Origin of the sequence: uncultured Microbacterium sp., from assembly GCF_947489255.1 — a bacterium.
Taxonomy (GTDB): Bacteria; Actinomycetota; Actinomycetes; order Actinomycetales; family Microbacteriaceae; genus Microbacterium; species Microbacterium phycohabitans.
This window is the reverse complement of sequence record NZ_CANLCY010000001.1, coordinates 224296-281824: the sequence shown is the minus strand read 5'-3', so window position 1 is coordinate 281824 and position 57529 is coordinate 224296. Positions and strand designations below refer to the sequence as shown.

General features: G+C 72.1%; 48 protein-coding genes (2 of these 48 running past the window's edge). 20 read left to right on the top strand and 28 right to left on the bottom strand.

The window, feature by feature from the left end; all coding sequences use genetic code 11:
- On the top strand, positions 1-482 hold the 3' portion of the coding sequence (locus tag Q0818_RS01340; protein WP_298870477.1) for a GNAT family N-acetyltransferase. The gene continues 256 nt to the left of window position 1, outside the view; the window shows 482 of its 738 coding nt (coding positions 257-738); the start codon falls outside the window, past its left edge; it ends in the stop codon at positions 480-482.
- A gap of 20 nt (positions 483-502) precedes the next feature.
- Here the strand turns inward: Q0818_RS01340 and fbaA are convergent, their stop codons facing one another.
- Both fbaA and Q0818_RS01330 read right to left on the bottom strand, forming a co-directional pair.
- A complete protein-coding gene (fbaA, locus tag Q0818_RS01335; RefSeq protein WP_298870476.1) occupies positions 503-1525 on the bottom strand; it encodes a class II fructose-bisphosphate aldolase in 1023 nt (340 codons plus the stop codon).
- A 75-nt stretch (positions 1526-1600) separates the two neighbouring features.
- The gene (locus tag Q0818_RS01330) at positions 1601-2602 is read right to left on the bottom strand and encodes a LacI family DNA-binding transcriptional regulator (RefSeq protein ID WP_298870475.1); all 1002 of its coding nucleotides are present in this window, start codon (positions 2600-2602) and stop codon (positions 1601-1603) included.
- A 197-nt stretch (positions 2603-2799) separates the two neighbouring features.
- Here Q0818_RS01330 and Q0818_RS01325 point away from each other — a divergent pair, with 197 nt between their 5' ends.
- From Q0818_RS01325 to Q0818_RS01305, 5 genes are all read left to right on the top strand, one after another.
- Positions 2800-3810 (top strand): substrate-binding domain-containing protein, encoded by a 1011-nt coding sequence (locus Q0818_RS01325; protein ID WP_298870474.1) that lies wholly within the window; start codon positions 2800-2802, stop codon positions 3808-3810.
- Positions 3811-3914: 104 nt separating this feature from the next.
- Complete coding sequence (locus tag Q0818_RS01320) at positions 3915-4913, top strand: ABC transporter permease (protein ID WP_298870472.1); 999 nt, start codon at positions 3915-3917, stop codon at positions 4911-4913.
- Positions 4910-5719 (top strand): ATP-binding cassette domain-containing protein, encoded by an 810-nt coding sequence (locus Q0818_RS01315; protein WP_298870470.1) that lies wholly within the window; start codon positions 4910-4912, stop codon positions 5717-5719. Before Q0818_RS01320 ends, Q0818_RS01315 begins: the two co-directional genes overlap by 4 nt.
- On the top strand, positions 5712-6674 hold the full coding sequence (locus Q0818_RS01310; RefSeq protein ID WP_298870469.1) for a PfkB family carbohydrate kinase: 963 nt from the start codon (positions 5712-5714) through the stop codon (positions 6672-6674). Before Q0818_RS01315 ends, Q0818_RS01310 begins: the two co-directional genes overlap by 8 nt.
- On the top strand, positions 6671-7330 hold the full coding sequence (locus tag Q0818_RS01305; RefSeq protein ID WP_298870467.1) for a nucleoside/nucleotide kinase family protein: 660 nt from the start codon (positions 6671-6673) through the stop codon (positions 7328-7330). Before Q0818_RS01310 ends, Q0818_RS01305 begins: the two co-directional genes overlap by 4 nt.
- A gap of 268 nt (positions 7331-7598) precedes the next feature.
- On the opposite strand, the gene Q0818_RS01300 is transcribed toward Q0818_RS01305, so the two are convergent.
- From Q0818_RS01300 to Q0818_RS01275, 6 genes are read right to left on the bottom strand one after another with little or no spacing between them, the layout of a single operon-like run.
- Complete coding sequence (locus tag Q0818_RS01300; protein WP_298870465.1) at positions 7599-8453, bottom strand: DeoR/GlpR family DNA-binding transcription regulator; 855 nt, start codon at positions 8451-8453, stop codon at positions 7599-7601.
- Between the two features lie 10 nt (positions 8454-8463).
- On the bottom strand, positions 8464-9456 hold the full coding sequence (gene pdxA / locus Q0818_RS01295; RefSeq protein WP_298870463.1) for a 4-hydroxythreonine-4-phosphate dehydrogenase PdxA: 993 nt from the start codon (positions 9454-9456) through the stop codon (positions 8464-8466).
- On the bottom strand, positions 9453-10736 hold the full coding sequence (locus Q0818_RS01290) for a four-carbon acid sugar kinase family protein (protein ID WP_298870461.1): 1284 nt from the start codon (positions 10734-10736) through the stop codon (positions 9453-9455). The genes pdxA and Q0818_RS01290 overlap by 4 nt, the downstream gene beginning before the upstream one ends.
- A complete protein-coding gene (locus Q0818_RS01285) occupies positions 10736-12199 on the bottom strand; it encodes an aldehyde dehydrogenase family protein (RefSeq protein WP_298870459.1) in 1464 nt (487 codons plus the stop codon). Before Q0818_RS01285 ends, Q0818_RS01290 begins: the two co-directional genes overlap by 1 nt.
- 37 nt (positions 12200-12236) lie before the next feature.
- On the bottom strand, positions 12237-13250 hold the full coding sequence (locus Q0818_RS01280; protein ID WP_298870457.1) for a hypothetical protein: 1014 nt from the start codon (positions 13248-13250) through the stop codon (positions 12237-12239).
- 47 nt (positions 13251-13297) lie between these two features.
- Positions 13298-14566 carry an ADP-dependent glucokinase/phosphofructokinase gene (locus tag Q0818_RS01275; RefSeq protein ID WP_298870455.1) on the bottom strand — a complete coding sequence of 423 codons (1269 nt, stop codon included), beginning with the start codon at positions 14564-14566 and terminating at the stop codon, positions 13298-13300.
- Between the two features lie 215 nt (positions 14567-14781).
- Between Q0818_RS01275 and Q0818_RS01270 the strand changes: the two genes are divergently transcribed.
- A complete protein-coding gene (locus Q0818_RS01270; protein WP_298870454.1) occupies positions 14782-15792 on the top strand; it encodes an LLM class flavin-dependent oxidoreductase in 1011 nt (336 codons plus the stop codon).
- Between the two features lie 210 nt (positions 15793-16002).
- Here the strand turns inward: Q0818_RS01270 and Q0818_RS01265 are convergent, their stop codons facing one another.
- The 6 genes from Q0818_RS01265 to Q0818_RS01240 all read right to left on the bottom strand — a co-directional run bounded on the left by Q0818_RS01265 (position 16003) and on the right by Q0818_RS01240 (position 23890).
- Complete coding sequence (locus Q0818_RS01265) at positions 16003-17199, bottom strand: PLP-dependent aminotransferase family protein (RefSeq protein ID WP_298870452.1); 1197 nt, start codon at positions 17197-17199, stop codon at positions 16003-16005.
- Positions 17196-18854: an ABC transporter ATP-binding protein gene (locus Q0818_RS01260; protein ID WP_298870450.1), complete on the bottom strand. Its 1659-nt coding sequence runs from the start codon at positions 18852-18854 to the stop codon at positions 17196-17198. The genes Q0818_RS01265 and Q0818_RS01260 overlap by 4 nt, the downstream gene beginning before the upstream one ends.
- On the bottom strand, positions 18851-19699 hold the full coding sequence (locus Q0818_RS01255) for an ABC transporter permease (RefSeq protein ID WP_298870447.1): 849 nt from the start codon (positions 19697-19699) through the stop codon (positions 18851-18853). The genes Q0818_RS01260 and Q0818_RS01255 overlap by 4 nt, the downstream gene beginning before the upstream one ends.
- Positions 19696-20736: an ABC transporter permease gene (locus tag Q0818_RS01250; protein WP_298870446.1), complete on the bottom strand. Its 1041-nt coding sequence runs from the start codon at positions 20734-20736 to the stop codon at positions 19696-19698. Before Q0818_RS01250 ends, Q0818_RS01255 begins: the two co-directional genes overlap by 4 nt.
- A gap of 62 nt (positions 20737-20798) precedes the next feature.
- Positions 20799-22445 carry an ABC transporter substrate-binding protein gene (locus Q0818_RS01245; protein WP_298870445.1) on the bottom strand — a complete coding sequence of 549 codons (1647 nt, stop codon included), beginning with the start codon at positions 22443-22445 and terminating at the stop codon, positions 20799-20801.
- Between the two features lie 29 nt (positions 22446-22474).
- Positions 22475-23890, bottom strand: coding sequence for an FAD-linked oxidase C-terminal domain-containing protein (locus Q0818_RS01240; protein WP_298870444.1), 1416 nt, complete (start codon positions 23888-23890; stop codon positions 22475-22477).
- A gap of 309 nt (positions 23891-24199) precedes the next feature.
- Between Q0818_RS01240 and Q0818_RS01235 the strand changes: the two genes are divergently transcribed.
- The 4 genes from Q0818_RS01235 to Q0818_RS01220 all read left to right on the top strand — a co-directional run bounded on the left by Q0818_RS01235 (position 24200) and on the right by Q0818_RS01220 (position 30227).
- Positions 24200-25405, top strand: a complete 1206-nt coding sequence (locus Q0818_RS01235; protein WP_298870442.1) for an LLM class flavin-dependent oxidoreductase — start codon at positions 24200-24202, stop codon at positions 25403-25405.
- Positions 25402-26754, top strand: coding sequence for an NtaA/DmoA family FMN-dependent monooxygenase (locus Q0818_RS01230; RefSeq protein WP_298870440.1), 1353 nt, complete (start codon positions 25402-25404; stop codon positions 26752-26754). The genes Q0818_RS01235 and Q0818_RS01230 overlap by 4 nt, the downstream gene beginning before the upstream one ends.
- Positions 26751-28637, top strand: coding sequence for an FAD/NAD(P)-binding domain-containing protein (locus Q0818_RS01225; protein WP_298870438.1), 1887 nt, complete (start codon positions 26751-26753; stop codon positions 28635-28637). The genes Q0818_RS01230 and Q0818_RS01225 overlap by 4 nt, the downstream gene beginning before the upstream one ends.
- A gap of 120 nt (positions 28638-28757) precedes the next feature.
- Positions 28758-30227 (top strand): hypothetical protein, encoded by a 1470-nt coding sequence (locus Q0818_RS01220; protein ID WP_298870437.1) that lies wholly within the window; start codon positions 28758-28760, stop codon positions 30225-30227.
- A 92-nt stretch (positions 30228-30319) separates the two neighbouring features.
- Here the strand turns inward: Q0818_RS01220 and Q0818_RS01215 are convergent, their stop codons facing one another.
- From Q0818_RS01215 to Q0818_RS01200, 4 genes are read right to left on the bottom strand one after another with little or no spacing between them, the layout of a single operon-like run.
- A complete protein-coding gene (locus Q0818_RS01215; RefSeq protein ID WP_298870435.1) occupies positions 30320-31360 on the bottom strand; it encodes an ABC transporter ATP-binding protein in 1041 nt (346 codons plus the stop codon).
- Complete coding sequence (locus Q0818_RS01210) at positions 31357-32196, bottom strand: ABC transporter permease (protein WP_298870433.1); 840 nt, start codon at positions 32194-32196, stop codon at positions 31357-31359. The genes Q0818_RS01215 and Q0818_RS01210 overlap by 4 nt, the downstream gene beginning before the upstream one ends.
- Positions 32187-33062, bottom strand: coding sequence for an ABC transporter permease (locus tag Q0818_RS01205; protein WP_298870431.1), 876 nt, complete (start codon positions 33060-33062; stop codon positions 32187-32189). Before Q0818_RS01205 ends, Q0818_RS01210 begins: the two co-directional genes overlap by 10 nt.
- On the bottom strand, positions 33059-34303 hold the full coding sequence (locus Q0818_RS01200; RefSeq protein WP_298870429.1) for an ABC transporter substrate-binding protein: 1245 nt from the start codon (positions 34301-34303) through the stop codon (positions 33059-33061). The genes Q0818_RS01205 and Q0818_RS01200 overlap by 4 nt, the downstream gene beginning before the upstream one ends.
- Positions 34304-34376: 73 nt before the next feature.
- On the opposite strand from Q0818_RS01200, the gene Q0818_RS01195 reads away from it, so the two are divergent.
- Both Q0818_RS01195 and Q0818_RS01190 read left to right on the top strand, forming a co-directional pair.
- Entirely contained in the window at positions 34377-35069 is a 693-nt protein-coding gene (locus Q0818_RS01195) for a TVP38/TMEM64 family protein (RefSeq protein ID WP_298870428.1), read from the top strand.
- A 7-nt stretch (positions 35070-35076) separates the two neighbouring features.
- Complete coding sequence (locus Q0818_RS01190; RefSeq protein WP_298871681.1) at positions 35077-35688, top strand: CDP-alcohol phosphatidyltransferase family protein; 612 nt, start codon at positions 35077-35079, stop codon at positions 35686-35688.
- A 115-nt stretch (positions 35689-35803) separates the two neighbouring features.
- On the opposite strand, the gene Q0818_RS01185 is transcribed toward Q0818_RS01190, so the two are convergent.
- The gene (locus Q0818_RS01185) at positions 35804-37261 is read right to left on the bottom strand and encodes an FAD-dependent oxidoreductase (RefSeq protein ID WP_298870426.1); all 1458 of its coding nucleotides are present in this window, start codon (positions 37259-37261) and stop codon (positions 35804-35806) included.
- Positions 37262-37299: 38 nt separating this feature from the next.
- On the opposite strand from Q0818_RS01185, the gene Q0818_RS01180 reads away from it, so the two are divergent.
- On the top strand, positions 37300-37965 hold the full coding sequence (locus Q0818_RS01180) for a methyltransferase domain-containing protein (protein WP_298870424.1): 666 nt from the start codon (positions 37300-37302) through the stop codon (positions 37963-37965).
- A gap of 239 nt (positions 37966-38204) precedes the next feature.
- Here the strand turns inward: Q0818_RS01180 and Q0818_RS01175 are convergent, their stop codons facing one another.
- Positions 38205-39227, bottom strand: coding sequence for a methylenetetrahydrofolate reductase C-terminal domain-containing protein (locus tag Q0818_RS01175; protein ID WP_298870422.1), 1023 nt, complete (start codon positions 39225-39227; stop codon positions 38205-38207).
- A 108-nt stretch (positions 39228-39335) separates the two neighbouring features.
- Here Q0818_RS01175 and Q0818_RS01170 point away from each other — a divergent pair, with 108 nt between their 5' ends.
- The 3 genes from Q0818_RS01170 (at position 39336) to Q0818_RS01160 (ending at position 43940) form a co-directional block, all read left to right on the top strand.
- A complete protein-coding gene (locus Q0818_RS01170) occupies positions 39336-39950 on the top strand; it encodes a pyridoxal 5'-phosphate synthase (RefSeq protein ID WP_298870420.1) in 615 nt (204 codons plus the stop codon).
- Between the two features lie 2 nt (positions 39951-39952).
- On the top strand, positions 39953-40786 hold the full coding sequence (locus Q0818_RS01165) for an FAD binding domain-containing protein (RefSeq protein ID WP_298870419.1): 834 nt from the start codon (positions 39953-39955) through the stop codon (positions 40784-40786).
- A gap of 73 nt (positions 40787-40859) precedes the next feature.
- Positions 40860-43940: a molybdopterin cofactor-binding domain-containing protein gene (locus tag Q0818_RS01160; protein ID WP_298870417.1), complete on the top strand. Its 3081-nt coding sequence runs from the start codon at positions 40860-40862 to the stop codon at positions 43938-43940.
- Between the two features lie 956 nt (positions 43941-44896).
- Here Q0818_RS01160 and Q0818_RS01155 read toward each other — a convergent pair.
- The 8 genes from Q0818_RS01155 to Q0818_RS01120 form a co-directional block, all read right to left on the bottom strand.
- Positions 44897-45760, bottom strand: a complete 864-nt coding sequence (locus tag Q0818_RS01155) for a PhzF family phenazine biosynthesis isomerase (RefSeq protein WP_298870415.1) — start codon at positions 45758-45760, stop codon at positions 44897-44899.
- A 238-nt stretch (positions 45761-45998) separates the two neighbouring features.
- The gene (locus tag Q0818_RS01150) at positions 45999-47282 is read right to left on the bottom strand and encodes an allantoate amidohydrolase (protein ID WP_298870413.1); all 1284 of its coding nucleotides are present in this window, start codon (positions 47280-47282) and stop codon (positions 45999-46001) included.
- Positions 47283-47391: 109 nt separating this feature from the next.
- Positions 47392-48624, bottom strand: coding sequence for an alanine--glyoxylate aminotransferase family protein (locus Q0818_RS01145; protein ID WP_298870410.1), 1233 nt, complete (start codon positions 48622-48624; stop codon positions 47392-47394).
- Positions 48624-50204: an AtzH-like domain-containing protein gene (locus Q0818_RS01140; protein ID WP_298870408.1), complete on the bottom strand. Its 1581-nt coding sequence runs from the start codon at positions 50202-50204 to the stop codon at positions 48624-48626. The genes Q0818_RS01145 and Q0818_RS01140 overlap by 1 nt, the downstream gene beginning before the upstream one ends.
- 184 nt (positions 50205-50388) lie before the next feature.
- Positions 50389-51588 carry an acetamidase/formamidase family protein gene (locus Q0818_RS01135; protein WP_298870407.1) on the bottom strand — a complete coding sequence of 400 codons (1200 nt, stop codon included), beginning with the start codon at positions 51586-51588 and terminating at the stop codon, positions 50389-50391.
- Entirely contained in the window at positions 51585-52919 is a 1335-nt protein-coding gene (allB, locus tag Q0818_RS01130) for an allantoinase AllB (protein WP_298870406.1), read from the bottom strand. Before allB ends, Q0818_RS01135 begins: the two co-directional genes overlap by 4 nt.
- Before the next feature lie 51 nt (positions 52920-52970).
- Positions 52971-53846: an aspartate/glutamate racemase family protein gene (locus Q0818_RS01125; RefSeq protein ID WP_298870404.1), complete on the bottom strand. Its 876-nt coding sequence runs from the start codon at positions 53844-53846 to the stop codon at positions 52971-52973.
- Positions 53843-55549 carry an NCS1 family nucleobase:cation symporter-1 gene (locus Q0818_RS01120; RefSeq protein WP_298870402.1) on the bottom strand — a complete coding sequence of 569 codons (1707 nt, stop codon included), beginning with the start codon at positions 55547-55549 and terminating at the stop codon, positions 53843-53845. Before Q0818_RS01120 ends, Q0818_RS01125 begins: the two co-directional genes overlap by 4 nt.
- Before the next feature lie 159 nt (positions 55550-55708).
- Here Q0818_RS01120 and Q0818_RS01115 point away from each other — a divergent pair, with 159 nt between their 5' ends.
- The 3 genes from Q0818_RS01115 to Q0818_RS01105 form a co-directional block, all read left to right on the top strand.
- The gene (locus Q0818_RS01115; RefSeq protein WP_298870400.1) at positions 55709-56362 is read left to right on the top strand and encodes an XRE family transcriptional regulator; all 654 of its coding nucleotides are present in this window, start codon (positions 55709-55711) and stop codon (positions 56360-56362) included.
- A 67-nt stretch (positions 56363-56429) separates the two neighbouring features.
- Positions 56430-57428 (top strand): type IV toxin-antitoxin system AbiEi family antitoxin, encoded by a 999-nt coding sequence (locus Q0818_RS01110; protein ID WP_298870398.1) that lies wholly within the window; start codon positions 56430-56432, stop codon positions 57426-57428.
- Positions 57406-57529, top strand: the start of a protein-coding gene (locus Q0818_RS01105) for a hypothetical protein (protein ID WP_298870397.1). It continues 689 nt past the right edge of the window; 124 of the gene's 813 nt are visible here — the first part of the coding sequence; the start codon lies at positions 57406-57408; the stop codon falls past the right edge of the window. The genes Q0818_RS01110 and Q0818_RS01105 overlap by 23 nt, the downstream gene beginning before the upstream one ends.

Here is a 57529-nt window from a genome sequence, read left to right as displayed (position 1 = left end):
ACGAGGGAGAGCTCCCGGCGGGCTGGGAGTTCCTGGGTGGCGGCGAGGGTGTGCAGCTCGTCGAGACCGACGCCCTGCAGACACGCCCCTTCGAGGAGGCGATCGAGCTCGGAGCCGCCGACGCCGCGGACATGATCGCGATCGTCGAGCGCAATCAGCCCGGCCCGTTCCGGCCCCGCACGTACGAGCTCGGCCGGTACATCGGCATCCGTCGCGAGGGTCGGCTCGTCGCGATGGCGGGCGAGCGCCTGCACCCCACCGGCTGGACCGAGATCAGCGCGGTCGCGGTGGATGCCGACCACCGGCGTCACGGGCTCGCCTCGCGTCTCGTGCTCGATGTGGCCTTCCACATCCAGCAGCGCGGCGACCGAGCGATGATGCACGCCGCCGCGGGAAACGTGAACGCGATCGCGGCGTACGAGAAGCTGGGCTTCACGCTGCGGCGGCGCAACCGCTTCGCGGCGGTGCGGACGCCGGCATAGGGTGCCCGACCCGCCTCCGCTCAGCGCGCGGTGCGACCGGCGGAGCCCAGGCTGACGGCGGCCTCGACCACGCGTCGGGCCATCGCCGTCTCGGCGGTCTTGCCCCAGCTGCGCGGGTCGTAGGCCTTCTTGTCGCCGTAGCGGCCGTCGATCTTCAGGACCTTGTCGTAGTTGCCGATCATGTGGCCGGCGATCGAACGGGTGAAGGCGTACTGGGTGTCGGTGTCGATGTTCATCTTGACGACACCGTGGGCGACCGCGGTGGCGATGTCGGCGTCGGACGACCCCGATCCGCCGTGGAACACGAGGTCGAACGGCTTCTCCCGCCCGACCTCGCCGCCGATCACCGACTGGATCTCGCCGAGGATCTCGGGGCGCAGGTGCACCGAGGCGGGGTTGTAGACGCCGTGCACGTTGCCGAAGGTCAACGCGGTCAGGTAGCGACCGGCCTCTCCCGCCCCCAGGGCGGCGACCGTCTCGCGCGCGTCGTCGACGGTGCTGTACAGCTTGTCGTCGATCTCGTGCTCGACGCCGTCCTCCTCGCCGCCGACGACGCCGACCTCGATCTCCAGCAGCGTGTTCGCCCGCACCGACTCGTCGAGCAGCTCCCGCGCCACGGCGAGATTCTGCGCCAGCGGCAGGGCCGAACCGTCCCACATGTGCGACTGGTAGAGCGGCTCGAGGCCGCGGGAACGCCGCTCGATCGAATCGCGCAGGAGCGGGCGCACCCAGTCGTCGAGGTTCTCGGAGGCGCAGTGATCGGTGTGCAGCGCGACGTTGACGCCGTAGTCGGCCGCCACCTCGTGCGCGTACAGGGCGAGCGCCTTGGACCCGCGGGCGCGGTTCTGCACGCGATTTCCGGAAAGGTAGAGCGCGGTGCCGACCGACACCTGGATGATGCCGTCGCTCTCCGCCTCGGCGAACCCCTGCAGAGCGGCGTTGAGGGTCTGCGAGCTCGTGACGTTGATCGACGGGTACGCGAACCCGCCCTCACGCGCCCGGTCGAGCATGTCGCGGTAGACGTCGGGGGTGGCGATGGGCATCGGGTTCTCCTTCGAAACGATGGTCGGGGGTGCGGGCGCTGGGCAGCGCCACGGAGGGAAGGGGGCGGCCGCGCGCTAGCGGCATCCGCACGAATGGCGGTGACGGAAGGTCGTGGGCACCTGAAGGCGTCGGGCGGGAGCATCGTTGCCGGAGATGCGCTGGAACAGCAGCTCGACGGCTCGCGAGCCCATCTCTTCGACGTTCTGAGCGACCGTGGTCAGCTGGGGTTCGAACAGGTCGGCCCATTCGAAGTCGTCGTACCCGCAGAACGCCACGTCATCGGGGATGGCGAGGTGGAGCGAACGAAGACCGCGGATGGCTCCGATCGACATGGCGTTGTTCATCACGACGAGGGCGGTCGGACGTCCGTGCGGTTCGCGGAACCGGCGGACGACGGCCTCCTGCGCCACCTCGGCCTTCGACGCTCCGTTGAGCACGAGGGTCTCGTCGACCTCGATCTCGAAGTCGGCCAGGGCACGGACGTAGCCCTGATACCGCTCGGAGGTCGACCCGAGGCCCGCCAGACCGGTGACGACCGCGACCTGACGGTGCCCCTTCTCCAGGAGGTGACGGGTCAGCAGGTACGACGAATCGATGTTCTCCGGCGTGATCTGATCGCAGTCGACCGGCGCGTTGCGGTCGATGAGGATCAGCGGGGTGTTCGAGGCGGTGATCTGCGGAATCGTCCGATATTCCGCGCCGACCGAGGGGGCCATGATGATGCCGTCGACCCGGCGGTCGAGGAACGACTCCACGACGCGTTTCTCCATGGTGGCGTCGTCGTGCGAGTCACCGGACACGAGCATGTAGCCGGCCTCGGTCACCTGCTTCTCGATGGCGTGCACGAGGGAGCCGAAGTAGGGGTTGGTCAGCGCGGAGATCGACAGCCCGATGGTCTGGCTGCGGCCGGCCGCGAGGGCGCGCGCGGCCATGTTGTGGCGGTACCCGAGTTCGGCGATGGCCGCCTCGACCTTCGCCCGTGTGGCGTCGCTCACATAGCGCGTGCCGTTGAGAACGTGCGAGACCGTCGTCCCCGAGACGCCGGCACGCGCGGCGACATCGTCCATGGTTGCCATCGGGTAACTCCATCGTCTTCGAATCCGTCCCGAGCGCCTGACACCGGGTGTGCTGCTCGGCGGGATCCGCCCAACCGTACCGCCCACGATAGCCGGGGAGAAATAAATAGCAAGCGCTTGCGCAAGCCCTTGCGCGGCCTTACGGTAGCCGAGCCGGACAAAGTTGCCCGGTTCACAGAGGCCAAGGGAGTCCCGAGATGTTCAAGCGATCCAAGAGGATGGTGGCGCTCGGAGCCGCCGTCATCGCCGGTTCCATGATCTTCACCGCCTGCAGCGGCGGTTCCGGCAGCGGTGGTTCGGGTGGCGGCGACGCCATCAAGATCGGCGTCGTCACCAAGACCGATTCCAACCCCTTCTTCGTCAAGATCCGCGAGTCGGCGAAGGCCGCCGCGGAGTCCGAGGGTGCCGAGCTCATCGCCCTCGCCGGCGCCTTCGACGGCGACAACGAGGGTCAGGTCGCCGCGATCGAGAACCTCGTCGGTCAGGGCGTGAAGGGCATCCTCATCACGCCCAACTCGTCGTCCGGCATCCTGAACGCGATCAAGCAGGCGCGCGACGCGGGCGTCATCGTCATCGCGCTCGACACCGCGACCGACCCGGAGGACGCGGTCGACGCGACCTTCGCGACCGACAACAAGCAGGCCGGCGTCCTGCAGGGCAAGTGGGTGCGTGCCGCCCTCGGCGACAAGACCCCTCAGCTCGCGATGCTCGACGGCACCCCCGGCGGCACCGTCGACACCTTCCGTCACGACGGCTTCCTCGAGGGCGCGGGCATCACCGAGGGATCGAGCGAGATCGTCGGCCAGGCCGACACCAACGGCGACCAGACCAAGGCGCAGACCGCGATGGAGAACCTCCTCCAGCGCGCGCCGGGGATCAACGCCCTCTACACGATCAACGAGCCCGCCGCAGCCGGCGGCTACGAGGCCATCAAGTCGGCAGGTCTCACCGACCAGGTCACGATCGGCTCGATCGACGGCAGCTGCACGGGTATCGAGAACGTGAAGAAGGGCATCATCGGCGCGACGGTCCTGCAGTTCCCGGCCAAGATGGCCGAGCAGGGCGTGCAGGCGGTCGTGCAGTACGCCAAGGACGGCACCAAGCCGTCCGGCTTCAACGACACCGGGTCGCAGCTGGTCACCGACAAGCCCGTCGACGGCGTCGAGTCGAAGGACACCACCTGGGGAGCCGAGAACTGCTGGGGCTGATCGGCCTCCGCTGACGAGCACACGTGCCGGGGGCGATCGCCTGCGCTGATCGCCCCCTGGCCACGTTCCCCCTTAACAGCCACGTTCGACACGTGAAGGACATCATGAACTCCACCCCGACCTCTGCGGTCGTCACCCCGGGGCAGAAGTCGCGCTCACTGCTCGAGCGCGTCATCCGCGAGCCCCTGCTGGGCCCCATCGGCGCGCTCCTGCTGGCCATCCTCATCTTCAGCATCATCACCCCGACCTTCCTCAACCCGAACAACGTCTCGCTGATCCTTCAGCAGTCGGTGGTCGTCGGCATCCTCGCCGTCGGCCAGACGCTCATCATCCTGACGTCGGGCATCGACCTGTCGATCGGTTCCGTCGCGGTGCTCGGCACCCTCGTCGCCGCCCAGGCCCTCGGCACCACCGGCCCCTTCGTCGCCCTCGGCGCCACCCTGCTGGTGTGCATGGCGCTCGGCGCCGTCAACGGCGGTCTGGTGACCGTCCTGCGCCTGCCCCCGTTCATCGTGACGCTCGGCACGTTCACCGCCATCCAAGCGGCGACACGTCTGTTCGCGGGCTCGCAGACCTACCAGGTGCCCGAAGGTCCGCTGACCTTCCTCGGCACGTCGTTCCGCATCGGCTCCTTCTCCACCACCTACGGCGTCGTGGCGATGCTGCTGGTCTACGCGCTGGTCTGGTACGCGCTCTCGCAGACCGCGTGGGGCAAGCACGTCTACGCCGTCGGCGGCAACATGACCGCCGCGAAGCTGTCGGGCATCAAGTCCGACCGCACGCTCTTCTCGGTCTACCTCGTCACCGGCATCATCGCCATGATCGCCGCGTGGGCCGCCCTCGGGCGCATCCCCAATGCCGACCCGAACGCCTACCAGAACGCCAACCTCGAGACCATCACGGCCGTGGTGATCGGCGGAACGAGCCTCTTCGGCGGACGCGGCAGCGTCATCGGAACGCTCATCGGAACGCTCATCGTCGGCGTGCTGCGCAACGGCCTCACCCAGGCCGGTGTCGACAGCCTCTACCAGAACATCGCCACCGGAATCCTGGTCATCATCGCCGTCGCCGTCGACCAGTTCGCACGTAGGAGGACCTCATGACCGGTTCTGCACAGGGGAAGACCCCCTCGCCGTACGCGCTCGAGGCGCGCGGCCTCGTCAAGCGGTACGGCAGCGTCACCGCCATCAACGGAGCGGACTTCGAGCTGCGTCACGGCGAGATCCTCGCGGTCGTCGGCGACAACGGCGCCGGCAAGTCGAGCCTCATCAAGGCCCTCGCGGGCGCCATCGTCCCCGACGCCGGAGAGATCCGCATGAACGGCGAGCGCGTGGTGTTCCACAACACCCGCGACGCCCGGGCCAAGGGCATCGAGACGGTCTACCAGGACCTCGCGGTCATCCCGGCGCTCGACATCGCCTCGAACGTGTTCCTCGGCCGCGAGGTGCGGCGCAAGGGCATCCGGGGGTCGCTGTTCCGCCAGCTCGACATGCCGCGGATGCGCAAGGAGTCGTCGGCGCACCTGGCCGATCTGAAGATCGGGATCAAGTCCGTCAACCAGGCCGTCGAGACGTTGTCCGGAGGTCAGCGACAGGGCGTCGCCGTCGTCCGCGCCGCCGCCTTCGGCCGCGGCGTCATCATCATGGACGAGCCGACGGCCGCTCTCGGCGTCAAGGAGTCCGGACAGGTCATCGACCTCATCCGCTCGATCAAGGACCGTGGCATCCCCGTGATCCTCATCAGTCACGACATGCCGCACGTGTTCGAGATCGCGGATCGCATCCACGTGCACCGCCTCGGCCAGCGGGCGGGCGTGGTCGATCCGAAGCAGCGCAGCATGTCGGAGGTCGTCGCCCTGATGACCGGTGCCGAGCGGCCCACCGACGACGAGCGCGCGGGACGTGTCTGAGCCGCGAGGCGTCTTCGTCGGACTGACGACGCTGGACGTGGTCCACGTCGTGGACCGCGCTCCGGCGCCGAACGAGAAGGTCACCGCCACGGCGCAGTTCCTCGCGGCAGGGGGACCTGCGGCGAACGCGGCGGTGACCTTCGCCGCGCTGGGCGGGGAGGCGACCCTGGTCACGGCGATCGGGCGCGGCCCGGTCGCGGAGGTCATCGTCGCAGACCTCGAGGGTCACGGTGTGCGGATCGTCGATCTGACGCCCGATGACCGGGATCGCGCGGCGGTGTCGGCCGTCAGCGTCAACCCCGCCGAAGCTCAGCGCAGCGTGGTGTCGATCGACGCGACCGGCGCGAACGTCGCCGCCCCCGCGCAGGCCGACGCGCAGGCTCTCGTCGGGGACGCCGACGTCGTGCTGATCGATGGGCACCACCCCGCCCTCGCGGTAGCCGTCGCCGGAGCCGCGCGAACGGTCGGTGTGCCGGTCGTCGTCGACGCCGGACGGTGGAAACCGGTGATGGACGATCTGATCGACCTCGATCCGCACATGCTCTGTTCGGACGACTTCCGCATGCCCGGCACCGACACCGCCGACGGCAGCGCGCAGGAGCTGCGCCGCCGGGTCGGTGTGGTCGTGACGACCCACGGAGCGGGCGCCGTCGACTACGCGGAGCGCGACCGGTCTGCGGGCCAGGTCGAGGTGCCGCCCGTGGACGCGGTCGATACGCTCGGGGCCGGCGACGTCTTCCACGGCGCCTACGCGTTCGCCGTCGCCGCCGCCGACACCGACATCCGCGAGCGCATCGCCTTCGCCGCCCGCATCGCCGGGCGGCGAGTGGCGACGATGGGACCCCGGGAGTGGCTCGCCACCCTCGGCACCCCGTCGACCGCCGCCCCCTCCCTCTCCGCCCCCTCTCCGTCCGGCCCGTCATCCTCCGAGGCCGAGAAACAGGTTCGACCATGACCACGCCCTTCACCCCGACCGTCGAAGAGCTCACCCTCGACGAGGTCGTCGCCCAGGCCCGCTCGCTCGCCGTGCCCGGAACGCGCCGCATCCTCGGCTTCACCGGCGCTCCGGGAGCCGGCAAGTCGACGGTGGCGGCGCACATCGTGGACGCCCTGGGCTCCGAGAGCGCCGTCCTCGTCCCGATGGACGGTTTCCACCTCGCGAACGAGGTCCTTCTCGCGCTCGGACGACGTGATCGCAAAGGTGCTCACGACACCTTCGACGACGACGGCTACGCCCACCTGATCGAGCGCATCCACGCGCAGAAGCCGACGGATGCCGTCATCTACGCCCCGGTCTTCCGGCGCGAGATCGAGGAGCCGATCGGCTCGAGCATCGGCATCCGTCCCGAAACGCCCCTGGTCGTCACGGAGGGCAACTACCTCCTGCTCGACAAGGACGCGTGGCCGAAGGCCCGGGCGGCCGTGGATGCCGTCTGGTTCCTCGCCCCGGCGGAGGACCTGCGCCACGAGCGCCTCATCCGGCGCCATCAGGCATTCGGGAAATCCATCGACGACGCGCGGTTCTGGACCCTCGGTTCGGACCAGATCAACGCCGACCTCATCCACTCGACCGCGCGCCACGCCGATCGCGTGATCCGTCTCGTCGACTGACCGAGGCGAGGACGCCCCCGGCTGCCGCGGAATACCCGTTCCGCGGTGGCCGGGGGCGTCGTCGTCGCACCGACGGGCGGGCGGGGTGCCGGGCCCCGGCGGTGCAGCCCGGCCCGAGGCGCGTCCGACGGGCGCGCCGATGCGATCACCAGCGCGACGCCTCGGATGGGCGGGGGCTGTCCCCCGACCGTGAAGCACGGAGGACGGGAGGCCGAGGCTCGCGATGCGGCTCGGACCGCGGCGGAACGGGGATCCCCCGTCACGCCGCTCAGACGGAGGGGCCGGTGGGTCGCTTCGCCGCACCGGCGGGCACGACGATCACCTCGACGCCGGAGTCCTGCTCGAACGGACGCAGCTGCTCGGGCGAGGCCCCGTCGTCGGTGATGAGCGTGTAGCCCCCGGACAACACGGCCCATGCCGTGAAGGGCGCGTTGCCGAGCTTGGACGAGTCGGCGAGCACGTGCGTGCGCAGGGCGTTGCGCGACATCGACTCCTTGATGATCGTCTGCGTCAGGTCGGCTTCGCAGATGCCGCGGCCCGCGACGATGCCGTCGGCCCCGAGGAACGCGTGGTCGGCGCTCACCCGGCGCAGCGCCTCCTCGGAAAGCGGTCCCACCGTGCTCTGGCTCGGTCGGCGCAGTTCACCGCCGAGGAAGATCACCGTGAACGGCGCCTCCATGAGCGTGGGCAGCTCGGTCAGGGAGTTCGTGATGACCGTCAGATTGCGGAACGACGTCAGCCCGGGCACGAGCTGACCGACCGTGGTGCCGCCGTCGAGGAAGACGGTGTCGCCGTCGGCGACGAGTTCGAGGGCGCGCCGGGCGATCGCGTGCTTCTGCTCCCACGCCTGGCCGTCGCGTTCGTCGACCGTGGTCTCGTGTCCGTGGCCCGTGAGCAGGGCTCCGCCGTAGGTGCGGGTGATGCGCCCGTCGCGTCGCAGCTCGGCCAAGTCGCGCCGGATCGTCGACGGCGAGACGGCGAGGACGGCGCTGAGGCTCTCGACCGCCGTCTCGCCCGACTGCACCATGGCGACGATGCGTTCGCGGCGTGCCCGGGTGGCGCCGCGGGCACCCGGCGAGGCCGGGACGGCGTCGGCGGACGACGGTGACGCGCTGTGTCGCATGAGAACGTGTCTATCGCACTCGGGCGAGCAGCACAGCCTGACGAAGCGCCTCGGTCATGCCCGCCCCGTCGGCGATCCCCGTGCCGGCGATGTCGAAAGCCGTTCCGTGGTCCACCGAGGTGCGCACCACGGGGAGCCCCACGGTGATGTTGACCCCGGCATCGATGCCGAGCACCTTCACGGGGCAGTGCCCCTGGTCGTGGTACATCGCCACGACGATGTCGAAGTCGCCGCGGACCGCGCGGAAGAACGCCGTGTCGGCGGGCACGGGGCCCTGGGCGTCGATGCCCTGTTCGCGCGCCTTCTCGATCCCGGGCGCGATCTTCAGCTCCTCCTCGGCGTACCCGAAGAGGCCGTTCTCACCGCCGTGGGGATTGATCGCGCAGACCGCGATGCGGGGCTTCTCGACCCCCGCGTCGACGAGGGTCCGGTGGGCACGCTCGATGGTGCGGGTCACCAGGCCCGGCTCGATGCGGTCGATCGCGTCGATGAGGCCGAGGTGGGTCGTCACGTGGATGACGCGCAGCGACCGCGCGCTGAGCATCATCGACACCTCCTCGGTACCGGTCAGATCGGCGAGCAGTTCGGTGTGCCCCGGGTAGATGTGCCCCGCGAGGTGCAGCGCCTGCTTGTTCAGGGGCGCCGTGCAGATGGCATCCACGGATCCGTCGACGGCCAGGTCGACGGCGCGCGCGATGTAGCGGTAGGCGGCGTCGCCCGCGGCGGCCGAGAGCTGGCCGAAGGCGACCTCGGGGGTCACGTTGGCGAGGTCGACGACCGGCACGGCCGCACCGTCGAAGTCCGCCTCGTCGGGGTGCTCGACCGCCGTGAACTCCACGTCGGAGCCGAGCATGCCGGCGACCTCGCGCAGCCAGGCCAGGTCGCCGATGACGACGGCGTGGGTCGTCTCGCGCACGGCGGGGTCCCCGAGGGCCTTCACGATGATCTCCGGGCCGACGCCCGCGGGGTCTCCCATGGTGATGGCGATGCGTGGACTGGTCATTGTGCTCCTTCGAGTTGCCGCTGCAGATGGGTGACGGCGCGGATGAGGGCTTCGTCGTCGCCGAAGGATCCGGCTTTCGAGACGAAGGGGAAGGCCGCCTGCGGAGCGTTCAGCCCGGGCTCGGCGAGACCCGCGGCCATGCCGCCGTCGAGGGATGCCGTCACGTGGAGCGTGAGGACGCCCAGTTGCTTGAAGCTCTGGCGGGAGGTCTCGCCGCCGACGACAACGATCCCATCGACGTACCCGCGCAACTCCGCGACGACGGCGGCGATGACACGGGCGTGCTTCGGATCAAGCGGGAGCGTGTCGTCGACGGGGCGCTGCACCCCGATCGCCGCGACGGCTCCGGTGGCGAGCGCCGCCCGCAACTCGCGGATGAGACGGGAGACGTCGCTGGGATCCTCCGCGTAGCACGCGACCGCCCCGTCGGCCACGAGCGCCTCGAGCTGGGCCGACGACCGCGCGGAGGCGCTCCCCGACACGACGAGGATGCGCGGATCGCGCTGGGTGGTGAGCGCGGGGAGAGTCGGAGCGGATCCGTCGTCCCGCGTCGCGGTGTCCGACCCGGACAGCTCGATCGCCAGTTGTCGGAACAGGCCGGCCGAACCGACCCACAGGGCGACGGAGGATGCGACCCCGATCTCGACGATGCGGCGGAGGTCGGCATCCGTCTCTGCGTCGAAGACGTAGATGAGCGGGCGCGAGTGCGGCGCCCCGACGACCGCGCTGCCGAAGGCGTCGGAGCGCAGCTCGTCGAGGCCCACGACGCGGACCGCGAAACCCGTCTGCTCGGCGAGCAGGCGCGCGGTCGGTGCCGCGAATCGCACGTAGCTCTCCGTGTCGTCGAGGTCGACCCCGTCGACGACGACGCGGGACTCCCGGGTGACCCGGCCCTGCTCCGGAAGCGCCGGCGCGAGGAAGACCGGCCCGGGCTGCTCGAGCCGCGACACGACCGCCCGGATGTCGGCCGCGATGGAGCCGCGCAGGAGCGAGTCGATCTTCAGGCCGAGGCGCATCGCCGGGGCCTCGAGCACGAGATCGATGCAGCGATCCCTCTTGTCCGCGGCGGCGAACGGCGAGAGGTCGCGGGTGTCGGAGCACAGGATGCGCACGTCGGCCCCGTGACCGGAGCGGGCGTCGATGGCGGACGACGGGATGACCTGGGTCGTGAAGCCGTGTGCGGAGAAGGGGGCGGCCGCGTCGAGAGCCCCGGTGAGGTCGTCGGCGATCACCGCCACCCCTCGCCGCGTCTCCGGCTCGCCGTCGATGTGCGTCGACATCAGGGGCGTTGCGAGGTGTGTCGGACGTAGGTGGTCTGACGGCGGAAGAACTGATCGAACCCGTGCGGGCCGTCGTCGCCGCCCAGTCCGCTCTCGCGGAAGCCGGTGTGGAACCCGTTCATCTCCTCGGGGCCCGTGCGGTTGACGTACACCTCGCCGAAGCTGAGGTCGTCGCTCGCGCGGAACGCGGTGTCGAGGCTCGAGGTGAAGACGTAGGCCGACAGCCCGTAGTTCGTGTCGTTCGCCCGCGCCACGACCTCGTCCCACGTGTCGAACGAGCTGATGGGCGAGACGGGCCCGAACACCTCGTGCGTGAACACCGCCATCTCGTCGGTGACGTCGGCGAGCACGACGGGGTTCATCCAGTAGCCGGCCCGGAAGGCCTCGGCATCCGGAAGATCCGCCCCGAGAACGACGCGGGCGCCCTGGGCGATCGATTCCGCCACCAGGGCCTGCGTCTTCTCGAGCTCGGCGCGGCTGACCTTGGGGCCGAGCTGCGTGGACTCGGACAGCGGATCGCCGACGACGAGCTCGCCGACGGCGGCGACGTAGCGCTGGACGAAGTCGTCGTACACGTCGCGATGGACGTAGATGCGCTCGGCGCAGATGCAGACCTGCCCGTTGTTCGCGTGCCGCGACGCGACGGTCTCGGCCACCGCGTGATCGAGGTCGGCGTCGGGCATGACGATCAGAGGGGCGTTGCCTCCCAGCTCGAGCGAGACGGGCTTCACCTGGGATGCCGCAGCCGCCAGGATCGCCTTGCCGGCGAACGTGCTGCCGGTCATCGAGATCATCTGCGTGGTCCGGCTCGTGACGAGGGCCGATCCGATGACCTCGCCCGGTCCGGTCACCACGTTGACGAGGCCGTCAGGCAGCAGGCCGCTCTCATGGATGATCCGGGCGACCGCGAGCGCCGACAGCGGCGTCTTCTCGTCGGGCTTGACCACGATGGCGTTGCCCGCGGCGATCGCGGGGGCGATCTTGCGCGAGGTCAGCGCCGAGGGGTAGTTCCACGGGATGATCGCCCCGACCACGCCGTGCGGTCGGCGACGGACCCACAGGCTCTCGCCCCTGTTGGGGGTGTAGCCCATCTCGTCGGTCAGGGTCTCGAGCAACGAGGCCGTGTAGCGGAAGTATCCCGACGTGGCGCCGGTCTCCCCCCGAGCCTCCGAGATGGGCTTGCCCACCTCGGCGACCAACAGCTGCGCGAGCTCCTCGGCGTGCTCGTCGAGCAGGTCGGCGATGCGGCGCAGGATCGCGGCCCGCTCCCCCGGCGGCGTCGCCGCCCAGGGCCCCCACGCGCGGTCGGCGGCGGCCAGCGCCCGCTCGAGGTCGTCGGTGCTGCCGTCGTGCACGACGGCGACGACTTCTTCCGTCGCCGGGTTGCGCACCTCGCGCGGCGCGCCGTGACCGGCGGTGAGCTCGCCGGCGATGAGCAGATCAGTGGTGATGGCGTTCGACATGATGACCTCTTTGCGTTCTTCTTCGGACGTCGTCGGATCAGGAGCGTGCGGCCTCGGCGTGGTACGTCTCGTACCACCCGCTCGAGATGCCCTCCGCGGAGAGCGAGGGGCGGAAGGGCCGCGCGTGGGTGCGGGTGATGTTCGTCAGGTCCTGCAGGCGCTGCCGCGCCAGCTCGATGCCGACGTTCCAGGCTTCGTCGGTGGTCGCCGTTCCGGCCTCGCGCCAGATGGAGCGGCCCGCGAGCCACCCGCTGGAGCCCGCCTTCGACGACAGCTCGACCTGGTCGGCGAATTCGGCGAAGTCCACGCCCGCCGAGAGGATGACCCAGGGGACGTCGATCGCGGCATCCAACTGCGCGAGGGCGTCCTCGGCGCGCGAAACGTCGCCACCGGCGCCGAGGTAGCCCGGGAACTCCGTCTTGAGCACGTCGGCACCGAGGTCCACGGCCAGCCGGCCCGACTCGACGATCCCGTCGATGCGCGCCTGCTTCCACGCCGACGACGTGGGGTCCTCCCCGGCGAGCGGATGCCAGATGGGCTCGACCACGAGGGGCATCGCCCAGTCGGCGGCCTCCTCCGCCAGCGCGGAGACCAGATCGCGCTGCTGCGCGGCGTACGGGGACTCGGGGCGGTAGAACCACAGGAGCTTCGCGACGTCGGCCCCGGCGAGCTTCGCCTGGCGGACGCTCCACGTCTCGCGCATCCGCGTGGCGCGCTCGGTGGCGTCGCCGAGGTAGCCGTCGTCCTCGAGGCTGACCATGACGCCGATGTCGCTCCCGATGGCATCCGACAGCACCGACTGGGCGTAGGAGTACTGCGGGTCGACCAGGAAGCCGCTCACCGATTCGCGCAGGCCGGCGATCACCCGGTGCTTCCCCTCGACCGTCTGTTCGTACGTGACCTTCGAGGGGTCGTCGTCGATGAGGATCTGGAAGTCGGAGAGGTGGTCGATCGCGCACAGCGTGAAGAACCCGTCGGCGGTCGTCGACCGGCGCAGCGATCGGACCTTGCCCACGTCGTGGGGCAGCGGAGCAGAGGTGGAGTGAGACACGGAGGGACCTTCTTCTCGTGGGTGGTCTGTCGAGGTCGGGGGCGGGATCAGCGGGGCGCGAGCGCGAGCAGCATCCCGGCGACGAACGTGTCGCCGAGGCCGAGCGTCACGCGGGGCGAGGGCGTGTACGGAGAGGGCACCGCGACGAGGCGGTAGCGCGGATCCGGCGACTCGCGGCGTAGCGACGCCGGGAGGGAGCCGAGGGCGGTCCCGGCCGGCATCTCGCGCGGCAGCACGGGGGCTCCGGTGACCGCGCGGGTCGCGGCGAGCAGGCACCCGGTCAGCAGCGCCTTCTCTTCGAGCGCGGGATCGCCGGTGGTCACGACGAAGGCGAAATCGTCGGCGTGCACGCTCAGACGGTCCAGTCCGAGCTCGTTCGCGATGGCGACCGCCGCCTCGACCGGATCGGACGTGGATGCCAGTTGATCGAGCTCCGAGAGCGACATGCCGAGACTGTTGACGAACCCGGCCAGCGCCGTGACGGTGGAGCGGGCGTGCTCGTGGCTCTCGTACTCGGCGATCTCGAAGTGCACGAGGCGGCGGCGCTCGGCGAGCCCCGCGAACCGGTCTTCGAACCACGCACGCGTGGGCTCGACGGCGGACGGCGCAGCCGTCTGGAAGCCGGACAGCAGGACCGTCGTCAGCCCCTGTCCCTCGACGTATGCGGCGAAGGCATCGTCCAGATCGAGGGTGCGTGCCGGGGCACGCAGGATGATGCGGGTCGAGCGGCGCGTCGTCACCTCGTCGGCATCGTCGGTGGCTGCGCGCAGCCGCACGCCCTGCGTGAACTGGAAGACGAAGATCGGGTCGTTCGGTCGCTCGGTCGACGGCGTGATCTCGCGGGGCGAGTGCAGGTCGCCGTCGTCGCCGACGACGCGGAGCCCGTCGTCCATCGTCTCGAGCTGCACGGCGGTCCGATCCGTCAGCGCGAGCACGCTCTGCACACCGAGGGATGCCAGCACGCGGGAGACCTGCGCGCCGGTCCCGCCCATCGTGGGCGTGCCCCGGAACGTGCGCGCGATCCAGTCGAATCCCCGACGCGCTGCGAGGACCTCGCCTCCGCGACCGTTGAGGATGCGATCGTGCAGCCATCGGGCGAGGTCGCGCACTTCCTGGTCGTCGTCGTCCTGCGCCTCGACGATCGCCGCGAATTCGGCCTCGCCGACGGAGCAGATGTGGTCGTTGCAGACGGAGAATCCGGTCCCGATCAGCGGCGCGGTCCGCACGAGCCCGTCGAGTTCGCCGAGGACGGCGGCGTACTTCGCTCGCGCCTCGTCGACCGTGCGGAGGTCGTCGCCCGACAGCGTCTCGCTCATTCCTGTGCCACTCCCTCGCGACCTCGTCGTCGATGCCGCGTCGCGCCACATGCCGCGTCGAACGCGGGAAGGTGGGTCGGGTGACCTCGTGATCCGAGACTAAGCGAGTCGCGCAATTTGCGCAACTAAATGTGAAAGTCGCGCGATATGCGCATATTGCGGGCGGTGACGGAGAACGAGGCGAGTCGAAGGCAGCGCCCTCTATCGTCGATGCCGTGACCCGCCGCCTGCGCTCCCTCGGCTTCCTCACCATCGGCCTGTTCGATCGCGAGGATCCGCGGGCCGGACACGAGACGACCCTGTCGATCATCGAGCGCGGCGAGCGCCTCGGTTTCGACAGCGCGTGGCTGCGCGATCGGCACCTGCAGTACGGCATCTCCTCGCCCGTGGCCGTGCTCGCCGCGGCTACCCAGCGCACGAGCCGCATCCGCCTCGGCACCGCGGTCATCCCGCTCGGGTGGGAGAACCCGTTGCGACTCGCGGAAGACCTGGCCACGGTCGACGTGCTCTCGGGCGGGCGCCTCGAGCCGGGGTTCTCGGTGGGGCCGCCGCCGCGCCTCGACGACGTCGCCGCGGCGCTGTACCCCGACACCGTCGAGCACGAAAACTTCGGATACGAACGCCTCGCGCGGCTGCGAAGGTTCATCGCCGGGGATGCGATCAGCGCCCGCGCCGGCACCGAGGGCATCGAGGAGTTCTCCGAGCGCGTGGAGCCGCACTCGCCCGGCCTGGCGGAACGCCTCTGGTACGGGGCGGGCAGCGCCCGATCGGCGGTGTGGGCGGCCGAGGACGACTTCCACCTCCTGACGAGCAGCGTCGTCCAGGCGGGAGAGACCACCGACTTCGACCGGGAGCAGCACGCGCAGATCCTGCTCTACCGCGAGACGCACCGCGCCGGTGAGCGCGCCCGCGTCTCGCAGGGACTGGTGGTGGTCCCGACCGACACGGCGTCACCCGCACAGCGCCGGCGCTACGAGGCATACGCCGAGGCGCGGCGCGGGCGCATCGGCATCCCCCACGGCCCGCGCGGACTGCTGTTCGCCGAAGATCTCGTCGGCACGTCAGAGCAGATCGCCGAGCGACTGCTGTCGTCGCGGGCGTTCCCCGAGGTCGACGAGGTGGCGTTCGCCCTGCCCTTCGACTTCGCCGCCGACGACTACGTGCAGATCCTCGAGGACATCGCGGGCCGACTCGGCCCGCTCCTGGGGTGGGCGCCGGGCGAGTGACTCGCCGCCGGTCGGCGGCCCGACCTCGGCCGGCAGTCCGGACTGACGTAGCGCGAACCCCTGACCCTGCGTGCGGCACCCACCGGCACGGCCCGCGCGCACAACCTCCGCGATGCGCACATCCTCCGCCGGCGTCCGCCCGTTCGGACCGAGGTTGCGCACATCACCGACTTCACGCGCAGCGCCGAGCGGGCGCGCACGAGCCGCGGCTCAGCGCTGCCGCGCCACCGCCCGCCCCAGTCGGCGTGCGGCCTCGCGCAGCCGTTCCTCATCGGTGTCGCCATAGGCCAGGCGCAGGTGGCGGTCGGCATCCGTCCCCGGTCCCGAGGGGAAGAAGGAGCCGCGCTGGTACTCCACGCCCTCGGCGCTCGCGTCGGCGGCGAGGCGGTCGGCGTCGATCGCGTCGTCGTTCACGCGCGGCCAGAGGAACAGCCCACCGTCGGGCACCGTGACCTCGAACGCCCCGGGCGCCTCCGCCTCCAGCGCGTCCGCCAGCGCGTGTGCGCGGGAGCGGTACAACGCCCGCGCCCGACCCAGCACCCGGTCGAACAGCTCCGCGTCGCTCGTGAGCAGCTCCGCGATCACGGCCTGGACGAAGGTCGACGAATGCGAGTCCTGGCGACTGCGCAGGGCCACGGCATCCGGGACCAGACGCGGCGGCAGCACGATCCACCCCAGCCGAAGCCCCGGGCCGAGCGTCTTGGTGAACGTGTTGACGTGGATGACGTGGTCGGAGTCGTGGAAGGGGGTCAGCGACTCGGGCTCCCCGCGGAATCGCAGCTCGCGGTAGGGGTCGTCGGCGAACATGACGAAGCCGTACTTCTCGGCCAGAGCGACCAGCTCACGCCGTCGCGCGGTCGGCAGTGACGACTGCGAGGGGTTGTGGAACTCGGGCACGGTGTACACCGCGGCGGGGCGCGCCCCCTCGCGCAGGCGCGCGGCGAGCTCGTCGACGTCGAGGCCCTCGGCACCCACGCGGATCGGCAGCACCCGCGCGTCGGCCAGCTCCAGCCCGCGCAGGAAGAGCGGGAACACGGGGTTGTCGACGGCGACGAGGTCGCCGCGTTCGAGCACGGCCTGCACGGCGAGCGCGAGCCCATGGAAGCCGCCGTTGGTGACGAGCACGCGCGCGACGTCGACGCCCTCGCGCGCGGCGATCCACTCGCGCAGCCCCGGGATCCCCTCCGTGCGGGAGTACTGCAGCGACGACGCTCCCGGCCGGGCGAGCACGCGCGCGGTCGCCTCCGCGAGCTCGGCGGTCGGCAGCACCGACGGATCCGGGATGCCGCCGAGCAGCTCGATCGCATCCGGGCGGCGATCGCGCAGGGTCTGATCGCCGAATCCCTTCGGCGCGGTGAACGCCTCGATGAGCGCGGGACGGGAACGGGGAAGGGACAGCACGGTCATCGGGAGCTCCGGAGGTCGGGGGACGGGATGGCGTCGACGAGGGCGCGGGTGTAGTCCTCGCGCGGATGCGAGAGCACGTCGTCCACACGACCGGCCTCGACGACGCGACCGTCTTTGAGCACCGAGACGGTGTCGGCGATCTGCCGCACGAGCGCGAGGTCGTGCGAGACGAAGAGGTAGGTGAGACCGCGCTCGCGCTGCAGGCGGCGCAGCACGTCGAACACCCCCGCCTGTACCGTCACGTCGAGCGCCGAGGTGGGCTCGTCGAGCACGATCACATCGGGCTCGAGCACGAGGGCGCGCGCGATCGCGACGCGTTGACGCTGGCCGCCCGACAGGGCGTCGGGGCGACGACGGGCCAGGTGGGGCGGCAGGCCCACGGCATCCAGCGCCTCGGTCACTCTCGTCGATCGCTCCCGCCGCGTGCCCACGCGATAGCGGTCGAGGGGTTCGCGGACGATGCGCCCGACGCTCCACGTGGGATCGAGGGAGGTGAAGGGGTTCTGATACACCAGCTGCAGGTGGCGTCGGATGCCGTGCAGCTTTGCGTCGGGGCGCCCCGTGACCGCCTGTCCGTCGACGAGGATGCGCCCGGCGTCGGGCGTCTCGAGGCCGAGCAGCAACCGTACCGTCGTCGTCTTCCCCGACCCCGACTCCCCCACGAGGGCGTGCGTGGTGCCGGGGGGAACGCGGAAAGACACCCCCGACACGGCGGGCCGCGCCGTGCCGTCGACGACGAAGCTCTTCGAGATCCCACTCACGTCGATGCGGGCCGACGCGGTGTCGGTGGTCCACGCGTCGACCCCGCGGTCGTCGAGATCGCGTCGGTAGCGGTCGGGGTTCAGTGCGGGCGCGTCGGCCTGCAGCTGCACCGTATAGGGCGAGGTCGGCGCGGCGAACACGGCGCGGGTCGGCCCGGCCTCCTGCACGCGACCGTCCTTGAGCACGACGATCTCGTCGGTGCGCTCGGCGGCGATCGCGAGGTCGTGGGTGATGAGCAGCAACCCGATGCCGAGGTCGGCGCGCAGGTCTTCCAGGAGGTCGAGGATGCGCTTCTGGATCGTCACATCGAGGGCGCTCGTCGGCTCGTCGGCGACGAGCAGGTCGGGACGCGGCAGCACGGCGAGGCCGATCAGTACGCGCTGGAGCATGCCGCCCGAGAGCTGGTGCGGGTAGGAGTCGTACGCGCGACGCGGGTCGGGCAGGCCGACGCGCGAGAAGACGTCGAGGATCGCCTCGCGCTGCTCCCGCGCGTCGCGGAGACCGGCGAGCGCAGCCGCCTCGTGCGCCTGAGCGCCGACCGTGCGGACGGGGTTGAGCGCGTGCGAGGGGTCCTGCGGCACGAAACCGATCCGACGCCCGCGCAGCGGCCGGAACGCCCCCTCGGACAGGCCCAGCACCTCCGTGCCGTCGAGCCCGACGCGTCCCTCCGCCCGCCCGACACCGCGCGGCAGCAGCCGCAGCACCGACCGCGCGATCGTCGACTTGCCCGAACCCGACTCCCCGATGAGCGCGAGACTGCCCCCGCGCGGGATCGCGAACGACACCTCGTGCACCACCGTCGTGCGCGCATAAGAGACCGACAGATCGTGCACCCGCAGGAGGGCGGGGGCCGGAACAGTCGCCTTCCGAGCGGAAGGAAGTGCGATGGTCATGAGGTCCTCCGAAGCCACCGGCTGATGCGGTTGATGGACAGCACCGTCGCCACCGTGACCAGGGCCGGCCACAGCACGAGCCACGGCGCGCGCGGGTAGTCCTTGCCCGCCGAGATGAGCAATCCCCAATCGGATGCCGGGGGCGGGTCGCCGTAGCCGAGGAACGCGAGCCCCGCGATGACGAGGATCGACAGTCCGAACTGCAGCACCGCGAGCGGCACGAGCGAGCGCGAGGCGTTGGGCAGCACGTGGCGGAACAGCACGTGCAGGCGCGAGCCTCCCTGCAGCCGTGCCGCCTCGACGGACACCGCGGAGCGCACCCGCAGCACCTCCGCCCGCATGACGCGGGCGAACACGGCCACGGCGGAGACCCCCGTGGCGATCGCGGCGTTGATGGTCTGGAAGCCGAGCGAGCTGACGATCACGACCGCGAGGAGGAAGGCGGGGATCGCCAGCAGCACGTCGATGAAGCGCGCGAGCACCACGTCGATCCACGATCCGAGGAAGCCCGCGAGCAGACCGATCACGCCGCCCACGATCACGCCGATCGCCACGGCGACCAGGGCGCTCGTCACCGACGACTGGGCACCGAAGACGATGCGGGCGAACAGGTCGCGACCCAGGTGGTCCGTGCCGAGCGGGTGCGCGGCGCCGGGGGCCTGGAGCTTGTCGGCCGGCACCCCGAGCGCGGGGTTCTGCGAGGTGAACAGCGTCGGGGCGAGCGACCAGCCGAGCACCACCGCCACGACGAGGAACGACACGACGACGCTCACCGGAACGCGCGGACGGATGCCGCGGACGCGGGCGATCGAGAAGCGCGGCACGAGGGCGGAGGCGGCGGTCATGCGACGCCCACCTCCTCGCGCCGCGACCGAGTCGACGCCTCCGGTGAGGCCGCGGGCCCGTCCGAGCTGGACGCGCCGCCGGCAGCGCGACCGCGGGAAGCGATAGACACGCGCGGATCGAGCAGCGGATAGGCGAGGTCGGCGAGGAGGTTCACGACCACGAAGACCAGCGCGGCGAGCGAGACCACCGCCTGCAGCACCGGCAGGTCCTGGCTCGCGACGGCCGATTCCACGAGGGTGCCCACACCCACGCGTCCGAAGATCGCCTCGGTGATGAGCGCCCCGCCGAGCAGCTCGCCCACGATCAGTGCGAGCACCGTCACGGTCGGCAGCGCCGATGGTTTCGCGAGGTGCCGCAGGAACAGCGCCCCCGATCGCAGTCCGCGCGAGCGCGCCACGGCGACGTACTCCTGCCGCGACTCGTGGTCGAGCGAGGCGATGAGCACCTCCGCGAGCTGGGCGGACACCGGGATGCCGAGTGCCACGGCCGCGAAGAAGGTCCCCCACGGCGTCTCGGTGTCGATCATGCTGAACAGCCCGAGGCCGAAGGCGAACACGTGGATGAGCAGGAGGCCGATGACGAAGTTCGGGACCGACAGGAACAGCGAGGGCAGCGACCGCAGCACGCCCTGTCCCAGGCGAGGGGGGAGGAACTGGGTGCCGTACGCGATGACGACCGCCAGCACGACGGCGACGAGCAGGGCGACCGCGGCGAGGCTCAGGGTCGAGCCGAGGGCGTCGACGACGAGCGAACCGACGGGCAGGTTGGATCGCAGCGAGACGCCGAGGTCGCCCACCACGAAGCGGCCGAGCGACGACGACAGCTGCACCCACCACGGCTGATCGAGCCCGTAGTAGGCGACGATGCGGGCGATGTCGTCTTCCGTGAAGCCGTTGTCGGGGTTGCGGAGGGTGCTGGTGACGGGGTCGCCGGGCAGGACGCTGATCACGGCGAACGTGAACAGGTACGCCAGCAGCACGACGACGATCGCCTGACCGGTGCGCCGCAGCGCGAAACGGCCGTAGGTGCGAAGCATGCGCGCTCCTTTCTCGGGACGAGGATCGGGGACGGATGCCGCGCACGCGCCCCCGACCGCGGTCAGTCGTTCAGCCAGGCGTCGAGGTAGTACGCGTAGGCGAGACCGTTGTAGGCGACGCCGCTCACCTCGGGGGCCTGCACGTAGATGCGCTGCACGATCTGCGTCAGGGGGACGAAGTACGCCTGCGTCAGCACGTAGCCCTGCAGCTCGTCGGCCACGGCGGCTCGCGCCTCGCGGTCGGTGGCCGTGGCGATATGCGTCGACAGGTCGTTGAGGGTGGCATCCGAGGTCCCGAGCTTGAACCAGTCCTCGTCCCCCTTCTTCTGCGCCGTGAGCACCCCGGCCACCGTGCCGACGTCGACGAAGCTGCGCGTGATCTCGGTCGCGGGCACCGTGGCGTTGCCGATGACCTTCTGTCCGTAGGTGGGCACGTCATAGGTTTCGAGGTTCACCTCGAAGCCCAATGCGGACAGCTGCTGATCGACGAGCTCGTCGACGGCCTGCGAGGCCTGGAGGTAGGGGTTGGGGTAGAGCGTGAACGTCAGCTTCTGCCCGCCCTTCGTGCGCGTGCCGTCGGCGCCCTTCACCCAGCCCGCCGCGTCGAGCAGAGCGGCGGCCTCGTCGGGGTCGTACGCGAAGTCGGCACCGTGATCGGTCGCCTCGAGCACGGTGCTCTGGATGAACGACTCGGCGGCGTGCCAGTCCGCGGTGTAGACGGTCGAGAGGATCTCGTCGCGATCGATGCCGTGCTGCACCGCCTGGCGCACGCGGATGTCGTCGAACGGAGCGACCGCGGTGTTCAGCGCGTAGCCGTTCACGAAGCCGAGGTAGCGCGGCGTCTCGACGGTGAGCCCCTCCTGCTTCAGGGCGTCCAGGTCCTGCGGGCTGGCGTTGTAGGCCACCTGCGCCTGGCCCGACTCGACCGACGCCGTGCGCAGCGAGGGCTCGGCGACCTGCTTGTACGTGATCGTGTCGAGGTACGCCGGACCGTCGTGCCCGAGCGCCTCGGGACCCCAGTCGTAGTCGTCGCGCTTCTTCAGCACCACGCTGTCGCCGTCGGCGACCTTCTCGACGACGAACGGCCCGCTGCCGATGTCCTTGGTCAGATCGGCCTGCTGGTCGGAGGGGAGGGCGAGGGTGGCCGGCGAAAGCAGGATCGAGCCGTGGTAAGCCAGCGTGGGGATGAAGCTGAGCGTGGGTGCCGAGAACGACACGGTCACCGTCGTGGCATCCACCGCCTCGGCGCCGAGGTAGTTGGCCGAGGGGAACAGGCCGATGCGGTTGATGCCCTCGTCGGGCCGTCCCTTCGCCCAGATGTCGATGTTCGCCACGACCGCGGCCGCGTCGAGCGGGGTGCCGTCGGAGAACGTCACCCCCTCCTTCAGGTGGAGCGTGAACTGCGTCTTGTCGGCGCTCTCGTCCCAGCTCTCGGCGATCCACGGGCTCAGCGTGCCCTCCGCGTCGACGTAGACGAGCTTGTCGGTGACGTTTCCCCAGATCTGTCCCTGATAGCTGGAGATCGAGCTGTTGTTGGGGATCCAGGTGGCGCCGAGCGAATCGATGAGGAACACGAGGTCTCCCCCGGTCTGCGGGGTCGAGCTCTCGGCCGGGGCGGAGGAGGAACCGGCGCCGCACCCGCTGAGCACGAGGGCGCCGGCGGCGAGGACGGAGGCGACGCCGGTGAGGCGACGGAGGCGAATGGTCATGACGTGACGTTCCTTGACTGCGGGGAGGGTTACAGGGCTTTGCCGGGGTTGAACAGTCCGGCGGGATCGAGCGCCGATTTGATCGCGAACTGCGCCGCGCGCACCCGGTCGGCGAGCTCTTCGGCGGCGAGCGCCCGCTTGACGGTGCCGATGCCGTGCTCGCCGCTGACCGTGCCGCCGAGGGCGAGGGCGGCACGCACGATGTCGTCGACGGCGTGGTGCAGCGCGGCAGGCGGGTTCGCGGGGTCGGCCCCCGCGGGGATCGGGAGCGTCACCACCGGGTGGAGGTTCCCGTCGCCGGCGTGGGCGACCGCGCTGATCTCGACGCCGTGACGGGACTCGATGGCCGAGAACCCCGCGAACATCTCCGCAATGCGTGATTTCGGCACGGCGACGTCGCCGCCCGCGAACCAGGAACACTCGTCGAACCTGCGCCCCGATCGTCGCAGTTCCCAGAGCACCTCGGCATCCGTCTCGCTCTCCACCCGCACACGGGCGCCGGCCGCCTCGAGCGCGGCGGTCAGTTCGGCGGTCTGCTCGTCGATGCCGAAGCCGTCGAGTTCGATGAGCAGCAGCGCCGCGCCGCGAGCACGCAGGTCCGAGTTCTGCGCTGCGTCGATGCCGACCAGCGTGGGCTCGTCGAGGAATTCGACGACGCTCGGACGCACGCGCGACGCCGTGATCGCTCCGATCGCCGTGGCCCCCTCCGCCGTGGAAGCGAAGAACGCCGTCACGGTGCGGCGCGCGACGGGGAGCGGACGGATGCGGACGGTCGCGCCGACCACGATGCCCAGCACGCCCTCGGACCCGACGAAGAGCGAGACGAGGTCGAGACCGGTGACGCCCTTGATCGAGCGGTGGCCCACCGAGACGAGGCTGCCGTCGGCGAGGACGATGTCGAGGGCGAGCACCGACTCGCGGGTCACTCCGTACTTCGCGCAGCGCAGGCCCCCGGCGTTCATGGCGATGTTGCCGCCGATCGTGGAGATGCGCCAGCTCGCTGGGTCGGGGGCGTAGAAGAGGCCGAGCGGGGCGAGCCTGTCGTTCAGGGCGGCGTTGAGGACGCCGGGCTCGACCACCGCGACCTCGTCGGCCGGCGAGACCTCCACGATCCGGTCGAGGCGGTCGGTCGAGATCACCAGCTGGTCGGCCTGTGCGCCGGCGCCGCCGGACAGCCCGGTCCCCGCCCCGCGCGGGACGACGCTCACTCCGTACCGCGCGGCGAGTCGCACGAGCTCCTGCACCTCGGCGACCATCCTCGGCACGGCCACGGCGGGCCCGTCGCCGGCCGGTTCACCCTGTCGCGGGGCCGTGCCCGCGTCCCAGGCGAACGACGCCGTGGCGGCCGACGGCGCGCGCACGTCGAGGTGCGGGGCATCCGCGCCCACGGCATCGAGGAGGGCGGATACGCCCGTGAGCGGGGCGAGGGCGGTGGGAGCGCTCATGGACGGGCCTCTCTCGGTGACGGTGGGACCAGGCTGGACGGCGGGGCTCCGGCCGAAGTTAGAGGCCGGAGCGGGCGCGCTCATCTCGACCGAAACGCGGAGTCGTCACACGTCATGGGAGGAAACGCGGAGTCGTGAAACGTCACGGAAAGCGCTGCGGCGTGCGACGTCCCTCCGGAGCCGTTATGTTGCGCCGCTTTCGCGCGAACGTGTCGCTGCGAGGCGTTGCGTTACGTCATCGATTGAGCCCCGCGCCGCCCTCGCGCGACAGTGATGACGACCCCGCCACCCGCAGAACAAGGAGCCCCGATGCCCGACCGCATCCACCTCGCCGTCGCCCTGGACGGGGCCGGCTGGCATCCCGCCGCGTGGCGCGAGCCCGGCGCGCGCCCCGCCGAGCTGACGTCGGCCGGCTATTGGCGCGACCTCATCCGCACCGCCGAGGACGCGAGCCTGCTCTTCGCCACGATCGAGGATGCGCTCAGCCTCGGCGGACGATCGGGCGAACCGGATGCCGAGACCCGGCGCGACCGCGTGCGCGGGCGTCTCGACGCGGTGCTGCTGGCGTCGTTCCTGGCACCGGCCACGGGCCGGATCGGCCTCGTGCCCACGGCGACGACCGCGCACCCGGAGCCCTTCCACCTTGCGACGGGCCTGCAGACGCTCGACCACGCGAGCCGGGGACGCGGCGGCGTGCGGCTCGTGGCCGGATCCACGGAGCAGGAGCGGGCGAACTTCGGCCGCCGCGCCGACGGACCCACCGGTCTTCCCGCCTCGGGCCGCGTCGAGGATGACCCGGCACTGCTCGCCGCGTTCCGCGAGGCGGGCGAGGTCGCCGAGGTGATCCGGCGCCTCGCCGACTCGTGGGAGGACGACGCGATCGTGCGCGACGTCGCCTCGGGGAGGTTCCTCGACCGGGACCGCGTGCACAACGCCGACTTCGCGGGCGAGTTCTTCTCGATCACCGGCGCCTCGATCGTGCCGCGCTCCCCGCAGGGCCAGCCGCTCATCACCGCTCTCGCCCATCAGAGCGTGCCGTACCGCTTCGCCGCGGAGCACGCCGACCTCGTGTTCGTCACCCCCTCCGACGCGGCGTCGGCCACCGGCATCCTGAACGAGCTGCGGGATGCCGCCGACGCCGTGCGCGCGCTCGAGGAGCCGCTGCGCGTCTTCGCCGACCTACTCGTGCTCGTGGAGGAGACGCGCGAAGCCGCCGACGCCGTGTGGAGCCGCCTCCGGGACCGCGCGCCGCTCACGACCGACGCGCGCGTCGTGGTGGGCACCGCCGACGACGTCGTCGAGGAGATCCGCGCTCTCGCCGCGGCGGGGGTCGACGGCATCCGCCTGCGCCCGGCCCGCGTGCCCGCCGACCTCGAGGCGATCGCCGATCGGGTGGTCCCGCGGGCGGCGGAAGCGGGCATCCTGCGTCCCGACGACGGTGCCGCCACGCTGCGAGAGCGTCTCGGACTCCCCCGCCCCGCCAGTCGCTACGCCCGTCAGGAGGTCGGCGCATGACCCGTCGGCAGATCCACCTCGCCGCCCACTTCCCCGGCGTGAACAACACGACCGTCTGGACCGATCCGGCCGCGGGGAGCCAGATCGACTTCTCGTCGTTCGAACATTTCGCCCGCACCGCCGAGCGCGGCCTGTTCGACTACCTGTTCCTCGCCGAGGGGCTGCGCCTGCGCGAGCATCGTGGACGACTGCACGACCTCGACGTCGCCGGGCGTCCGAACACCCTCGCGATCCTCAGCGCTCTCGCGGCGGTCACCGAGCACATCGGACTCGTCGGCACGCTCAACACGACGTTCAATGAGCCCTACGAGCTCGCCCGGCAGCTCGGCACCCTCGACCTGCTCTCGAACGGCCGCGCGGGGTGGAACGCCGTGACCAGCTCCGACGCGTTCCACGGCGCGAACTTCCGCCGCGGCGGTTACCTCGATCACGCCGACCGGTACGTGCGGGCGTCGGAGTTCGCGGAGATCTCGAAGGCACTGTGGTCGTCGTGGCGCGACGACGCGATCGAGGCGGATGCCGAGACCGGGGCCTTCTTGCGGGCGGGAGCGATCGCGCGGGTGCGGCACGCGTCGCGCCTGTTCGACGTCGACGCGGTGTTCGACGTGCCGCGCTCGCCCCAGGGGCGGCCGGTGATCGTGCAGGCCGGGGACTCGGCCGACGGCCGCGACTTCGCCACGGCCCACGCCGACGTCATCTTCTCGCTGCACACCGAGTTCGCCGACGCGCAGCAGTTCTACCGCGACGTGAAGGGACGGCTCGCCGCGCACGGTCGAGAGGAGGACTCCCTGAAGATCCTCCCCGCCGCGACCTTCGTGCTCGGCGACACCGCCGATGAGGCCCGCGAGCGCTCGCGCGAGATCGCCCTGGCGCAGGTGCGCCCGCAGACGGCGATCACGTACCTCGAGCAGATCTGGAACCGCGACCTCAGCGGCTACGACCCCGACGGACCGCTGCCCGACGTCGAACCCGACACGGGCGTCGAGACCGCACAGGGCTTCGCGGGTCGGCACGCGGCCATCCGCGCCCGGGTCGGGAAGCTGCGCGAGCAGGCGGCGGCCGAGAACCTCAGCATCCGCGAGCTCGTCATCCGTCTGACCGCGAACCACACCTTCGTCGGGACGCCGGAGCACGTGGCATCCGAGATCGACCGCTACGTGCAGGAGCGCGCGACCGACGGGTTCACCGTGGTCGGGCACGTCACCCCGCACGGCCTCGACGAGTTCGCCGACCGGGTCGTGCCGCTGCTGCAGGAGCGCGGGTCGTACCGACGCTCGTACGACGAGGGGGCCACCCTGCACGACCTGCTGGGGCTGCCGGCGGTTCGCGAACGGGTCACCGCGCCGTGAGCGACCTCGTGATCGTCGGGGCGGGACCGCGGGCGGTGATGCTCGTGGAGCGCCTGCTCGCACGGCGCACGCGCGCCGACGCCGTGCCCCTGCGCATCACGCTCGTCGACCCGTTCCCGCCCGGGGGCGGGCGCATCTGGCGGTATGCGCAGTCGCCCCTGCTGAAGCTCAACTCGATGGCGCGCGACGTGACGGTCTTCACCGACGAAAGCTGCGTCATCTCCGGTCCGGTGCGCTCGGGACCCTCGCTCATCGAGTGGGCGGAACGCGTGCGCGACGGGCGCCTGCCCGACGTGCGGATCGATGATCCCGAGCTGGCCGACGAGGTGGACGGTCTGCGCGGCGAGAGCTTCCCGACGCGCCGCCTGCAGAGCCTGTACCTCGACTGGTTCTGGCGCCGCACGGTCGCCATCGCGCCCCCGGGAGTCGAGGTGCGATGGCATCCGGGCAGCGTGCAGTGGGTCGACGAGACCCCCGAGGGGTGGGAGGTCGCGCTCGCCGACGGCATCCGCCTGAACGCCGACGTCGTCGTCTACGCGGTCGGGCACAACGGACGCGAGCCGGAGGGCACCGCCCTCGACGTGAGCGCCGCGGCCGCCGCCGCCGGCTTCGCCTACCTCGAGCCGGACTTCACCGCCGACGCCGACCTGACGCGCCTCGCCCCCGGCGACGACGTCATCGTGCGCGGGATGGGACTGGCGTCGGTGGATGCCGTGGTGCTGCTGACCCAGGGGCGCGGAGGCCGTTTCTCGCGGAACGCCCGCGGCACGCTCGTCTACATCCCCTCGGGGCGCGAGCCGCGGCTGCACCTCGGCTCGCGGCGCGGCGTGCCCTACCGATCGAAGGTGACGTCGCAGGTGCAGGGCGATCCTCCCGAGCGCGAGGTCCTGACGCCCGCGGCCATCGCCGAGCTGCTGGCTCGGCCCGGCACCATCGACTTCCTCGACGACGTGTGGCCGCTCATCGCGCGGGAGCTCGTGCGGGGGCACTACCGCGAGCTCTTCACCGGGCACCCCGAACGCGTCGGCACCACCTGGGAGGCGTTCCGCGCGACGCTGCAGGCGGTCGACGGCGATACGGCGGCGCTCCGCCGCGCGGTCGCCGAGGTGGTGCCGGATCCCCTCGACCGGTTCGACGTTCCGCTCCTGGACGTGCCGCTGGGAGAGGAGACCTTCCCCGACGAGCGGGCGGTTCACGCGCGCGTCCGGCGGCACATCGCCGACGACCTGCTGCTGCGCACCTCGGCGCAGCACAGCGCGACGCAGGCGCTGTTCCTGACGATCCTGGGCTCGTTCCTCGCGCTCGGCGACATCCCGGTCGAACGGTGGAGCGCGCGCTCGCGAGCGGTCGACCTGCCCGTCACGTGGCACACGTTCTTCAGCTATGTCGCGTCGGGACCACCGCCGCACCGCCTGGAGGAGCTGCTCGCGCTCGCCGACGCGGGCGTCGTGCGCTTCCTCGGGCCCGAGCTGTCGGTGCACCTCGACCCGACCCGAGGCTTCGTCGCCACCTCCCCCCGTCACGGCGGCGAGATCGTCGCCTCCGCGCTCGTCGACGCGTGGCTGCCCGCACCCGCGGCGGCCGCGAGCGACAACCCGGCCCTGCGCGAGCTCGCCACCCGGCACGGGCGGGAGGTGCACGTGTCCGACGAGCAGTTCAGCGGCTCGCTCGGACGCATCGACACCGACCCCGACGGGCGGGTGATCGGCCGCGACGGCTCGGCGCACGCGACGCTGTTCGCACTGGGCCCGTTCACCGCGGGGCTCGAGGCCGGAGCCTTCACCCGGCCGAACTCCAACGCCCTGTCGTTGCGGCACACGGACCGCGTGGCGGGGGCGGTCACGAGCGCCGTCGCCCTCCGCCGCGTCGCTGGTATCCGCTGACCCGGCCCGTTTCGCCCGCGCCGATCGAGCGGAAGGAGGGCAGGATGGAGGCCTGCGCAATCCGAACCCGGGCGCGCGGCGAACACTTCTCGTAGTGCGACGACGCCACGAAAGGACGACATGCGACTGGCGACGACCCTCCGGCGGTTCGAACTCGACACCCGCCCCATCCACCCCGAGACCCGCCGGGCCCTCGACCGGCGATGGGCGGAGCTGCCCGAGCACGCCAAGACGCCCAGCCAGCTCCTGGGGCGCAGCGCGGTGGGGTGCGAGGGCACGCACGGGGTCTTCCCGAAGTGCAATCTCACCTGCTCGCCCTGCTACCACTCGGCGGATGCCAACAAGGTGCGCATCGACGGGGAGCACACCGTCGACAACGTCACCCGCCAGATGGACTACCTGCGCGAGGTGCGCGGACCCCGCGCGCACGCGCAGCTCATCGGCGGAGAGGTCAGCCTTCTCAGCGCGGAGGATCACGCGCGATCCCTGCTCGCGATGCGCGCCGTCGGCCGCGAGCCGATGTCGATGACGCACGGCGACTTCGACTACGACTACCTGCTCGACGTCGTCCTCGACGAGGACGGCAAGCCGCGTTTCGACAAGGTGTCGTTCGCGGCGCACTTCGACTCCCTGATGCGCGGCCGCCGGGGCGCGGTCCGCCCGCGGGGCGAAGCCGAGCTGAACCCCTTCCGCGAGAAGTTCGCGCGCATGTTCGTCGACCTCAAGCGCGACCACGGCGTCAGCAGCTACCTCGCCCACAACATGACGGTCACCCCGTCGAACGTCGGCGAGGTCGAGCAGGTCACGCGCGACGTGCTCGAGATGCCCTTCGACATGATGTCGTTCCAGCCCGCCGCCTTCATCGGCGACGACCGCCGCTGGCGCGAGGACTTCGGCGAGGTCACGATCGACGCGGTCTGGGAGCGCATCGAGGCCGGCGCGGGGCAGAAGCTGCCGTGGCAGGCCACGCAGTTCGGCGATCCGCGCTGCAACCGTTCGACCGTGGGCGTGCGCGTCGGCAAGACCTTCGCACCGGTTCTCGACCCCGAGGACCCCAAGGACATCGCGGCGCGCGACCGGTTCCTCGCACACTTCGGAGGCATGATCTTCGGCGGCATCCCGCGTCATGTCCTGGCGGTCAAGGTCGTGCGCGCCCTCGCCTCGCACCCCGGCGACATCCCTCCGCTGATCGGCCTGATGTCGCGCGTGCTGCACCGCGCGGGCGGTCTGCGAAAGGTCGTGTCGGCCGCGCGCCGCGGCAAGGTCTCGTTCAAGACGTTCGTGATCCACAACTTCATGGATGCCGAGCAGGTCGCGCCCGCGTGGAAGCTCATGGAAGAGGGCGTGACCGCCGACGACCCGCTGCTGCGCGAGACGCAGGAGCGCCTGGGCGCGTGCATGTACGCCATGGCTCACCCGGAGGACGGCCGTCTGGTGCCCGCGTGCGTACAGCACTCGGTGCTCGACCCGAAGGAGAACGAGGAGCTTCGCCGCATCCTGCCGCTGCCGACGGTGCGCCCGGGTGCGACGGTGACGGCTCGCCCGTCGGGGCTGACCGCGGTGCGCGAGACGGGGTCTCGCACGGCGTGAGGCGCGTGCGGATGCCGTGACCCGCCGCCGGAGCGACTGCGCCGCGGCGTTCGGCGCGGCCTCCGGAACGTTCCGCGGCGCGACGGGCCGCCTCAGCCCGCGACGACGTGCGCGAGTTCGACCGGGACCGACACCGCGATCTGGTCGCCCGGCCGCAGGGGCGAGACCGACGGCACCTCCGCGTGCAGCGTCAGCGCTCCGGCGCGCACGGTGACCTCGCTGCGCGCACCCACCGGCCGCCGCGCCTCGACCGTTCCGACGAGGCCGAGGGAAGCGGCATCCCCCGCCTCGCCCACGCGCACGTCCTCCTGGCGGAACACGAGCGTCGCGCGACCGTCGGCGACGCCGACCGCGGCGACCTCGCCGAGCGCGCTGCGATGCATGCCGCCGCGCACCTCCCCGGGGACGGCGTTGCGCGTGCCCATGAGCTCGGCCGCGCGCAGACTCTCCGGGCGGCGGTAGGCGTCGACGACCGTGCCCTCGTGCAGCAGCCGGCCGTGCTCGACGAGGGCGATGCGATCCGCGACCCGAGCGGCTTCGTCACGGTCGTGCGTGACGAGCAGGATCGTCGGGGCGAGGTCGGCACGCACCGCCTCGAGCAGGTCGTGCATGTCGGCGCGCAGGGCCGGGTCGAGGGCGCTGAACGGCTCGTCGAGCAGCAGCACGGCGGGCTCGGCGGCCAGGGCCCGGGCGATCGCGACGCGCTGCTCCTGCCCGCCCGACAGCTCGCCGACCCGGCGTCGGCCGTACCCGGCGAGCCGCACGGTGTCGAGGTAGCGCTCGGCGCGCGCGCGGGCGCGAGCACGCGGCATCCCGGACACCCGGTCCGAGAAGGCGACGTTGTCGAGCACCGACAGGTGCGGGAACAGCAGGGACCGTTGGAACACCATGCCGACCCCGCGCCGCTCGGCGACGACGTCGGCGACATCGCGCCCCGCGATCGAGACCGTGCCGCGGTCGGGGTTCTCGAGCCCCGCGATCACGCGGAGCAGTGTCGACTTGCCGGAGCCGCTCGGTCCGAGCACCGCCGTACAGGTGCCCGCGGCGACCGTCAGCGACAGGTCGTCGAGGGCGGGGGCCGTCGACGAGGCGAACGTCTTCGTCAGTCCCGTCAGGACCAGGTCGGCGCTCACGCGACCACCTCTTTCCGGGTTCGGGGGCGGCGGCGACCGCAGGCGAGGACGCCGATCAGCAGCAGGACGGGGGGCACGACCGCCGACAGCGACATCAGAGCCACGGCCGCGTCGTTGCCGAGACCCGCGGCCGCCGAGGCGACGACGATCGGCAGGGTGACGACCTCGCCCCCGCCCACGATGAGGGTGACGATGTAGTCGCTCCAGGCCACGAGGAACGCCAGGAACGCGGCGCGCGCGAGAGCCGGCGCGATCAGGGGCAGCTGCACCCGGCGCAGCACCTGCAGGCGGCCCGCGCCCAGCAGCCGCGCCTCCTCCTCGTACGAACGGTCGTAGGCGCCGTAGGCGGTGCGCATGACGAACGCCGTGTACGGCAGCGCCATGACGGTCAGCACCATCGCCACCCCGACGGCCGAGGGCACGTGCGCGCGCAGCAGCACGATGTTGACGCCGAGCACGGCGGCGAAGGGGGGAAGGGCGATGGGTGCGAGCAGCAGCACCGAGACGAACCGTGCCCCGGGCACCGCTCCGAAGGTGAGCGCTCGAGCGGCGAGGGCGCCCAGCAGGGTCGCGGCGACCGCGACGACGACACCGAGTACGAGGGAGCGGCCCAGCGCCGGCACCGCGCCGAAGGCGATCGCCTGGTCGAGGGAACGGATGCCGAACTCCGTGGGGAGCGCGGACGGAAAGCTCCAGCGATCGGCGAACGACCACAGCACGAGCGGCAGCAGCGGGAGCGCGAACCACACCGCGAGGACCACGGCGAACGTGCGGCGCACGATCCGGCCGGCGCCGCGGGGGCGGGTGAGGGGACTGTCGACGGCGGTCACCGCCACGCCGCCGTCCGTCGGAGGGCGGCGAAGGTGAGGGCCACCGCGACGAGCGCCAGCACGCTCGTGACGAGGGCGACCGCCGCCGCTTCGGGCCGCGAGTCGAGCGACACGCCCTGGAACAGGCGCACGGCCAGGACCGGGAGCGGCTCGGGCGAGGTGCGACCGAGAAGCCACAGCACCTCGTACGACCCGAGGGCGTAGACGAAGCTGATCGCCGCGCCGATGAGGATCGTCGGCGCCGTCAGCGGCAGCAGAACGTGGCGGAACCGCTGCGCGCGGCCGGCCCCGAGCAGGGCCGCGGTCTCGTCGTAGGTCTGGATGCGGGTCGCGAGCGTGCCCGTGACGATGAGGGCGATGAACGCCGACTCCTTCCACGCCAGCTCGACGATCGCGGCCCCCCAGAGCGGACCGCCGACCCACGGCGCCCACGACTCCGGGGGGATGCCGAGGAGTCGGGGCAGCACACCGGCGTCCGACAGCAGCAGGCCCACGGTGGCCGCGGCGATCAGGTGCGGGACGGTGACGGTGAGGGTGCCGAGAGCCGCCACCGCGCGGCTGCTGCGCGTGCGGGAGACGATCACGACGGCGGCGAGCGTGCCGATGACCACCGCCAGCACGGTGCTGACCGCGGCGACGCTTACCGAGACGCCGACCGCGGCGAGCAGCTCGCCGGGACGCGCCGTGAAGGCCGCCACCCCCGGAGTGGGTCGTCCCACCACCGGCAGCAGCCCGAACGCCTGCAGCGCCGTCGCCCCGATGCCGCCGCCCAGCACCACGAGGGCGAGAACGACGGCGGGCAGCACCAGCACCGCCCCGCGCAGCCTCTCGCGGGGCGAGCCGCGGCGCCGCGCGACGGGCGCCCAGGTCACCGCGAGAGCACGTTCTGCCGCCACCCGTCGTCGAGGGCGGGCACCCATTCCGCGGCGAGCTCGCCGTGCGCGTTGCGCGAGAGCTCGTCGTACGCGGGCACGACCGGCGAGGCCGGCAGAGCATCGAAGAGAGCGCGGTCCTCGGCCGACAGGGCGTTCAGGTCGAGCACGGGGAACTGACCCCACACGTCGGGCTCGGCCTTCTTCGCCTGCTGCTCGGCCGAGAGGGCGACATTGGCGACGACCATCGCGCCCGCCGCGGCGTCGGAGTTCACCGGCAGTCCGAGGAAGCTGGCGTTGCCGACCGTGCCGTCCTCGAGCGTCAGCACCTTGGTCTGGGCGGGGTAGGTCCCGTCGGCCACGAGGCCCGTGAGCGTCGCCGGGCCGTAGGTCATGGTCATGTCGACCTGCCGGTCGGCGAAGAGCTGGCCGAGCTCGGTCTCGTTCGCGGGGTAGGTGTCGCCGCCGCGCCACAGGTTCGGCGCGAGGGCGTCGAGGCGGTCCCACAGCGCCGGTGCGAGGTCGTCGTAGGCGTCCTGCGAGTAGGCGGTGGGTACCTCGTCGGCCCCGCCCGACACGCTCGCGAGGGCCTCGCGCACGAAGACCGATCCGGTGAAGTCCGGCGGCGCCGGGTAGGTGAAGCGGCCGGGGTGGGCATCGGCCCAGTCGAGGACCCCCGCGAGGGTGGTCGGCGGGTCGGCGATCGCCTCGGCGTTGTAGGCGAGCGTGAACTGGGCCTTGTGCCACGGCGCCTCGCACCCGTCGACGGGCGTGCCGAAGTCGGACTGCAGCAGCGGGTCGTCAGCGGACGTGTTCGCCATCGACGGCAGCATGCCGGTCCACCCGCAGCGCCAGGCTCCCGCCTCCTTACCGGTGCGGAAGTTGTCACCGTTGACCCAGACGAGGTCGACGCTGCCGTCTTCGCGACCCGCCTGCAGCTCGGTGAACACCCGGTTCAGCGCATCGCGGGTGTCGGTGACGGGGACGCGCTCCAGGGTCACGCCGTATTCGGCGACCGCGGGGGCGAGCACGTCGTCGACGTAGGCGTTGCCCTGGTCGTCGCCGCCGTACATCCACAGCTGCACGGTCTGGCCCTGGGCGGCCGAGAGCACGGCATCCCAGTCGGCGAATTCCGCCGTCTCGGGGGCCGCGGGTGCGGCGCACCCGGCGAGGGCGAACAGGGCGGATGCCGTCGTCACGGTCATCGCGGCGAGACGACGTCGGCGTCGAAGGGGGGTCATGGGGCTCCTCGGTCGGGACCGGCGACCGCTGGTCGCGCGCGGACTTAGGGTATGGGGAAGCGGAGGAGAATCGATGGAGCCGAACGGAACCGACGCGCCTGCGCGCCGTGCGATGCGTCGCCCCCTCCTCCGGTTGGCGCTTCTCGGTGTCTTCGTCGCCGTCGTCGCAACGGTTGGGTTCGTGTTCGTCCCGCACGACGTCGAACAGATCAGGACGTGGTCGAGCCAGGCCGGATGGACCGGTGCGGTGCTCTTCACGCTGCTGTACGCGGCGCTCACGCTGAGCCCGGCGCCGAAGAACGTCCTGGGCATCGCCGCGGGCATCGTCTGGGGCTTCCCCGTCGCATTCGCGATGGTCTACATCGGTGCACTGATCGGCGCCGCGGCCTCCTTCATCATCGGTCGTGCCCTGGGGCGCGAGGCGGTCGAACGCTTCACGGGGGCACGGGTGGCCCGCCTGGATGCCGCGATCGGCCGACGCGGACTCCTCGCCGTCCTGAGTGCGCGCCTGATCCCCGTCATCCCGTTCACGCTCATCAACTACGGCGCGGGGCTGACCTCGGTGCGTCGCCGCGACTACGCGATCGGAACCGCGGTGGGCATCCTCCCCGGGTCGGCCGCGTACGTCGCGCTCGGCGCGTTCGGCTGGGAGCTGGGGCCCGGCTTCTGGATCGCCCTGGCCGCGATCGGCGTGCTGGTGATCGGCGGTCTCGTCGCGGGGGCCGTCGCGCGCCGCCGTCGCGAGGCGGGGGCGCCCGGTGCTTGACCGCGCGATGCGTGCGGTGCTCTCCGGTCCCCTGGAGACCGCGGCCGCCGCCCTCGACCGCCCCGGGATCACGCCCGATCGACTCACCGTCGCCGGCCTCGCGCTCGCCCTCGCCTCGGCCGGGGCGGCGGCGGCGCAGTGGTGGGGCGCGGCGGTCGTGCTGTGGCTGCTGTCACGGGTGGCCGACGGTCTCGACGGCACGCTCGCCCGGCGGCGACGGGCGCGCGGCGACGGCGGTGAGAGCGAGGCGGGCGGTTTCCTCGACATCGCGGCCGATTTCATCGCGTACGGCGCGGGCGTCTTCGGCGTCGCATGGGGGGCGACGGCGGCGTTCGGCATCCCGTGGTGGCCGTTCCTGCTCGTGCTGGTGGCCTACTACGTCAACGGCACGGCGTTCCTGGCGTTCTCCTCGATCGCCGAGCGGACGGGGCGTCGGATCGACGACGGCCGGTCGTTGTCGTTCCTCGGGCACATCGCCGAGGGCACCGAGACGATCGTGGTGCACGCGCTGTGGCTGATCCTGCCGTTCTGGGCGGGGTGGATCGCGCTCGTGTGGGGGCTGTTCGTCGGGGTCAGTGCCGTGCAGCGCGTCGTCGTGGGGTATCGCCTGCTGCGGTGAGGGGCGCCGGTTCGGCGCCCCGCGGCCGCGCATCGGCCCCGCCGCGTCAGCCTCGCCGCGTCAGCCCCGCCGGATCAGCGCCGCCGCCTCGGCCCGCCGGATCCGCCCCGCCGCGTCAGCCCCGCCGCCGCCGCACGCGGCGCAGCAGCCGGATCGCCGCAGCGACGATCCCCGCGCGCAACGCCCCCTGCGCGTCGCGGACGGCGGCGTTCCACCCGGCGTCGGAGTACGTGGGATAGGCGTGCAGCACACCGGCGAGATCGCGCACCGTGAGCCCTCTCGAGACCGCCGTCGACAGCTCCCCCAGCGACTCCCCCGCGCGCGGGCCCACGATCGTGGCGCCCACCACGCGCCCCTTCCGGTCGACCGCCAGGCGCGTGAACCCGTCCGTGCGCCCCTCCGCGATCGCGCGATCGAGGTCGTGGTGCGCGGTCTCGACGACGCGCAGGCCCCGCGTCGCGGCATCCGCCGTCGACACCCCCACCGCCGCCACCTCGGGCGAGGTGAACGTCACCCGCGGAACGTCATCGAGACGCACGCGACGCGACAGACCGAGCACGGCGTTGGTCGCGGCGACGCTGCCGAACATCCCCGCGGTGTGAGTGAACCTCGGGAGGGGGGTGACGTCGCCCGCGGCGCGGACGCGCGGATTGCTCGTCGCGAGCGTGCGATCGACCGCGATCGCGCCCGATGCGTCGAGGTCGACGCCCGCGGCGTCCAGCCCCAGTCCCGTCGTGTCGACGCGGCGGCCGAGAGCGGCCAGGACCCGATCGGCGACCGCCGTCGTGCCGTCGTCGAGCCGCGCAGTGGTGCGCCCGTGCTCGCGCTCCGCCCCGGAGAGCGTCGTCCCGAGGCGCACCTCGACGCCGTCGGCGCGCAGGGCCGACAGCACCAGGGCGCTCGCGGCGGGATCCTCCTTCGGCAGCAGACGATCGCCGCGGTGCACGAGGGTCACGCGACTGCCGAGGCGAGCGAAGGCCTGCGCCATCTCGCATCCGATCGCTCCTCCCCCGAGCACGAGCAGCGTTTCCGGCAGCTCCTCGAGGTCCCACAGCGTCTCGTTCGTGAGCACGTCGACCCCCTCGGGCACGACCGGTGCGCTGCCGGTCGCGACGAGCGCGTCACGGAAACGGATGCCGACCCCCTCGACGACCAGCGAGCGGGGGCCGTCGAAGCGGGCGCGACCGCGCAGGGTGTACACGCCCGTCTCGGCGAGGGTCTCGGGCGAGTCGACGGGTGCGATCGCGGCGATCGCGCCCTTCACGTGCGCCATCACGGCGGCGAAATCCACGCGGACGTCGCCGGCGTGGATGCCGAGCCGCCCGGCATCCCGTGCGTCGTGCGCCGCGTCGGCCGCGGCGATGAGCGCTTTCGAGGGAACGCACCCGGTGAACAGGCATTCGCCGCCGAACCCGTCCGCCTCGATGAGCAGCACACGCGCCCCGAGCACGGCCGCGGTGCGCGCCCCGACGAGCCCGGCGCTGCCGGCACCGATCACGACGAGGTCCCAGTCCCCCCGACCCGCTTCGACGGCGGTGAGCGGACGGGCGCGACGACGCGAGACGGAGGCCATTCCCGAAGCCTAGGGTGGTCGGAACAGGAGGTGGCGCGATGACCACACCGTTGCGCCGCTACGGCTTCGGTGCACGCTGGTACGACGTGCTCTCGGGCGAGCGCTGGGTCTACCGGGCGGGCCGGGAGGCCGGCATCCGTCTTCTCGATCCGCGTCCCGGCGACACCGTGGTCGACCTCGGCTGCGGCACCGGGTTGAACTTCGCCGGTCTCGTCGCGGCCGTGGGCCCCACCGGACGCGTGATCGGCGTGGACCGCAGCCCCGACATGCTCGCCGTCGCCCGCCGCCGCATCGCCGCGTCGGGATGGTCCGAGACGGTGACCCTGGTGTCGGCGGACGCCGGGACCCTCGACCCCTCCGTCCTGCTCGACGCGAACGGAGGGCGCGGGGTGGATGCCGTGTTCTCGACCTATGCGCTGAGCGTCATCCCCGCACGCGACGAGGCCTGGCGACGCGTGTGCGCCGCGGTGCGTCCGGGTGGACGCGCCGGCATCGTCGACATGCAGCGCCCGCGGGGCCGGTGGCGGGTCCTCGAGCCCCTCGCCCTGCTGGCGTGCGCGACGGGCGGCGCCGACATCGACGCTCACCCGTGGCGTCTGCTCGAACGCGACGCCGCCGATCCGCGTCGCATCGCCCGCGCGGAGCGCAAGGGCGGGCACCTGGTCGCGGTCGCGGCGGAGCTCTCCCCCGCCGTCACGCGCTGACGCCGCGCCGCGCCGACCCGTCGAGTGTCCAAGACACGCCGCCTCTCGAGGGTGCGGCACGGCGTTTCCTGGACACTCGACGGCTTCCACCGCGCCGGTTCACCGGCGCAGGGACGGCGCGGCGAACGGGGCGCGCGACATCCCACCGCGCCTCGATCGACTGTCGAGTGTCCGAGACACGCCGGCTCTCGGGGGTGCGGCACGGCGTTTCCTGGACACTCGACGACTTTCGCGCGGGCTCAGCGCACGCGGCGCGCGATCTCGGCGAGCGCCTCGGCGAACGACTCCTCGGCTCCCTCGCGACCGCCCGACAGGTTCACGCCCACGACGCCGGGAAGCGCCAGCATCTCCAGCGCCATCGCCACCGCCAGGGCGATTCCCTCGGCGCGCGGATCGCGGGCCCGGCGCACACGGGCGAGGAAACCGTCCGGCAGCACCAGCGTGGTGAACGACTCGAGCAGATCCGCCGACTGGTGATCCACGACCACCGGTACGCACGGGATGTAGCGGATGCCGTCGCCCGCCTCGTCGATGAAACGGCGCACCGGCACCGCCCCACCGGCGTGGTTGACGAAGCACACGTCAGCACCGGCGCGCTGCTTCTCCCGCAGGCGGGCCGCGCGCCGGTCCACCGGCGGGGCAGCGGGCGACGCGGCGACCGACACCACGTGTCCGGCTGCGCGAGCCAGGGCCGTCGCCTCCGTCGAGTCGAGGTCGAACACGGGCGCCGCGTCGGGTCGGTGACCGGTGCGCGTGTGGTCGCCGGTCACGCAGTGCACCCCGGCGACGCCTTCGACCGCGAGGGCCGCGAGCTCGCCCTCGATCGCCACCCGGTTGCGGTCGCGCATGTTCAGTCCGGTCCACACGCGCAGGCCCCGCCGCTGCAGCAGGTGCGCCCGATAGGCGGGAGGGAACTGCACCCGCGCACTCCCCGCGTCGCCGGCCAGGACGGCATCCACCTCTCCGGTCAGGATCGCGGCGCACCCGTCGATGGATGCCACGCTCAGCGCCCGCGCCGGGAGGTCGGCCACGATCCACGGGCGCGTGCCGAGGGCCGCGAGGGTCGCAGTGGCGGCGGCGGTGCGCGGTCCGGGCCCCACCGCCGTGGTGCGATCGAGCCCCGACCACGGCACGGTCGGGCGGTGGACGAACGCGCAGCGGTGCGCCGCGTCGACCTCGCAGGAGCCGTCGAAGCCCACCCCGCCGCAGGGACCGTATTCCATGCGCTTGGGGCAGGAGTCGATGAGGGGAAGCGCGCTCATGCGGGGAGTGTACGAACGCCGTGTTTCGACGAATGTTCATGGCGGCAACATCGCGGAAACGCGCGCTGCCTACGCTCGTCGATACCCGCAGCATCCCCGGAGGTCGCCATGATCACGGCCGGCACCACGTTCGGTTCCGACGTCGACGACGTCGACACGCTCGTCGACGACCCGCTCACCCTGCTCGTGCGGTGGTTGCCGCCGCACGACAGCGAGCTGCGACCCCTCGCCGCCCTGGCCACGATGGGCCGCGACGGCCTGCCCTCGCTGCGGCACGTGCTGGTCAGCGACCGCGACCTCACGGGGCTGTACTTCCACACCGACGCCGCGAGCGCGAAGGTCGCGCAGATCGCCGCGAATCCCGTCGCGGCGATGTCGGTCGCCTGGCCCGAGGTGGGGCGCCAGCTCGTCGTGCGCGGGATCGTCGAGCGGGTCAGCACCGCCGACGCCGCCGAGGTGTACCGCCAGCGTTCGCGCTACCTGCAGCTGCTCGCGTGGCTGAACACCGACGAGAACGCCCACCTGCACGTACTCGAACGCCGTCACCTGTGGGCGGAGTTCGACGCCGCGCATCCCGAGCTCGAGCCGCCCGAGCGCTGGGTGGGCTTCCGCATCCGCCCCGTGACGCTCACCTTCTGGCGGGGTGACGCCCTCGGTCAGAGCACGCGCCAGCACTACACGCTCGCCGACGGGCGTTGGATCGGCCGGATCAAGGCGGGCTGAGCATGGACATCACCAGCGTCACCTCGTACCGCGTCGCCCGTTCGCGCGCCGACCTCGCCCTGCGCGACGGCGAGGTCGTGATCGCCGGCGGCACGTGGCTCATGAGCGAGCCGCAGCCGGGCACGACGGGTTTCGTCGACCTCACGGGCCTCGACTGGCCCGACCTCGAGGTGAGCGAGGAGGGCCTGCGGATCGGCGCGACCTGCACGATCGCGCGGCTGCTGACGTGGGTCGAGCACGAGGCCCCGCCGGCGTGGACCTCCCTCGCGCTCGCGCGCCCCGCCGCCGACGCCCTGCTGGCGTCGTTCAAGATCTGGAACACCGCGACCGTCGGCGGCAACGTGTGCCAGGCGTTCGCTGCCGGGGCGATGATCGCCCTCCTGTCGACCCTGGATGCCACGGCCCTGGTGTGGACGCCCGACGGCGGCGAGCGCCGCATCGCGGTGGCCGACCTCGTCATCGACAACGCCGCGACCTCGCTCGCGCCCGGGGAGATCGTGCGCGCCCTCGACGTCCCGCTGCGCGCCCTCACCGCGCAGGTCGGACTGCGCAAGATCGCCCTGGCCGAGCTCGGTCGCTCGGGTGCGGTGGTCACCGCCCGCGTCGATCCCGACGGATCGAGCGTGTTCGTCGTGACGGCGGCGGTGCGCCGCCCGCGCGTGCTGCGCTTCGCGCGCGTGCCCGGAGCCGGAGAGCTGCGGGATGCCGTGGCCGGCGCGACCGATTTCTACACCGATCCGCTCGGCAGCGCCGATTGGCGCCGCGGCGTGAGCGTCGTGCTCGCGGAGCGGCTGCGGGCGGATTTCGCGCGCGCGTCGCAGCGGGGTGCGGCATGACGGCGGCATCGCTCGTCGGACGGCGACCCGCGGCGCCGGAGCGCCGGAACAGCACCGCCGGGGAGGCCGTCGCATGAAGTTCCACGTCAACGGCTCCCCCCTCGAGGCGGAGCCGCGGCCGGGCCAGAGCGCCCGCACGCTGCTGCGCGAGACGGGCCACGTCGAGGTGAAGAAGGGCTGCGACGCGGGCGACTGCGGCGCGTGCTCGGTGCTGCTCGACGGGACGCCGACGCACTCCTGCATCATCCCGGCCATGCGGCTGGAGGGACGCACGATCACCACCGCCGCGGGCCTCGCCCCCGGCGACGAGCTGCACCCCGTGCAGGAGGCGCTCGCGACGGGCTTCGGGTTCCAGTGCGGCTTCTGCTCCCCCGGCATGAGCGTCACGGCATCCACCCTCACCGCCGATGATCTCGACGACCTCGACCGCCGCATGAAGGGCAACCTGTGCCGGTGCACCGGATACCGCCCGATCCGCGAGGCCATCCGAGCCTCGGTGCTCGGCCCCGTGCGCGAGACGGGGACCACCGCCCCCGCCCCGGCCGATGGCTGCGGCGGTACCTGCACCGGTCACGGCGACGCCCCGGCATCCCCCGCTGCGACGACCGGACGCGTCGGCAGCTCGACGGTGCCCGAAGCGGCGCGGCGCATCGTGCAGGGCCGCGAGCCGTTCACGTTCGACGAGCCGGTGCCCGGCGGACCCCCGCTCGTGCTGCGCGTCGTGACGTCTCCGCACGCGCACGCGCGCGTCGTGGCCATCGACAGCGCGGCCGCCCTCGCCGTCCCCGGCGTTGTCGCCGTGTTCACCCACGCCGACGTCCCCGACGTGCGTTACTCCACCGGTCGACACGAGCACCGCACCGATGACCCCGACGACACCCGCATGCTCGATGACGTCGTGCGGCACGTGGGCCAGCGTGTGGTGGCGGTCGTGGCCGAGACGGCGGAGGCGGCGGATGCCGGCTGCCGCGCGGTGCACATCGACTACGAGGTGCTGCCCGCGGTGTTCGACCCCGAGGAGGCCCGCCGACCGGGGGCACCGCTGCTGCACCCCAACCGCACGCCCCAGGAGCGGGTGATGGCGGCCGAACGCAACGTGGTCGCCGGTTTCCACACCGGTCACGGCGGTGACATCGACGCGGCCCTGGCCGCGAGCTACACCACGGTGACCGGAGAATGGCGTTCCTCGCGCGTGACCCACGCCGCTCTCGAGACGCACGGCGCGGTCGGCTGGCTCGACGACGAGGGACGGCTCGTCATCCGCTCGTCGACGCAGGTGCCGTTCCTCGCCCGCAACGAGCTCGCGCACGTGTTCGGCCTCGAACGCGACCGCGTGCGCGTCTACGCGACACGGGTCGGCGGTGGATTCGGCGGCAAGCAGGAGCTGTTCACCGAAGACCTCACGGCTCTGGCCGTGCTGAAGCTCGGGCGTCCGGTGGCCTACGAGTTCTCGCGCACCGACCAGTTCGTGCGGGCGTCGCTGCGGCATCCGATGCGCGTGCGCGCGACCCTGGGGGCGGATGCCGACGGCACCCTCACGGCGATGAAGCTCGACGTGCTGAGCGACACCGGCGCCTACGGCAATCACGCGATCGGCGTGCTGTTCCACTCGTGCGCCGAGTCGACGACGCTCTACCGCGTGCCGACGAAGTGGATCGACGCGGAAGCGGTCTACACGAACAATCCGCCGTCGGGGGCGTTCCGCGGGTACGGGCTCGGGCAGGTGGTGTTCGCCGTCGAGTCGGCGATGGACGCCCTCGCCCAGCAACTCGGCCTCGACCCCTTCGACCTCCGCCGCATCAACGCCGTCCGCCAGGGCGATCCGCTGCACCCCGACGACGACGAGAAGTACGAGGAAGACCTGATCTGGGGCAGTTACGGGCTCGACCAGTGCCTCGACCTCGCCCAGGACGCCCTGCGCCGCGGCAACGGCGTCGAGGCTCCCGAGGGGTGGCTCGTCGGCGAGGGGATGGCGACGGCCATGATCGCGACGATGGCGCCGCGCGGGCACATCGCGCACACCACCGCGACCCTGCGCGCCGACGGCACCTACCTGCTGCGGGTGGGCACCGCCGAGTTCGGCAACGGCACCTCGACCGTGCACCGGCAGATCGCCGCCACCGTGCTCGACGCGCCGCTCGAGCGCCTCGAGCTGTGGGCCGCCGACACCGACGCCGTCCGTCATGACACGGGCGCCTTCGCCTCGGCCGGAACGGTGGTCGCGGGCAAGGCCCTGTTCGGCGCGTGCACGGCGCTGCGGCGACGCATGGTCGCGATCGCGACCGAGCTCGCGAGCGGGGAGTCGGTGCTCGTCGGGGCGGGGGCTCCGTCGGGACTCGAGGCGGCGGGCGGCGGGGCAGGGGCCTCGCGGGGACTCGAGGCGGCAGGCCGCGGGGCAGGGGCCTCGCGGGGACTCGAGGCGGCAGGCCGCGGGGCAGGGGCCTCGCGGGGACTCGAGGCGGCCGGCGGCGGGCAGACCGAGGAGGGTTTCCGGGGAGACGTCCCGCCCACCGGCGCGCTCGCGGGGGCGTCGGGAGGGACCGGCGCCTCGCCGGAGCACGGTGCGGAAGAGGATGCCGCGCACGTCGAGTTCACGGCATCCGGGATCCGGGTGGGCGACGCTGTCGTCACGTGGGAGCGTATCGTCGCGGCCGGAGCCGGCGAAGACGACGAGGGGCTCACGGCGGATGGCGCGGAGTTCGGCGATCTGCGCTCGCTCGCATTCAACGTGCACGCGGCGCGCGTCGCGGTCGATCCCGAGACGGGGACCGTCAAGGTGCTGCAGTCGGTGCAGTCGGCGGATGCCGGCGTCGTCATCAACCCCGCGCAGTGCCGTGGACAGATCGAGGGCGGAGCCGCACAGGCTCTGGGTGGAGCGCTGTATGAGGAGGTGCTGCTCGAGGACGGCGTGGTGCAGAACCCGGTGTTCCGCACGTATCGCGTCCCGCAGTTCGCCGACGTGCCCGACACCGAGGTGTATTTCGCCGAGACCGACGACAGCCTCGGCCCCTTCGGGGCGAAGTCGATGAGCGAGTCGCCGTACAACCCCGTGGGAGCGGCGATCGGCAACGCCGTGTCACGCGCGGTCGGCCGGCGCGGGTACGAGTTGCCGTTCTCGCGGGATCGGGTGTGGAGGCTCGCGGGCGGAAGCTGACCGCGCTCGCGCGTCGCGTGGGGGCGGGGGCTTGGCGTGCGGCGTGGGGCGGGGCTGTGCGCGAGCGGCGTGGGGCGGGGGCTGTGCGCGTGCGGCGTGGGGCGGGGCTGTGCGTGGGGTGGGGTGGGCGTGGTGTGGGGTGGTGTGGGGCGGGGCCTCGTCCCGAAAATGGCGGTGCGTGTCCCACTTATGGCTAGTGCGCGCGCGCTCAACTGACCATAAGTGGGACATGGGGCGGCGGACGGGGCGGGAACGGCAGGCGAGGCCGGGGACATGGGGCGGCGGGCGGGGCGGGCGCACCCTTGTCCCACTTATGGCTGGTGCATGTCCCACACATGGCCGGTGCGGCCAGGCTCAACCGACCAGAAGTGGGACATGCCCGGCGCGGCAGGCGGAGCGCAGGCTGCGGGCGGAGCGCAGGCGACAGGCGGGGCGGGCGCACCCTCGTCCCACTTACGGCTGGTGCATGTCCCACATATGGCCGGTGCACGCGAACTCAACCGACCATAAGTGGGACATGCCCGGCGCGGCAGGCGGAGCGCAGGCGACACGCGGAGCGCAGGCATCTGGCGGAGCGCAGGCGGCGAGCGGAGCGCAGGTGGCGGGCGGGGCACAGGAGGTGGGCGGAGCGCAGGCGGCCGGCGGGGCGGGCGCACCCTCGTCCCACTTACGGCTGGTGCATGTCCCACATATGGCCGGTGCACGCGGACTGAACCGACCATAAGTGGGACATGCCCGGCGCGGCAGGCGGAGCGCAGGCGACAGGCGGAGCGCAGGCGGCGAGCGGGGCGCAGGCATCTGGCGGAGCGCAGGCGGCGAGCGGAGCGCAGACGACAGGCGCAAGCGTCAGCGGGGGGCCGCACCCTCGTCCCACCCATGGCTGGTGCATGTCCCACATATGGCCGGTGCGCGCGAACTTAACCGACCATAAGTGGGACATGCCCGGCGCGCCAGGCTCAGCCCTCCAGCGGCACAGCCGTTCCGGAGACCCGGATGCCACCGGATGCCGGGACCTCGACCTCGAGCACGCTCGGCCGCCCGATGTGGCGACCCTGCCGCACGGTGAAGGCGAACGGCGCGGGTACACCGATGCGGTCGCGCAGGTAGGCGCCGAGCGAACCGGCAGCGGAGCCGGTGGCGGGGTCTTCGGTGATGTCGCCGACCGGGAAGAGGTTGCGGGCCTCCGCGACGAGGCCGTCGGCGAGGTCGCCCGCGACGTGCACGGTGATGACGGTTCCCTTCCATCCGCGCTCGTCCATGAGCGTCCGCAGCCGTGCGGGGTCGAACGTGAAGACGTCGAACACCTCGCGCGACGCGATCGCGACCACCGGGTGCAGGTTGCCGGCGAAGGTCTGGGCGAGCGGCATCCGCTCGTCGAGATCGGCGCGGCGAAGCCCCAGGATGCCGAGGAGTCGGTCGGCGACGTCGGGTTCGAGGTCGATCGTGTACGGCTCGACACTGGTGAACCCGGCACGGACGCGCCCCTCGGCGTCGCGGTCGGTCGAGACCTCGACGACGCCGGCCGCGGTGTCGAACGTGAAGGGGCCGGTGCCCTCCGCCTGGGCGAGCGCGACCGCCGTGGCGATGGTGGCGTGCCCGCAGAAGGGGACCTCGGCCCCGGGCGAGAAGTAGCGCACCGCCGCGCGACGGCCGTCGCGGCGACCCACGAAGGCCGTCTCGGGGTGGCCCAGGTCGGCCGCGATGCGCTGCATCTGCGCGTCGTCGAGGGCCGTGGCATCCAGGACCACTCCAGCCGGGTTGCCGCCGCCGGGTTCGGCGGCGAAGGCGAGCAGCTGCAGGATGCCGGGGGTCTCGGTCATGGCACCATCCTCGCCGAACCCCGATGGGAGAGGTGCGGGCCACTTCGCCGCGAGTGGCCCCTCACTCGCACCCCGGCAGCCGTGGCCGCATTGCCCGCTGCGTCCGACCGGCGTGCACGACCGCGGGCCCCGACCCCGACACGCCGGGCAGCCCCGCCGCGAGGACGGGTGTCGGCGCTCCCGCCCGCCACCGTGCACGCGGCACCGGAGCGCCCGGGCTATCGGCGCGTCCGCCGGCTCAGCGCACCTCCGCGCCCAGGTGCAGCACCGCCTCGGCGAGAGCGCGAAGCCCCGCCGCCACGTCGGCGCCGGTCACCGCCTCGTCGGGGTGGTGGCTGATGCCGTCGGGGTTGCGGAGGAAGAGCATGCCGACGCCGGTGATCGCGCCGATCGACATCGCGTCGTGTCCGGCGCGGCTGAACAGCGTGGGCGCTTCGCCCCCGATGCCCGCGCGCACGACGTCCTGCAGCAGCGGCGCGCAGAACACCGCGGGGGCGCTGTGCACCTCGCGGGCGTGCCAGCGCAGGCCGCGGCGCCCCATGATCGCGTCGAGCTCGTTCGAGATCTCGTCCCAGGTGTGGTCGCGCGTGTCGTCGAACTCGCCGCGCAGGTCGAGCGAGAAGTGCGCCTCCCCCGGCACGACGTTCACGGCGCCCGGGAAGGCCTCGAGCTGACCGACCGTGCCGATGATGTGGTGCTCGCCGCGGCAGATGCGTTCGACGGCGAGGGCGGCCTCGCTCGCGCCGAGCAGCGCGTCGCGCCGCATGTCGTAGGGCGTGCCGCCGGCGTGCCGGGCCTCCCCCTCGACGACGAGCTGGAAGCGCCGGGCCGACGCGATCGACGACACCGCGGCGAGCGCCTGCCCGCTGCGGTGCAGCTCGGGCCCCTGCTCGATGTGCGCCTCGAGGTAGGCGACGAGTTCCTCGGGTCGGCGGGCTGCCTCGCCGATACGACCGGGATCGAGGCCGAACTCGCGGAAGGCCTCTCGCAGCGTGGTGCCGTCGGCGTCGGCGAGGTCCCACCAGGTGGCATCCCACTGCCCGGCCACCGCCGACGACCCCAGCAGGGCCTTGCCGAACCGCGTGCCCTCCTCGTCGCTGAACGCGATGACCTCGAGCGCGAACGGGAAGGGACTGGATGCCGCCCCCTCGGCGTCGACGTCGCGCAACAGCCGGACGACCTCGAGCGCCATCAGCACCCCGACGATGCCGTCGAAGCGCCCGGCGTCGGGAACCGTGTCGAGGTGCGAACCGAGGAGCAGCGCGGGGGCGTCGGGGGCGCCGGTCGGGGCGAGCCGCCCGACCTGATTGCCGGCGGCATCCTGCCGTGTCGTCATGCCCAGCTCGCGCATCCACTCGGCGGCGAGGCGGTTGACCCGGGCGTGCTCGGGCGAGAGGTAGACGCGCGTGATGCTCCCGGGGGTCGCCGTGACGCGGGCGAGCTCCTCGCAGCGGCCCATCACGCGGCGGGCCGCGGCCGCGAGGCGCTCCGGAGCGACCTGCAGGCGGGTCGCGAGGGTCATGCGGGGCCTCGCCGCTCGGCGGGACCGCGGGTGCCGACGGGCGCGGCGGAAACGGCGGCGAGCACCGGACCGGCGGCTGCCCCCGCGGCGGAGACGCGTGCGGCGGCGGTCACGATCCGGCTCCGGCGTACACGCCCTGCGCCGCCTCCACTCCCCCGCCCGCGGCCACCGCGGCGCCGTGACGGCGCAGCACCGCCTCGAGCGCCGCGAGCGTGGTGAGCACGGCATCCTTCCGGGCGTTGTACCCCATCGTCCCGATCCGCCAGACGCGGCCGTGCAGGGGACCGAACGAGGTGCCGATCTCGATGCCGAAGTCGCCGAGCAGCTCCGCGCGCACCGCGTCGCCGACCACCCCCTCGGGGATCTCCACCGCGACGACGTTGGTCATCTTGTGCGCGACGTCGCCGAAGACCGTGAGGCCGAGGCCCTCGACGCCCGCGAGCATCGCGTCGCCGTGCAGCCGGTGCCGATCGATCACGGCATCCCGGCCCTCGAGCAGCAGCACGCGCGCGCACTCGCGCGCGCCGTAGAGCATCGTGGTCGCCTCGGTGTGGTGGTTCAGGCGCCGCGGTCCCCAGTAGTCGAGGATCATCGCGAGATCGAAGTAGTTCGAACGGATGAAGTCGGATGCCGAGGCGTCGCCCTCCTCGCGGATGCCGGCCTCGACGCGGGCCCGCGAGCGCACCACCTCGACGGCACGGTCGGACAGGCTGATCGGTGCCGAACCGGAAGGCCCGCCGAGGCACTTCTGCAGGCCCGCCGTCGCGGCATCGAGCCCCCAGGCATCCATCTCGAACGGGTTCCCGCCGAGCGACGCCGTCGCGTCGGTGTAGAACAGGGCGCCGTGGGCACGGCAGATCTCACCGATCTCCTCCAGCGGCTGGAGCATCGTGGTGGAGGTGTCGCCCTGCACGCAGGCGACGAGGTGCGGCTTCACACGTTCGATCGCCTCGCGGATCGCCGAGACCGGGAACACCTGGCCCCACGGCACCTCGATGGTGTGCACCTCGGCGAGGGCGCGCTCCGCGATCTCGGCGAGGAGGTGCCCGAACCGCCCGAACACGGGCACGAGCACGCGATCGCCGGGGCGGATGAGCGAGACCATGGCGGCCTCGATGCCCGCACGGCTCGTGCCGTCGACGAGGAGGGTCGCGTCGTTGCCGGTGCCCCAGACCCGGCGGTACAACTCCTGGGTCTCGGTCATCGTCGCGGTCATGAACGGGTCGTACTGCCCCACGAGCGGCGCCCCCATCGCGCGTAGAACGCTGGGGTAGGCCGAGATGGGTCCGGGGCCCATGAGCAGGCGCGCGGGCGGGTCGATCGGGCCGGGGAGGTGGGACATCAGGACTCCGTGGGGTGGGGCGGGACGGCGGCGAGGGCGGCCAGACGACGGGCGAGGCGGACGAGGGCGAGGTCGGTGCCCGCGCGCGACACGAGGCAGACGCCGACGGGCGCCCCCTCGACGCTCAGCAGCGGCACCGACACGGCGGGGAGCCCGGCGATCGCGGCGGGAGCCGTCATGCGCAGGGTCGCCGCGCGGACGGCGTCGACGTCGGCGGTGCGCTGCGGCGCGGGCCCCGGCACCGTGGGGAAGATCAGCACGGCGTCGTCGACGAGCTCGGCGAGGTCGGCGGCGATCGGTTCGAGCTCGGCGCGAGCGGCGCGCTCCTGATCGGCGGTGATCCGCGCGGCGACGCGGAAGCGCTCCGCGACGGCGGCGCCCACGGCCCCGGGGTGCGCGCGCATCCACTCCCCGTCGTTGCGCCACGCCTCGGCGCCCTGCACCGTGCGGAACGCGGTGAAGGCGGCATCCAGGTCGCCCGCGTGCACCGCCCGGAAGGGCGGCGGATCGTCGGATGCCGCCAGGGCGGCCAGCAGCTTCGAGAAGGCCTCGCGGGTGGAGGCGTCGACGCAGTCGAGGATCTCCTCGGGCACGAGGAAACGCCAAGGGAGGTCGGCGCCCGATGCGCCGTAGACGTTCTCGGTCGAGGCCGAGCCGTCGTAGCTGAGGCACCAGTCGGCCACGCGCTCGAGGGTCTCGCCGTCGCGCGTGAGCCAGCCGATCGTGTCGAACGACTGCGCGAGCGGGAGCATGCCCTGGCGCGGCACGAGGTCGTGGGTCGTGCGGAGCCCCCACAGCCCCTGGTACGAGGCGGGCACCCGGATGGAACCGGCCGTGTCGGTCGCGAGGCCGATGTCGGCGTGGCCGAGGGCGACGGCGGAGGCCGGTCCGCTCGACGAACCTCCCGGCAGGGCCCCGACGACGGCGCCGTTCGGCGGGGTGCCGTAGTGCGCGTTGTCGCCGGCGATCGAGTAGGCGAACTCGTCGGTGCGCGCGATGCCGCGCAGCGACGCCCCACCCCGCAGCAGGTCGGCGACGGCGGGAGCCGTGGCCTTCTCGGGCCGCGCCTGTTCGAGGTAGGTCGGATTGCCCGCACCGATGCGGAAACCGGCGATGGCGAAGAGGTCTTTGACCGCGACGGTGAGTCCTTCGAGCGGGCCCTCCCAGGCGCCCTGGAGGAAGGGGTCGCCGACGCTGCGCCAGATCGTGCGGTCAAGGGCGGGGGTGCGCGGGGTGACGTGGGCGGCGGTGATGAGCCAGCGTCCGTCGATCCGCTGCCACACCTGCGTCTGCAGCCCGCGGCCTCCCCCGCGGAAGGCCGAGACCGACATCAGAAGGGCTACGTCGTCGCCGAGGGGACGGTAATGCACCTCGCTGATGTCGCGGGGCGGAACGCCGCCGCGCAGCGCGCGGAAGCCGCTGATCGCGTCGTGCCCCACCAGCAGCCCGGCGGTGTCGCCGCGGAGCGTGTCGGGCCCGGGAGCGAAGGACGCATCCAGCGCGTCGAGGTCGTTCGTCACGATCGCGCTCTCGTAGGCGTCGAACGCCGCGCGCAGGTCGGCGGGGACGGTCTCGGTCATCGCTTCTCCTCCCCTCGCGCCCGGCGTGCGCCGAGCGACCGGCGTGCGTCGAATGACCGGCGTGCGCCGAGCGACCGGAACACGCCGAGCGGTCGCCCCGCCGCGACGCGTGTCGGGGACACGCGGTCGGGATCCGGACGGGCGGGCGCCTCGACGCGGGCGAGGGCGGCGGCCAGAGCAGGGGTCACGGGGTGTCTCCCTCGGGGACGGATGCGGATCCGGATGCGGATGCGGATGCGGATCCGGATGCGGATGCCAGGGCCTCGGGCTCGACGGCGGCGACGCCCGCGAAGTCCGCCTCGCGGATGCGCGCGTGCACACCCGAGACGATGTCGACGACCTGGGAGATGTCGAAGTCGGTCGCGGCGCTCAGGTAGGCGTAGGCGAGGTGCTCGGCCATGCCCCACCGCCCCTCGATGAGCGCCAGGGAGGCACGCACGCACGCGCGCATCGCCGCGTCGAGGTCGGGATCCATGCCGGTCGGCACGAGGTATTCGGGCGTGCGCACCAGCGGGCCCGTGACCTCGCCGAACGCCGCGCGGGCGGCATCCGCGGGGATCACCTCGAAGCGCAGCGTGGCGCGCAGCGAGGCCTCGAGGGCGGTGAGCGCCACCTCGCCGTCGCCCTGCGCGAAATGCGGGTCGCCGACGTAGGCGAGCGCTCCCTCGACCTGCACCGGCAGGAAGAGGGTCGTCCCCTCGACGAGGAGGTTGATGTCGATGTTGCCGCCGTGCGGGCCCGGCGGGACGGAGTGCGGCCGTTCCTCGGCGGCCACGGCCACGCCCATGGTGCCCAGGAACGGCGCCAGCGGGAAAGCCACCACCGGCTCGCCGCCGTCGACGATCGGGAGGGTGCCGTGCAGGACGCCGTCGCGCTCCGACACCGCCGCGAAGACGCTCACGTTGTGCTCGCCGCGGGGCAGCTCCCCCACGAGGGCGCCCTTGCCGTGGCGGTTCGAGATGACGCCGTAGGGCACGCGCGGCGCGAGGGTCTCGATGGTGATCTTGAGCAGATCACCGGGGTGCGCCCCGCGTACGTGCACGGGCCCGACCACCACGTGCGGTCCGTCGGCGAAGGGGTCTCGGGCGACGGATGCCGCGATCTCGACGGCATCGTCGAGCACCTCTTCAGCGGGAACCCCGTGGGTCGCGAAGTAGGCGCGGGGGTCTTTGCCCTGGTCGTCGAGGATGCCCTCGTGGCTGACCGTGTCGAAGGTGACGCTCTCGCCCGAGGAGATCTCGAGCACGGCCGCGTCGGTCGCGCACGGGAGGCGCCCCCACAGCACCGTCGCGGGGGTGGCGGCGACGTAGTGATCGCCGGGGATCGCGCCGACACCGGGCTGCAGGATCGGCACGGGCGCCGAGGCCTCGGTCACGGCGCTCACGCCTGCACCGTCGCGGTCGCGCGGAGGATCTCGCGCCCCTCGCGCTCGGTCACCGGCGCCCCGCGCCGGTAGGTCGAGACGCCGCGCAGCCAGGTCTCGCGAACCACCCCCGTCAGCGTCGCCCCGTGCCACGGCGACACGGGATTGCGGTACTCGAGGTGGGCGGCATCCACGACGAACTCCTCGTCGGGGGCGAAGGCGACCAGGTGCGCGGGGGCGCCCGGCTCGATGACGCCCAGACCGGCGAGCCCGGCGATGCGCGCGGGGCCGGTCGTCATCAGCGGCAGCAGGGTCTCGAAGGCCAGGCCCCGCTCGCGCGCCGTGGTGTGCACGGCCGACAGGCCCGTCTGCAGACCCGCGATCCCGCCCCACGCGAGGCCGAAGTCGGGGTTGCTCTTCAGATCGACCGTCGCCGGGGAGTGGTCGCTGACGATCGCGTCGATCGTGCCGTCGACGACCCCCGCCCACAGCAGGTCGCGGTTGACGCCGCCGCGGATGGGCGGGCAGCACTTGAACGCGGCCGCGCCGTCGGGCACCCGCTCGGCGTCGAGCGTGAGGTAGTGCGGACACGTCTCGACGCTCAGGCGCACGCCCTCGGCCTTTGCCGCCCGCACGGCGTCGAGCGCCCCTCCGTCGGACACGTGCACGATGTGCGCGCGGGCTCCGGTGCGACGGGCGGCCTCGATGACCCGTTCGATCGCGGCGCGCTCGCTGAGCGGGGGCCGGCTCCGCTCGAAGTCGCGATAGCGCGGCCCCAGGGCTCCGTCGGCGTGCAGGTGGGCGGGGTCTTCGGCGTGCACGATGAGGAGCCCGTCGAACTCCGCGAGCTCGGCGAGGCAGCGCTCGAGCTGGTCGGCGTCGAGATGGCCGAACTCGTCGATGCCGCTGGGCGAGAGGAAGCACTTGAACCCGACCACGCCGGCGTCGGCGACCGCACGCAGCGACCCGAGGTTCTCGGGCACGGCTCCGCCCCAGTACGCGACGTCGACAGCGAGCGTTCCGCGGGATGCCGAGCGCTTGGCCTCCAGGGCCTCGACGGTGGTGGTGACCGGCACGCTGTTCAGGGGCATGTCGACGACCGTCGTGACCCCGCCCGCCGCGGCGGCGGCGGTGCCGGTGGCGAAGCCCTCCCACTCGGTGCGGCCGGGTTCGTCGAAGTGCACGTGGGAGTCGACGAGGCCGGGCAACAGCGTCGCGTCCTGAGGGAGGACGGTGTCGGCGGTGGCGTCGAACTCCTCGACCGCGACGACGAGTCCGTCGTCGATCACGACGGTGGCGGGCGCGAAGGCGCCGTCGAGATAGACCCGACGGGCGGCGATCCGAGTGCTCATGCCGTTCACGCTAGGGGCCCCGCGTTTCGCGAATGTAACCGTCATCAACATTCACGCGAACACCGCGAAATCGCTCGTCTGGGGAGGAGGGGTTCCCGTCGACGACACCGGGCCGCCGGTGGGGTCACCGGGGCGCTCGGCGTGCACCGGGGTGTCCCCTGTGCGCCCCGTTGCACGGAAAGCGCCCCGGTCGGCCGGCACCGTCCCCGCAGCGGAGACGCCCGCGAACGCCCGTGACGGCAGCGCGTACTCGTCGCGTTTGCTCGTACCGAGGCCCATGCGCACCATCCCGGATGCCATGCCCACGGCGGCCGCGACCCCGTCGACCACGGGCACGCCCACGCGGGCCGTCAGCTCGGCGCACAGGTCGGCCATCCCGGCGCAGCCGAGCACGATCACGTCGGCCCCGCCCGCGGCCGCGTCGGCGCTGAGGCGCTCGATCGTCGCAACCGCCTCCGATCCGGTGTCCTCGAGATCGAGCACCGGGATGCCGGTGGCCGCGAGCGACACGCACGACCGCTCCATGCCGTACCGGGCGACGAGGTCGTGCGCCCGCCCGAGGGTGCGGCTGAGCGTCGTCACGACGCCGAAGTGCCGCCCCGAGATCGCGGCCAGGTGCATCGCCGCCTCGGCGATGCCGACCACGGGCGCGGCGACGAGCTCGCGGGCCGCGTCGAGTCCCGGATCCCCGAAGCACGCCACGACGTACGCGTCGGCCGGGGTCGGTCCGTCGCGGTCGGCGACCACCAGCTCGACCACGGCGGCGGCGGCGGCGATCTCGTCGGTGTGGCTCTCGATCGCGGCGGCCCCGTTCGTCGGGCACACCGCCTCGATCTCGACGCCGGGCCCGGCCACCCCCCGGGCGGCGGCCGCGATCTTCGCGGTCATCGCCCGGGAGGTGTTCGGGTTGATGAGCAGGATCCTCACGCGAGCGCCTCCCGCGCGGATCCCCCGGCCGATCGGGGCAGCGGACCCGCCCCGGGCACGGCATCCGGGGTCTCGATCGCGAGCACCGGAACCTCGGCGGGAGCGGCGGGCGAGGCGACCGAGGCGGGCGCGGCCACGGTGTCGGTCTGGTCGAGCGTGCCGTCGGAGATGCCCTCCGTCTCGCCGTCGAAGGTGGGGATGCGGGGATCCCGGCGCTCGAACAGGAGGAACAGCACGTATCCCAGGCCGCAGCCGATGAACCAGCTGTAGTCGCTGATCGCCGAGACGTCGAACAGGCCCAGGTCGGCGAAGAGCTTCGGGAAGATCGCGATCGCGACCGTCGGCACACCCGCGGCGATGACGGCCTTGACCGCGTTCGGGTTGAAGCCGCCCGAGTACCAGTAGGGCCCGGCGGCATCCATCGTGAACATCGCGTCGACCTTCACGCGCTGGCGGGCGGCGATGTAGTACCCGGCGATCAGGATGCCGAACAGCGGGCCGATCAGCGCACCCAGCACGCCGAGCGAGTAGTGGATGGCGTCGGCGTTGGAGTACCAGTTCCAGGGCATGAGGAACGTCGAGCCGACCGCGGCGATCATGCCGCCCGCGCGCCACGAGATCTTCTTCGGGGCGACGTTGGAGAAGTCGAACGCGGGCGAGATGAAGTTGGCGACGATGTTGATGCCGACCGTCGCGGTGACGAACGTGAGGCCGCCGAGCAGGATCGCGAAGGGCGTGTCGATGCGCTCGACGGTCGCGATCGGGTCGGTGATGAGGTCGCCGAACACCGGGACGGTGGCGGATGCCGTGATGACGGTCAGCAGTGAGAAGAAGAGGAAGTTGACGGGCAGGCCCCAGAAGTTGCCCTTCTTCACCGCGCGGAAGCTCTTGCCGTAGCGGGCGAAGTCGCCGAAGTTCAGCATCGGGCCGGAGAAGTACGACACCACCAGCGCGATCGCGGCGAACATCACCGGGATCGAGGCCCAGAAGTCCAGCTGCGTGGTCGACAAGGTGAACGAGATGTTCTCGATGCCGGCCTGCGACACGAGGTAGACGGCGAGCACGATCATCACGAGGTAGACCGCCGGTCCCGCCCAGTCGATGAAGCGGCGGATGACCTCCATGCCGTTCCAGAAGAGCAGGAACTGCGCCGTCCAGAGGATCGCGTACGAGATCCAGCCGAGTGCCGACAGTCCCGCGAACGACACGTCGAGCAGGGCGGCCGAGCCCGGGATGAACTTCAGGAACACGATGTTCAGCGACTCCGCCGCGAGGAACGTCTGCACGCCGTACCAGGCGATGGCGATGAGGCCGCGGATGATCGCGGGGATGTTGGCCCCGCGGATGCCGAACACCACGCGGTTGATCACGGGGTAGGGCACGCCGGTCTTCTGGCTGGGCTTGGCGACCATGTTCGCGAAGACCTGCACGATGACGATGCCGACGATCAGCGCCACCAGCACCTGCCACGACTGCAGGCCGAGGGCGAACAGCGAACCGGCCGTGACGTAGCCGCCGACCGAGTGCACGTCGCTCATCCAGAACGCGAAGATGTTGTAGCTCGACCACTTCTGCTTCCGCAGGGGCGCGAGATCCTCGTTGGCGAGGCGGTCGTCGTAGTGGGGCTTCATGTTGCCGCCCCCGTGGGGGTGGCCGGCGGCCTCCACGAGATCGTGGGGACCGGTGAGCGGGGTCGATGTCATGTCATTCCTCTCAGGGCGATGGATGCCACGACGTGGAGTCCGCGGCCGGAGTGGAGCTCTGATGTGAAGTTATGGGTTCACACAGCGCGGCCGGTTTCGCTCATGTAACGAGCATGTGAAGTCGCTCCTTCACGTTGAGAGGCTCCCTAGACTCGGGGCATGATGCAGCCGCCCCTCGCCGACGCCGTCGATCACGACGCCGCGACGACCGGCTCCTCGCCCGCGGGCACCACGACGACCGAGCCCTCGGCATCCGTCGGGGCGCGGGTCCGCGACCTGCGGCAGGCGCGCGGGATCTCGGCTCGAGCGCTGGCGAAGTCGCTGGGCATCTCCCCCAGCGCCGTCTCGCAGATCGAGCGCGGCGTGATGCAGCCGAGCGTCTCGCGCCTGATCGCCATCACCGACGCCCTCGGCGTTCCCCTGGTCGCGGCCTTCGACCCGGCATCCGACCGCCCCGTCGAACCCGCCGGCCCGTCGGGCTTCACCCTGCAGCGCGCGGGGCAGTCCCCCGACATCGTGCTCGACAGCGGGGTGTCGTTCCGCCGGCTCACCCCCGGCTCCTCCCCCGGCGTCGACTACTTCGAATCGATCTACCCGCCCGGCGCCTCGGCGCACGGTGCCGACGGGCTCTTCCACCACGAGGGCTACGAGGTCGGCACGGTCGTCGCGGGCGAGCTCACCATCGACTTCGAGGCCGAGCGCGTGATCCTCCGCGCCGGCGACGCGATCAGCTACCCCTGTTCGGTCCCTCACCGCCTTCACAACACCGGCACCGCGGATGCCGTGGCGCACTGGCTGATCGTGCACGCCTGATTTCCCGGTAGGAGGTTTCTCCTTGCGAGAAAAATTTCCTCCTGAGAGAATTCTCCTGGGAGGAAAAGTGGACAGCGAGAAGATTCGAAGCAGGGTGCAGGAGTACGGCGTCGACCTGGTCGGGGAGATCCCCTCCGCCGACAATCCCGTGACCTCACTCATCGTGACCCGCGGGGCTCAGCATCAGGCGATGACGGCCATTGGGGCCTCACCCCTCACCCTCGACGACGTGGAGCGGGTAATGCCCCTCGATGTCGGAGCCCCCGTCCTCGCGCTCGGCGCCCGCATCACTCCGCGCAACGCCGATCACCTGCGCGGCGCCGGCATCAACTACTTCGACGAGGCAGGCAACGGCTATCTCGCGTTCGGAGATACCCTCATCGACGTGCGCGGGCGGACCCCCCGCACACCGGGAGAACTCCGCAAGCCGACGAAGAGCGCCTCGCTCTTCACCGAGAAACGATCGCAGGTCATTCTCGCGGCGATCAGCTGGCCCGACCTTCTCTCCGGACGGCTGCAAGACCTCGCCCGCGCCGCCGGGGTTTCGGTGAGCTTCACGCAGAAGACACTCGTTGCACTCGAAACGGCCAACTACCTCGACACCTTCGGCCCGCGCGATTCGGGGTCACTCCGAAACATCGACTCACTGATCGACGGGTGGTCAGCAGCGTTCTCGAGCGGCCTCGGGTCACGAGAGAACACGCGAACTTTCCGCGGCGAATTCGACCCATCCGCTCTCCCCGACGACGGGCCGCCGCTTTATCTCAGTGGAGAGGCCGTAGCACCGTGGATCAGAAGGCACATGACCTGGACCATCTACACGGACGGCATCCCCCGAGACGCTGCACGGACGGGCCGGTGGGCGAGCGACGATCTCGAGCCCACGATCTTCGTACGGCAGAAGTTCTGGACCGAGCCGGTGCCCGCGGAACCCTTCGCAGGTACACGAGTACTCGTCGCGCCCCCACTTCTCGTCTACGCCGATCTCCTCGCGTCCGGCGATTCCCGGGAACGAGAAGCGGCTCACCACCTCCGCGGCAACAATGCTCGACTTCGCGCGGCTTGATCACCGCCTCCTCGATGACGTCGCGGAGGCAGTCCATCAGCTGGTGAGCAGGGCGGGCGTGGATCCCGCCGGAATCATGCTCGTCGGGGCGCGGTGTCGTG

Bases quoted from the DNA above. Each gene is read 5' to 3' on its own strand.
- fbaA (WP_298870476.1), bottom strand. From the start codon at position 1,525: ATGCCCATCGCCACCCCCGACGTCTACCGCGACATGCTCGACCGGGCG.
- Q0818_RS01330 (WP_298870475.1), bottom strand. From the start codon at position 2,602: ATGGCAACCATGGACGATGTCGCCGCGCGTGCCGGCGTCTCGGGGACG.
- Q0818_RS01325 (WP_298870474.1), top strand. From the start codon at position 2,800: ATGTTCAAGCGATCCAAGAGGATGGTGGCGCTCGGAGCCGCCGTCATC.
- Q0818_RS01320 (WP_298870472.1), top strand. From the start codon at position 3,915: ATGAACTCCACCCCGACCTCTGCGGTCGTCACCCCGGGGCAGAAGTCG.
- Q0818_RS01315 (WP_298870470.1), top strand. From the start codon at position 4,910: ATGACCGGTTCTGCACAGGGGAAGACCCCCTCGCCGTACGCGCTCGAG.
- Q0818_RS01305 (WP_298870467.1), top strand. From the start codon at position 6,671: ATGACCACGCCCTTCACCCCGACCGTCGAAGAGCTCACCCTCGACGAG.
- Q0818_RS01300 (WP_298870465.1), bottom strand. From the start codon at position 8,453: ATGCGACACAGCGCGTCACCGTCGTCCGCCGACGCCGTCCCGGCCTCG.
- pdxA (WP_298870463.1), bottom strand. From the start codon at position 9,456: ATGACCAGTCCACGCATCGCCATCACCATGGGAGACCCCGCGGGCGTC.
- Q0818_RS01290 (WP_298870461.1), bottom strand. From the start codon at position 10,736: ATGTCGACGCACATCGACGGCGAGCCGGAGACGCGGCGAGGGGTGGCG.
- Q0818_RS01285 (WP_298870459.1), bottom strand. From the start codon at position 12,199: ATGTCGAACGCCATCACCACTGATCTGCTCATCGCCGGCGAGCTCACC.
- Q0818_RS01275 (WP_298870455.1), bottom strand. From the start codon at position 14,566: ATGAGCGAGACGCTGTCGGGCGACGACCTCCGCACGGTCGACGAGGCG.
- Q0818_RS01265 (WP_298870452.1), bottom strand. From the start codon at position 17,199: ATGACCGTGCTGTCCCTTCCCCGTTCCCGTCCCGCGCTCATCGAGGCG.
- Q0818_RS01260 (WP_298870450.1), bottom strand. From the start codon at position 18,854: ATGACCATCGCACTTCCTTCCGCTCGGAAGGCGACTGTTCCGGCCCCC.
- Q0818_RS01255 (WP_298870447.1), bottom strand. From the start codon at position 19,699: ATGACCGCCGCCTCCGCCCTCGTGCCGCGCTTCTCGATCGCCCGCGTC.
- Q0818_RS01250 (WP_298870446.1), bottom strand. From the start codon at position 20,736: ATGCTTCGCACCTACGGCCGTTTCGCGCTGCGGCGCACCGGTCAGGCG.
- Q0818_RS01245 (WP_298870445.1), bottom strand. From the start codon at position 22,445: ATGACCATTCGCCTCCGTCGCCTCACCGGCGTCGCCTCCGTCCTCGCC.
- Q0818_RS01240 (WP_298870444.1), bottom strand. From the start codon at position 23,890: ATGAGCGCTCCCACCGCCCTCGCCCCGCTCACGGGCGTATCCGCCCTC.
- Q0818_RS01235 (WP_298870442.1), top strand. From the start codon at position 24,200: ATGCCCGACCGCATCCACCTCGCCGTCGCCCTGGACGGGGCCGGCTGG.
- Q0818_RS01230 (WP_298870440.1), top strand. From the start codon at position 25,402: ATGACCCGTCGGCAGATCCACCTCGCCGCCCACTTCCCCGGCGTGAAC.
- Q0818_RS01220 (WP_298870437.1), top strand. From the start codon at position 28,758: ATGCGACTGGCGACGACCCTCCGGCGGTTCGAACTCGACACCCGCCCC.
- Q0818_RS01200 (WP_298870429.1), bottom strand. From the start codon at position 34,303: ATGACCCCCCTTCGACGCCGACGTCGTCTCGCCGCGATGACCGTGACG.
- Q0818_RS01195 (WP_298870428.1), top strand. From the start codon at position 34,377: ATGGAGCCGAACGGAACCGACGCGCCTGCGCGCCGTGCGATGCGTCGC.
- Q0818_RS01190 (WP_298871681.1), top strand. From the start codon at position 35,077: ATGCGTGCGGTGCTCTCCGGTCCCCTGGAGACCGCGGCCGCCGCCCTC.
- Q0818_RS01185 (WP_298870426.1), bottom strand. From the start codon at position 37,261: ATGGCCTCCGTCTCGCGTCGTCGCGCCCGTCCGCTCACCGCCGTCGAA.
- Q0818_RS01180 (WP_298870424.1), top strand. From the start codon at position 37,300: ATGACCACACCGTTGCGCCGCTACGGCTTCGGTGCACGCTGGTACGAC.
- Q0818_RS01175 (WP_298870422.1), bottom strand. From the start codon at position 39,227: ATGAGCGCGCTTCCCCTCATCGACTCCTGCCCCAAGCGCATGGAATAC.
- Q0818_RS01170 (WP_298870420.1), top strand. From the start codon at position 39,336: ATGATCACGGCCGGCACCACGTTCGGTTCCGACGTCGACGACGTCGAC.
- Q0818_RS01165 (WP_298870419.1), top strand. From the start codon at position 39,953: ATGGACATCACCAGCGTCACCTCGTACCGCGTCGCCCGTTCGCGCGCC.
- Q0818_RS01160 (WP_298870417.1), top strand. From the start codon at position 40,860: ATGAAGTTCCACGTCAACGGCTCCCCCCTCGAGGCGGAGCCGCGGCCG.
- Q0818_RS01155 (WP_298870415.1), bottom strand. From the start codon at position 45,760: ATGACCGAGACCCCCGGCATCCTGCAGCTGCTCGCCTTCGCCGCCGAA.
- Q0818_RS01150 (WP_298870413.1), bottom strand. From the start codon at position 47,282: ATGACCCTCGCGACCCGCCTGCAGGTCGCTCCGGAGCGCCTCGCGGCC.
- Q0818_RS01145 (WP_298870410.1), bottom strand. From the start codon at position 48,624: ATGTCCCACCTCCCCGGCCCGATCGACCCGCCCGCGCGCCTGCTCATG.
- Q0818_RS01140 (WP_298870408.1), bottom strand. From the start codon at position 50,204: ATGACCGAGACCGTCCCCGCCGACCTGCGCGCGGCGTTCGACGCCTAC.
- allB (WP_298870406.1), bottom strand. From the start codon at position 52,919: ATGAGCACTCGGATCGCCGCCCGTCGGGTCTATCTCGACGGCGCCTTC.
- Q0818_RS01120 (WP_298870402.1), bottom strand. From the start codon at position 55,549: ATGACATCGACCCCGCTCACCGGTCCCCACGATCTCGTGGAGGCCGCC.
- Q0818_RS01115 (WP_298870400.1), top strand. From the start codon at position 55,709: ATGATGCAGCCGCCCCTCGCCGACGCCGTCGATCACGACGCCGCGACG.